Origin of the sequence: Myxococcus dinghuensis (assembly GCF_024198235.1) — a bacterium.
GTDB lineage: Bacteria > Myxococcota > Myxococcia > Myxococcales > Myxococcaceae > Myxococcus > Myxococcus dinghuensis.
The window spans coordinates 169441-225861 of record NZ_JAKCFB010000003.1 but is presented as its reverse complement, the minus strand read 5'-3'; the positions used below and the strand labels follow the sequence as shown (position 1 = coordinate 225861).

Sequence of the window (56421 nt, the reverse complement as noted above, 5' to 3'; positions counted from 1 at the left end):
AGCGAAGAGCAGATGGTCGCGATCCTGCGCGAGGCGGAGCGGTCGTCAGTACCGGAGACCGCGAAGAAGCACGGAGTGAGCGAGCCGACGGTCTACGCATGGCGCAAGCGCTGGTTGTGTCCCTATAAATGTGTAGTCGGCGAGGAAGGGCGAGCGGGAAAGAGGGAAGCTCCTCGGTGAAACCAAACCGAGATGGTCCTCCTTTGGCGAGGAGGCCGAGGAGTTCCCTGCCGTGGACGATACCGAGTTTTCCGCGCCCTCGCACGAGGAGGTGCGCACCGACGTGCGAGGCCTGTTCCTGGGAGCCATCCGCATTGCGCTGGAGATGCTGCTGGAGGAGGAGATTCGGGGCCTGGTGGGAGCCGGGCGCTGGCAGCAGGTGGCGGGTCGGAAGGACCAACGCAACGGCAGCTACCTGCGCGGCCTGTTGACGTCCATGGGCCACCTGGAGGTGGCCGTGCCCCGGACCCGGGCTGGCGGCTCGGCGCAGGCCGTCCTGGGCCGCTACAAGCGGCGCAGCGAGGAACTCGACGAGGCGATTACCAGCGCGTACGTGCAGGGCGTCTCCACGAGGAAGATGGGCAAGGTGACGCGGGCGCTCATGGGCGAGGAGGTTTCGCGCTCGACGGTGAGTCGGGTGACGAAGTCCCTGGAAGAAAAGGTGGAGGTCCTTCGCACCCAGCCCCTCACCCAGGCCTTCCCCTACCTCTACCTGGATGCCACCTTCCTGGACGCCAGGTGGGCGCGCACGGTGCAGAACGTCTCGGCCCTGGTGGCCTACGGCGTGGGAGAGGATGGGCACCGGCACCTCTTGGCCGTGACGCTGGGTGGCAGCGAGTCGCAGGACTCCTGGCTGGAGCTGCTGCGCCAACTGCTCGCGCGAGGACTGACGGGCGTGCGGCTCGTCATCGCCGACGGGCATGCGGGCCTGGCCTCCGCGGCCCGGCAGGCGCTGCCGGAGGCCCGACTCCAGCGCTGCACGGTGCATCTGACTCGAAACGTCCTCGCCAAAGCCCCCTGGCGTCGTCCCCTGGGGTAGCGTTGCCCCCTCCTGCACCTGTCGAGAAAGAAAGCTCTCCCGTGAAGCGCGCTCCCGTTCCGATGCCCCCTCCCTCCGAGTCCACCTCCAGGAAGCCTAGGTCTTCGGCCTCCCGCCCGAGCTGGCCTCCGTCTCCGTGGGCCGGGTTCCTCAAGACGTGCGCGAGTGCGACCGCCGTTGCCGCGCTCTCCATGGGGTGCCCCGGTGCCCAAGTGCGCCCTGAGCCCGGTGATTGCCCATCCGAGGCACGCGAGGTCATGTTCAACAGGGCGAACAAGCAGGGGCTGCGTATGAGGCCAGGGTATTCGTTCATGCTCACCTTGGACATTCGCCAACCCGGCTCCATGGGCGATGGGGGTTTCTACTCCGATGGAGTGGTGACCGGGATGGTGCGAGTCAGTGAGCATGAGAGTCTCCCTGAAGGGACGTTGCTCTCGGGCTATCTCTGGACGAGCGGGGACGTGGTGGTGGGGCGCTACACAGAGGCGCAGCTCCCGGACGGACGGACTGTTCCTGTGTGCGTGGTTCTGGGGCGTGGGGGGTACATCGAGAAGGGGCCTGACTCCAAGCCGGGGGCCGCAGACCTCGCTAGATCCCTGCCTGCTTATCTGGTCGAGCGTTGGCCTTAGTTTCCCTCGGAGGACGTAAAGCAGTTTTGCAAAACAGGCCCTCCTGGCTTCACTTGGAGTGAATGAGATTTCGATCTTTTAGACCTATCACGTCGTTCAAGTCTGGCAGGGCTGGCAGTACCTTGAGTCTGCCTTTGCGCGAAACCCTCTCGCGCGGGCGCTCGGAGATTCCTGCCCATGTCCAATCCGTCTGACTCTCGGCCTGCCGGGAGCGTCGTCCTATTCACGAATGGAGAAACCTCCTACGAGTTCTTCCGGGACTTGGGGGAGGGGCGCGTAGGGGAGCGGCTCCTCCTCGCGCAGACGCGCACGCCCAAGGGGCTCGGTGAGTGCGTCGTGCTCAAGTGCCTGCCCCTGCCGACAGCGGCGGAGGTGACGGAGCAGTACCAGCGCACCCGCATCCGCCTGGAGGAAGAGGTTCGGCGCGCCCAGTACCTTCGCCACCCGAGCATCGCGCGCGTGCATGGCCTCTTCGAGACCGAGCATGGCCTGTGTGTGGCGATGGAGAACGTCGAAGGGCTGTCGCTCCACACGTTGCTGGCCGTCGCCCAGGCGCGCGGCTGCTACTTCTCCGAGGCGTTCACCCTCTACGTAGGCGCGGAGGTCGCGGCGGCCCTGGCCTATGCACACGCACGCACGGACGATGCGGGCTTCCCGCTCGGCATCGTCAACCGGGATGTGAACCCCGCTCGCATCCGCGTGGGGCCGCATGGGGAGATTCGGCTGACCGACTTCGGCGTGGCCTTCTCCCGTCTCGCGGGGCGGCTGGCCACCTCGCTCCCCAGCCCCCAAGGCGAAGTCCTCTACTCGGCACCGGAGGCGTTGTTGGGAGAGGCCGTGGACTGGCGAGCGGACATGTTCTCCCTGGGCCTGAAGCTGCTGGAGTTCTCCACGGGCCGTCACCTCTACGACCCGGGCCACCTCCGCATTGAAGAGGTGGAGGCGCGTGCCTCGAAGGAGGAGCGGGAGAAGGTGCTCGCGGCCTCGGTGGCCGCGCTCGTGACGGAGCTGCCCGCCTTCGCGGAGGACGTCATCTGGTGCGCGATGGCCTTTCGCTCCGACGACGTGGAGTTGGCAGCGCGCGGGCTCTCGGTTCCGCTCCGGGACATCCTGCACACGCTGTTGCAGCGCGACCCCGCTGACCGCGTCTTCACGGCGGCGGAGCTGGAGTTGGTCATGCGCTCTCAACTGGCACGCCTGGGGCGCTACACGCGGGAGGACGCGTTGCGAGAGGTCCAGCACGCACTCGCGCAGGCCAGCGACAAACTCTGGGACTTCGAGGTTCCGAGCGATGAAGGCGGAATCACGCCCCCTGTTCAAGAGGCGTGGAGCGGTGCCGCGGCCACCACGGCGTCCTCCTCCCGGGGCACGCGGTGTACGTCGTCCTCGCGCGCGGCCGATGAAGTGCCAACGGAGCCCGGTGCCGGTCCGCGCCGTCGCACGTTGACGAAGCAGCCGACCGCGTAACGGCGGCACCCCTTTCCCCTCACCACCGCTGATTCACCACCGGCGCGGCGCGAGTCGCTCAAGCCACCCGGGAGACGTGTGTCTTTCGTGCCTCATACCGGGGCACGCACAGGAGACGTGTATGCACAGGGAGCGAAGCCGTTTGGCCGTGCTGCTGTTGCTGCTGTCTGGAGTGTCCTGGGCGGAGGAAGCCAACGAGCCGCCGTTGCCCGAGCCTTCGTCCGAATTCGAGGTGCCTGACATCGCCGAGTCGGATCAGCCGCTGACCGAGGATGAGGACGTGCCTCCCGTGCCTTCGAGCTGGTCGAGCGCGCGCTGGACGAGCCTGTTGCGCGTCGAGGCCGTGACGTGGGCGCTGTTGCCGCGTGGAGGCGAGGGAACGGACGCGGGCTTCCTTCAAGTCGAGCCCACCGTCGTCTTCGAGCGCGGCGAGGAATTCGGCATCAACCTGGGGGCTCCGTTGCGCCTGCCGTTGTGGGGGCCGCAGGACGAGGGGCTGTTCCGGCGCGAGGACTGGGACTCCCTCTCTGACTGGGGACAACTGGTGCGGAGTCTCAAGTTCGGCTCGGACGAGGCCCCCTGGGCGCTGTGGTTCGGCGAACTGGACAGCTACACCATGCTCACGGGCCACCTGGTCCGCCGTTACGCCCACCGCGCGAACCCGGACTACCACCCCGCCGCGGGCGTCGGCACAGCCTACCTGGGGCCCGTCTACGTCGAAGCGTTCTCCTCGGACATGCTGGGGGCGCGGTTGATGGGGGCCGAGGTGGAGCTGGACCTGGAGCATGTGCTCTTCGGCAGGCCCAAGCAGGGCTTCCGCTACACCTTGAGCGCGTCGGTTGCTCACGACTGGGGGCGAGCTGGAGGCCGCGCGCCTTCGGTGACGCTGGTGCACCTGGACGCGGTGGCCGTGTTCATGGTTCGGCCGACGCTCGAAGCACACGCTTTCGTGGGCGGAGGTGGCAAGCCGGGCGACTCCATCGCCTGGGGCGCAGTGGCCGGGCTGGGCATGGAGTCCTTCACCGAGAAGCGCAGCCTGTGGTTGCGACTGGAGGCGAGGCGCCAGCATGGCGGCTTCCGGCAAGGTTTCTTCGGCGCGGACTACGAGCTGGCGCGCTTCCAGGCGGCCGGGCCTGACGGCGGACCTGTCTCGAATGCGCCCTTCCCGGAGGGCTACTCCGTCTTCGGTGAAGCGGAGGTTGGGTGGGATGCCGTCAGGTACAGGGGCCTCAAGAAGCACCTGAAGCTGTCGCTGGGCGCGGAAGCCTTCTCCTGGGGGCGCTTCGACGTGGACGGGCGCGTGGCGGTTCAGCTCTTCGAGCGCGCCCTGGAAGTGGCCGTGAAGGGCCTCGCCGTCGGTGCGGGCAAGCCGGGGGCGCGTTACCTCGGGTCGGCGGAGGTTCGCTGGAGGTTCCTGGGCGGCAAGCTCTACGCGATGGGGACGGGCGGCACGCTGCTGTTCCCCACGGCGGAAGGGACGTTGCGCCCGGGGGCCTTCGCCTCGGTGGGGCTGGGGGTGGACAATGCGCGCTAACGCCCTGCTCTTGGCCGTGGCGTTGCTGGCCACTGGATGCGCCTCCATGCCCCAGGTTCCGGCAGGGCGGGGGATGCGTCGTGAGCCCCGGCTGTTGGCCCAGGGGCATGTGGTGGGCGGGGACTGGGACGCCTCCCGGAATCGGCACGGGCGAGTGTTCCGCAGCGGCACATCGAGCGAGGAAGACAACACCGTTGGGTTGGCCGTTGGTGGAGCTGTCGCGCGCCTCCCGTTGAATCTGGACGCGTGGGAGAAGCTGCTGACGAACTCGGGCCTGGAGGACCGGGATGCGCGTCCGATTCCAGGCGGCCCGCTCACCTCGGCTCAAGCGGCGCGACTGCTGACGTCACTGCTCGGCAAGCCCGTGACGCTGGGCCAGTTCCCCTCGCGGCTCGCGGTGGGCCATGTGCTTCGCAACGTGCTGGAGCGCGGCGAGCTGTCGCGGCCTGAGTTGGTGCGCCAGGTCGAGCGCTTCTCTCGACTGGCGGTGCTCCGTCCTGACGGCTGCATGGCGTGGGTACTGAGTGGGAGGACGCAGCAGCGAGTCGCGCCCGTCGAGTGGAAGGACGGTGCCTTCCGCGCGCACCGCTTCGAGCTGGGGCGCTTCTACTCGGGACACTCGGGCGTCTACCGGTTGCTGGACGACGAGCTGCAGGAGGTGGATGGGCGCCTGATTGCAGAGGTCTACGACGATGCGGACTACGTGGGCCGCGTGTTGGACGGGGCCGAGTCGGCGGTGGTGAAGCTGGCGCTCTCCATCGGCCATTTCTTCACGTACCCGCTGGACAGCATCGCCTCCCTGAAAAACCTGCCGGCAGGTGTGGCCGCGCTCATCGAGTCATCACCGGCCTACTTCGAGCACTTCCGCTACATGACGCGCGGGGAGCAAATCGAGGCGGTGGCGGCGCTGGTCACGGACCTCGTGCTCACGACGGGGACCGCATCGGTGGCGACGCGCACGGTGACGGGCGGGTTGGCAGGCGCCGAAGCCATGGTGCCGGTGCTCGCACTCTCCGCCCAGGGTGCCCTGTCCATCGAGCGCGTGGCGGTGCCGGTGGGGCGCGCGGCGGCGGTGCTTGGCGGCGGTCCTGGTGCAGCCGTCATCATCCAGCGGGCAGGGGACGCCGCATCGGGCGGTCAGTCGTCGCCTTCAGATGGACCGGGCAGATGGGAAGCAGCTAAGGAATCGATGAAGGAGCCTGCGCGACGGTACGAGAAGCAGGTGACTGGAGCCCCTGACGGACAGATCTACAAGGTCGAGGATGTGAAGTTCGATGGGTTCAAGGATGGTGTCCTGCTAGAAGCCAAGGGGCCCGGCTACGCAAAGTTCATCGCGGAGGCGGCGGAGAATGGTGGCTGGTATCAGGGCTTCAGAAGGATCGTGGAACAGGCCGAGCGACAGCTAGCAGTGGCCAACGGCCATCCTGTTCGTTGGCACTTTGCAGAGCGCGAGGCTGCGGAGTTTGTCCGCGAGATTTTCCGGAATGAGGGTCTTGGTCGAATTCGAGTCGTTCACACTCCACCTGCCTTCTAGGTGAGGAGTCAGATGATCGAAAAATACTATGCCGGCGTCTATTGGTCGGGACGACGTGAGCCAGTGGAAGAGTACGCGCGCCGTGCCGAAGCTCTCTTCCAAGGACTGGCCCTACAGGACCTCGCCCTTTCTCGCTGGTTCGAGCAATCAACCTCACCGGCGGAAGCCCTGGCACATGGGTTCGTGCCCGATTTGGCGACGCTGATTGGTTTGCTCGGCACGAAGCGATACCAACAAGGCGGCGGCGACGTTTCGTTCGCGGCATGGAATGGTTTGGTCGAGGGAAACAGCGTGGCGAGCATCTCTTGCGGTTCTCGCTCTCGGTACGTGGTTGATCGGTGTGTTCTCACGCTGCCACCAGATAGCCCCGTCGCGGAATGTCTCGTGACCTCGCTGGCGCTCTCTCAGGTTGTGCGTGTGATGGCGCTAGCGTGGGATCCGGAATGGGGCGTCGCTACCTCGACCATTCATCGAGACAGTTCGTCCGAGTCTGCGGACCCAGGCACGTTCGTTGGCTGGGTGACCTACTTTGCACAACACCGGGGGACAGTGCCTCCACTCCCCGCTCCAGTACGCGTCGAACCCGTGGGGGACAAGGGCACGCTGATTGTCCTCACTCCCGAGCGCTTCACGGCAAGCAACCCGGAGCATGTGGCGCTGGCCGAACGGGTGCGCGAGTTGCTGGACCGAGCGGGGCTGTTGAATCCGCTCCAGGGCCCACCGTAGGAATCCAGAGGGGCCGGGCTACCGTCGCTCGGTCCCTCTCGCTGGGGGGCGAAGAGGGCCCATCGGTCCCCGCCATGTTGCACGTATGTCGCACGACCCTGAGGAATGCGCTGGAACAAGGCGGGACGGCTGGGGCCTGGACGGGAGTCGAATCTGCGGTTTTCCGAGCGGGGGCGAGGTAAGGGCGCGACACTGCTGGGTTGGCGCACCGCCCGGCCGCAGGTTCGACTCCTGCCAGGACCACTTTCCTCCAACCTTGCTCCGGGCTGTTGGCCACGCGCACCGCATACCGCGCGACGGCGATGCGCGAGACCGCTCCTCGGCAGGCGAGGCTCGCGGAGTTGGAGGTCCGTGAGCCATGCATCACCTCACCGGCGGCAGAGCGTGCCGGCGGTGGTGTTGCCGGCGCAGCCTCCGAAATACTGGTTGGGCGTGGTCGCCAGGTAGCCGCAGTTCCGCCAGTTGCAGGCGTTGCCTTCGGGGTCGTTCCCAGCGGGCGTGCACACGCGCATGGGGACGTTCGCGCCGCAGTAGGTCCCGGAGGTCGGTGACACGGAGCACGCGCTGGCGGAGCCGCTGTAGCGCAGGTCGTCGTTGGTCCAGTAGTTGTGCGTGGGCGCCATGGAGCCGGAGTTCTGGGTCCAGTTGAGCGCGTTGCTCACCGACCAACCCGGCGCGCACAGGGAGGCGCGTTTGTCCCACGTCACCTTGCCCGCGCAGCCCACGAGGTTCTCCGAGAAGACCTGCTCGGTGGTGCCATCCGCGCACCCCGACACGGGGATGCAGAGCGCGCCGCCCGTGTTTCCACACCCGCCGAAGTGCTGGTTGGGGGTGCTCGTCCCGTAGCCGCAGGTGCCCCAGTTGCAGTGGTTGCCTTCGGGGTCGAACCCCGCGCCCCGGCAGACGCGCATGGAGCTGCCCTCTCCGCACGAGGTGCCGCTCGTGGTGCTCACGTAGCAGGCCACCGCGGAGCCGTTGTACTTGAGCTCGTCGTGGGTCCAGTAGTGGTGCGTGGGGGCCTTGGCGCCTTGCAGGGTGACCCACTCGGTGGCGGTGGCGAGCCGGTAGCCCTGCGCACACAACGAGGTCCGGTCGTCCCACGGTGCCCTGCCCGCGCAGCCGACCATGCCTCCGGAGAACGTCTGCTCGACGGAGCCGTCCGCACAGCCCGGAGGCGTCCGAGGGACGCAGAGCGTTCCCGCGGTGGGGTTGCCCGCGCAGCCACCGAAGTACCGGTTGGGCGTGTTCGTCCCGTAGCCGCAGTTCCGCCAGCCGCAGGTGTTGCCTTGGGGGTCGTTGCCACTTGGCGTACACACGCGCATGGGCATGTTGGCGGGACAGGCCGTGCCGGTCGTCGTCGAGACGGAGCACGCGTTGCTGGCGCCGGAGTAGCGCAGGTTGTCGTCGGTCCAATAGTGGTGCGTGGGCACCGCGCCGTTGAACCGCGTGCTCCATTCATTCGCGGTCGCGGGCCGGTAGTCCGCGCCACAGAGCGACGCGCGCTTGTCCCACGTCACCTGGCCCGCGCAGCCGACCATGCCGTTGGCGAAGGTCTGCTCCGTGGTGCCGTCGGCGCACGGGCCTCGGGGGACGTCGTTCCGGGGGACACACAGCGCGCCGGCCGTGGTGTTGCCCGCGCAGCCGCCGAAATACTGGTTGGGGGTGTTGGTCCCGTAGCCGCAGTTCCGCCAGTTGCATTGATTGCCCTGGGCGTCGCCGCCGTTGGCCGTGCACACGCGCATGGGCATGTTGGCGGGACAGGCCGTGCCGGTGGCCGACGAGACGGAGCACGCGTTCGCGGAGCCGGAGTAGCGCAGGTTGTCGTGGGTCCAGTAGTTGTGCAGGGGCGCCGCGGTGCCTCGCAGGTTGACCCACTCGGTGGCGGTGGCGAGCCGGTAGCCCGCGCCGCAGAGCGAGGCCCGATTGTCCCACGTCACCTGGCCGGCGCAGCCGACCATGCCGCCGGCGAAGGTCTGTTCGGACGTGCCGTCGGCGCATGGACCCGCGACCAGGAGGCTCGACTCCCCGGACTCGGGCTCACTGGACTCCACCTGGAGCCCGGTCTCCGGGGCCTCGGGGTCCCACTGCTGCTCGGAGCCGGGCTCGCCCGATTCTCCCGTGGTTTCGATGGGGGCGTTGCAGGCCACGGCCAGCACCAGGGAACTCAGGGCGAGCCCCTGGGCGAACGATAGGAATCCAGTGTGCTTCATCAACTGCCACTCCCGTGCGACATCCCGCTTCAATGCGGGGGCGGGAGGCTTGCCTCGCGCTACGCGGAAGAACCAGCACCCTGAGGAAGGGTGTCCAAGGCCTGATAGGTCCCCCGTTCAACCGAAGGGGTTGGGGCAGACCATCATCCGGAAGCGAGCGGACATGGCGGTTCCGGGGGCATGGAAGTCCGGAGCGGTCAGACCGTCGGTGTGTCGCCCGTACGTCGAAGGAACTCGCGGGTCGCGTTGGATTGATGCAGCGGGCTCACTTTGTTTTCCTCATGCGCGCCGAGCCAGCGGGTGACGGCATCGGTCTGACGTACCGACATTGCCGGGTTCGACTCCCGGGGCGTGCACTCCTCTTCCATTTCCCCACGACGACGCGCCCGTGTCCGTCAACGCCTCCAAGACGAACGCGCAGTTGGGGGCCGGAGTCTCCGGCGCCATCCGGCGCGCCTCACGCTTCACCCGGCTCGCAGGCTCACCCACGGAGAAAGGGCCGAGCCAACCAGCGCTCGGCCCTTCCTCTTCATGGTGGGACTCGGAGGCGCCCTCCTGCCTCGTCACGAGCGTGGCCGCCCGTTCGAGGCAGGCCGGGGGGACTCACGGCCCGTTGGGGACGCACATGCTGTAGTAGTCGGTCTGGTACGAGCAGGTGCTCCCGGCCACGCAACAGGTGGGGCCAGGCCAGTTGATGCCGCCACACTGGCCATAGGCGTTCGCGCACGTCTGGGTCGTGTAGCAGACCTCCAGGCCGGGGCGTTGATCGACGACGAGGGTCTCGCTGCTGGCGAAGATGGCGGGAACCGAGACGGTCGTGGCCGCGGAGTCGAGGAGGAAGCCGTAGTTCGGGACGGCCCCGGTGACCCAGTTGTTGACCAGGTTCGAGACGTTCGCGGTGCGCGTCGACAGGAGGCTGGGGAGGATGGTGGCCTCGACCGCGGGCGAGTACTGCTGATTGAAGCCCGTGAAGGTCACGCCCGCCTCGGTCCAGGCCGCGGTGGCCCTGTGGACGAAGACGGAGTTCGTCTGCGCGACGGCGAAGAGCTCGAGCGTGGCGGTGTTGATGGTGATGTTGGGCGGCAGCGTGCTGAGGTCGAACCGCAGCAGCGACTCCTGCTGGGAGGTGATGCCGAGCGCGGACAGGTAGTCCACGGTCAGTTGGCCCGACCCGTTGGGCGTGCTGGGGGTGGCGGAGGCAATCGTGGCGTCGGCCACCGTCCCGCTGACGCCACGCCGCAACGTCACGCAGGCGCTCACCCCTTGGGATTGGTTCGACACATCCTCTCCCGGGGTCGGTTCGGCGCTGGGGGCTGTCCCGCAGGCCGCCAGGAGGAGTGTGACGAATACGCAAAGCAGCTCACGTGCGGGGAACAGGGTGTTGGAGGTGTCTCGCTGGATAGGCATGTCTTCCCTCTCGAATGACGTCCGGGAACGCTCGCGCACCGGATGGTTTCGCGACCCGAAACGTCGCGCGCATCATTGAGTCGACTGCTGGATGGAGACACTGTCCTGGAGACTCGGTGAGAGTGTTTCGGGCGTGACAGGGCTTTGGCCCGCAAGAATGTGGCTCACGGGGATGTCTTGGAATTCCATCCGTCGCCGCATCCTTCTTGCACGGCGGACTCGGGAGGGATGGCTGTCTTTGGCGTGTGACGAGGCCGCGTCAGGCGCTCGCGGCGGAGCGCTCCGGCTGACGCGTCAGCGCGGGCATGGCATCCGGCCGGTCCCAGAGGACGAAGTGGCTGCACCCGTCGAGGGTGACGACGTTCAGCGTGGGCTCCGCGCGGCGGGCGACCTCCAGCATGGAGCGGGCGTCCAGCACGCGGTCCTTGCCGGGGACGAGCACCGTGCCCCGACGCACGTTCTTGAAGACGGAGTCATCCTTCTCGCTCATCCACGCGCCGATGCCCCGGACGTTGGTCTCCATGGTGGAGACGCGCTTCGGGTTGAAGGGGAAGGCCGCGATGAGGTCGCGCTTGCGCGTGTCCTCCAGCGGGCCCCACGCGCCGCGGTTGTGCCGGGAGATGGGCTCGCGGCGCCACAGCGGGATGACGAACGGCAGGAGCCACAACTGGACCGCGCCCAGCGCGACGTAGGGCCGGGCCTGGGGCAGCACCGGCGCCTCCAGCACCACCTCCACGTTCTCGAACAGGTCGGGCCGCATCGACGCGGCCTCCAGCACCACGGCGCCCCCGCGCGAGTGGCCATGGACGCGGACGTGCTCCGTCCGGGGCAGGTGCTCCAGCGCCTGGAGCAGCACCTCCGCGTCGTAGGCGATGGTGCCCTCCGGCGCCTGGGGGGCCTTCGCCCAGGGAGCGGAGCGCTCGACCGGCTGGGTGATGGGCAGGTGGTAGTCGCAGCTCGTCAACTGGATGAGCTGGATGTCGGGGGCGGCGTAGAGCGCGTGGGTGAAGTAGCGCATGCTGGCCACGAAGCCGTGCATGCAGATGACCGTGGTCCGGGGAGCCTCACTGCGCCGCTCGGCGATGACGGCCTTGCCCACCTGGTAGACGACGCCGTCGAACGGCTCGCTCGGACAGGGGGCGCCCTCGCGGCGCAGGAGCCACCACCGCGTGGCGACCACGAGGACGCTGAGACCGATGATGCTTCCGATGACCTGATACATGCGGACTCCCAGGGGGGAGCGAGCGTCGCCAGGGCCTCGGATGCGGCCGGCTCAGCTCGCCTCACGCATCATATTGCGCGCGATGACGAGCTGTTGGATCTGACTGGTGCCCTCGTACAGACGGAACAGGCGGACGTCGCGGTAGAACCGCTCGATGCCATAGTCCGCGATGTACCCGGCGCCACCGAAAATCTGCACCGCCCGGTCCGCCACCCGCCCCACCATTTCACTGGCAAACAGCTTGCAGCAGGAGGCCTCGGTGCTGATGTTCTGGCCCTGGTCCCTGCGTCCGGCGGCGTCGAGCACCATGCAGCGCGCGGCGTACGCCTCCATGCGACTGTCCGCGAGCATCGCCTGGATGAGCTGGAACTCCGCGATGGGCTTGCCGAACTGCTGGCGCTCCATGGCGTAGCGCAGGCTCTCCCGGATGAGCCGCTCGGCGATGCCCACGCACACCGCCGCGATGTGCAGCCGCCCCCGGTCCAGCACCTTCATGGCCGTCTTGAAGCCCTGTCCTTCCTGTCCGCCGAGAAGCTGAGAAGCCGGCACGTGGCAGTCCTCGAACAGGACGTCCGCGGTGTGGGTCCCCTTCTGGCCCATCTTCTTGTCCGCGGGCCCGATGTGGAGCCCCGGCGTGCCCGCCTCCACCAGGAAGGCGGAGATGCCGCCGGCGCCCTTGTCGTCCTCGGAGGTGCGCGCCATCACCGTGAACAGGCCCGCCTCCGGCGCGTTGGTGATGAAGCGCTTGGTGCCGTTGAGCACGTAGTGGTCACCGTGGCGCCGCGCCGTCGTGCGCAGCGACGACGCGTCCGAGCCCGCGTTGGGCTCCGTCAGCGCGAACGCGCCGACGATCTCCCCCGACGCCAGCCGGGGCAGGTACCTGCGCTTCTGCTCCTCGGTGCCGTCCAGGATGATGCCCTGCGACCCGATGCCGTTGTTGGTGCCGATGAGCGAGCGGAAGGCCGGCGACGTCTGTCCGAGCACGAACGCCACCTGCACCTCCTGGCTCATGTCCAGGCCGATGCCGCCGTATTCGACCGGGGTGGACAGGCCGAACAGGCCCAGGTCGCGCATCTCCCCGATGATGTCGGAGGGGATGGCGTCCTCGTCCGCGACCCGGTGCTCGTTGGGCATGAGGCGCTCCTTCACGAAGCGCTCGAGCGTGGCCAGCAGTTGAGCGAGTGTTGCGTCCTCACGAGCCATGGATGTGTCTTCCTTGTCAGCGCCGCTGCAGGGCCGCCTCGACGTTGCGGACGAGGTTCACCAGTCGAGGTCCGATATCGAGCAGCAGCCGTTGCTTGGGCAGCAGGAACGAGGGGCCGCCACAGTTGAAGGCGAGGATGCCGCTGCCGTCCGGCGGGATGAAGGGCACGCCCACCGCGTTGACGTCCCGGTCCCAGTCCCCGATGGAGAGCGTGAAGCCGTGCGTGCGGTAGTCCTCCAGCGCCTTCTCGATGCTGGCCTCGATGCGCGGCCACTTCTCCGGCTCGCGCTTGGCCATGTGGTTCATGAAGTAGCGCCGCTCGCCCTCCGGTAGCGCGGCCAGCAGCGCGCGCCCCATGGCCGTGGTGGCCAGCGGCAGCCGCGAGCCGATGTCCAACCGCAGCGTCACCGCCGCCGTGGAGCGACAGTGCTCCACGTACACCACGTTCATCCGGTCCCGGCTGCCGAGCGACACCGGTACGTTCGCGTAGTCCGCCAGGTCCTGCATCAGCGGTCGCGCCACGTCGCGCACGCCCATGTTGGAGAGCGCCGCGAACCCCAGCGCGAGCACCCGCGTGCTCAGTTGATACTTGCCCAGCCGCTCCGAATACGTGAGGTAGCCCAGCCGCGTCAGCGTATGCGTCAGCCGGGAGATGGTGGGCTTGGGCAGGCCGGTGCTCGCCGCCAGCTCCTGGTTGCCGAGCATGGGCCGCTGCGGCGTGAACGCGCGCAAGATTTCCAGCCCGCGCGCCAGCGCCGTCACGAACTGGCGGTCCTTCACCTCCTCGGCGCTCACCTGCTCCAGCGAATCCACGAAGGAGGCACCGACTTCATCATTGGGCGGAAACGAAGGGGCTGCGAAACGTGGCATGGGTTCGCGGTCCTGGAATGAGCGGGATTGCCAGGAAGATAGACAGACAGTAAAAGAGGGTCAAGGTCTGCGAAATTCAGTTTCGCACAGCGAAATTGGGATGCCAGCCATGCCAGATGTCTTTGTCGAAAGGCCCGAGGAAGGACTCGCGGTGGTGCGACTGCACCGCCCCGCCGTCCGCAATGCATTGAGCCTGGAGCTGAGGCGCGCGCTCGCGGGCTGCTTCGAGGAGCTGGGGGCGGACGCGGCGGTGCGCTGCATCGTGCTGACGGGCGGGCCGGAGTGTTTCGCGGCGGGCGCGGACCTGCGCGCGCTCGTGGAGGCGACGCCGGTGGAGCTGATGTTGAGTGATACACATTCGCTCTGGCGGGCGCTGGCGGGGTGCCCCAGTCCGGTCATCGCGGCGGTGAATGGGTATGCGCTCGGCGGCGGTTGCGAGCTGGCGATGCACGCGGACATGATTGTCGCGGGCGAGGGCGCCACCTTCGGTCAGCCGGAGGTCCGCGTGGGCATCATGCCGGGCGCGGGCGGCACGCAGCGGCTGACGCGGGCGGTGGGGAAGTTCAAGGCGATGAAGCTCCTACTCACCGGCGAGCCCGTCACGGCGCGCGAGGCGGAGGCGATGGGACTCGTCACGGAGGTGGTCCCCGACGACCAGGTGCTGGAGCGGGCGCTCGCGCTGGCGCGCAAGGTGGCGCGGCTGCCGGCGCTGGCGGTGAGGCAGATCAAGGAGGTCGTCCTCGCCGGGCAGGACGCGCCGTTGGCGGACGCGCTGCTGCTGGAGCGCAAGGCGTTCCAGCTCCTCTTCGCCTCGCGCGACCAGAAGGAGGGCATGCGGGCCTTCCTCGACAAGCGCGAGCCCACCTTCGAGGGGCGCTGACATGCTCGACGTCGACGACGCGGGGCTCGTCCTGGGGGTCGTGGGGACGGGGGTCATGGGGCGGGGCATCGCGCAGCTCGCCGCGCAGGCGGGCATCACGGTGCGGCTGTTCGACAGCCGCCCCCTGGCGGCGGAGGAGGCGCGGGCCTCCGTCGGCGCGACGTTCGACGCGCTGACGACGAAGGGGCGCATGTCCGCCGAGGCCGCGCGCGCGGCCATGGCCCGGCTCCACGTGGTCGCCCAGGAGTCGGCGCTCGCGGGCTGCCATGGGGTGGTGGAGGCCATCGTCGAGGACCTGCGGGTGAAGCGGGAGCTGTTCACCCGGTTGGAGGGCATCGTCGGGCCCGAGTGCCTGCTGGCGACCAACACCTCGTCCCTGTCCGTCACCGCCATCGCGGCGACGTGCGAGCGACCGGGACGGGTGGGGGGCTTCCACTTCTTCAACCCCGTGCCGTTGATGAAGGTGGTGGAGGTCATCGAGGGCGCGCGCACCGAGCCCTGGGTGGGCGAGGCGCTCGTGGCCCTCGCGAAGCGCCTGGGACACCGCCCGGTGCGCGCCGCGGACACGCCGGGCTTCATCGTCAACCACGCGGGGCGCGGCTTCGGTACGGAGGCGCTGCGCATCCTCCAGGAGGGCGTCGCGTCGTTCGACGAGGTCGACCGCATCCTGCGCGAGTCCGCTGGCTTCCGGATGGGGCCGTTCGAGCTCCTGGACCTGACGGGGCTGGACGTCTCGCACCCGGTGATGGAGTCCGTCTACGAGCAGTTCTACCAGGAGCCCCGGTTCCGTCCGTCGTACGTGCTGCGTCAGCGGCTGGCCGCGGGGCTGCTCGGGCGCAAGAGCGGGCGCGGGTTCTATTCGTACGAGGAGGGCAGGCAACGGCCTGTCCCAGCCCCCAGGGGTCCCGAGGGTGAACGCCGTCCCGTGTGGGTGGCGGCGGACGAGCCGGCGTGGCGTGACGCGCTGGTGTCCATCGTCCGGGCCGCGGGGTGGTTCCCGGATGGTGGTGCGCGTCCCTCGCCGGAGTCCCTGTGCCTCGTCGCGCCGCTGGGCCGGGACGCGACCACCACCGCGCTCGCGCTGGAGGTGGACCCGGAGCGCACGGTGGCGGTGGACCTGTTGTTCGGCCCCGAGCGCCGGCGCACCGCGATGACCACCCCCGTGACCCGGCCTGGGTTCCGAGACTCGGCCCTGTCGCTGCTGTCGGCGGATGGCACGGCGGTGTCCCGCATCCACGACAGCAGCGGTTTCGTCTCGCAGCGGGTGCTCGCCACCGTGGTCAACATCGGCTGCGACATCGCCCAGCAGCGCATCGCCAGTCCGGAGGACATCGACGCGGCGGTGACGCTGGGGCTGGGCTATCCGCGCGGGCCGCTGGCGTGGGGTGACGCGCTCGGGCCTCGCCGGCTGTCGAAGGTGCTGGAAGCGATTCATGCCGCGTCGGGGGACCCGCGCTACCGCGCGAGCCCCTGGTTGTCGCGCCGGGCCCGGCTCGGCGTCTCCCTCCTCACCCCCGAGAGCTGACCTGATGAGCGCCTATATCTACGACGGGCTGCGCACGCCGTTCGGCCGACATGCTGGAGCCCTGGCCCCGGTCCGCCCCGACGAGCTGCTGGCCGGAGTCATCCGCGCGCTGATGTCGCGCGGCCCCTTCGAGCCCGGCGACGTGGAGGACGTCGTCATCGGCTGCACGAACCAGGCGGGTGAGGACAGCCGCAACGTGGCCCGACACGCGGCGCTGCTCGCGGGCCTGCCCGTGGAGGCTGGCGGCGTGACGGTCAACCGGCTGTGCGGCAGCGGGTTGGCGGCGGTCCTCGACGCCGCGCGCGCCGTGCTGGCGGGGCAGGGCGAGTTGTTCGTCGCCGGAGGGGTGGAGAGCATGAGCCGCGCGCCCTTCGCCCTGGCCAAGGCGGAGTCCGCGTACAGCCGAGACGCGCAGGTCTTCGACACCACGCTGGGCGCGCGCTTCCCCAATCCCCGGCTCGTCGCCCGCTACGGCGGGGACACGATGCCGGAGACGGCGGACAACGTGGCCCGTGAGCTGGGCATCGGCCGCGAGGCGAGCGACCGGTTCGCGTGGGCCTCGCAGCAGAAGTACGCGGCGGCGAAGGCGCGAGGCTTCTTCAACGGGGAGCTGGTGCCCGTGGAGTTGCCGGGGCGCCGTGGCGCCGTCACGACGGTGACGGTGGATGAGCATCCCCGCCCCGACTCGTCGCTCGACAAGCTGGCCTCGTTGAAGGCGCTCGCGGAGGACGGCGTCGTCACGGCGGGCAATGCCTCCGGAATCAACGACGGCGCGGCGGCGCTGCTGGTGGGCAGCCTCGGGGTGGGGGAGCGCGCGGGGTGCAAGCCGCTGGCGCGCATCGTGTCGGCCGCCATCGCGGGGGTGCCTCCTCGCACGATGGGCCTGGGGCCCGTCCCGGCCGCGCGCAAGGCGCTGGAGCGCGCGGGCTTGTCGCTCGGGGACGTCTCGGTCATCGAAATCAACGAGGCCTTCGCGCCCCAGGTGCTGGGGTGCCTCAAGCTGCTCGAGCTCGACGCGGACGACAGCCGGGTGAACCCCAACGGGGGCGCCATCGCCGTGGGGCATCCGCTCGGGGCCTCTGGGGCCCGGCTGGCGCTGACGGCCGCGCGACAGCTCCAGGTGGCCGGTGGCCGGCATGCGCTCGTGAGCATGTGCATCGGCGTGGGACAGGGCATCGCCGCGGTCCTGGAGCGCGTCTGAGGACGCGCCCGCTTCTTCAATCCACTGTCGTTTACTCAGACGAGACGAGAGGAGAATCACATGCAGGTCTTCGACAAGCTCTTCATCGGGGGGGAGTGGGTGGCGCCTCGGGGCTCGGGGCACATCGATGTGTACAGCGCCTCCACGGAGGAGGTGATGGGGCGCATCCCCGAGGGCACGAGGGAGGACGTGGACCGCGCGGTGGGCGCGGCGCGAGCCGCCTTCGACGCCTGGGCGGCGTTGCCGGTGGTTGCGCGCGTCGAAGTGCTGAATCGGGTCCAGGAGGGCCTGATGGCGCGACAGGAGGAGTTGGCGTGGACCATCACCGGCGAGGTGGGGATGCCGCTGGGGTTGTCCAAGGCCATCCAGGTGGGGGTACCCATCGCGGTGACGGGTTCGTACGTGAAGCTCCTCCAGGAGCATTCCTCCGAGGAGCAGGTGGGCAACTCCCTGGTGGTCCGCGAGCCCGTGGGGGTCGTCGGCTGCATCACCCCGTGGAACTACCCCCTCCATCAAATCGTCGCGAAGGTGGCGCCCGCGTTGGCCGCGGGTTGCACCCTCGTGCTGAAGCCCAGCGAGGTGGCGCCGCTCAACGCCTTCCTCTTCGCGGACATCCTCCACGCGGCGGGTGTCCCGGCGGGCGTCTTCAACCTCGTCTCCGGTACGGGGCAGGGCGTGGGCGAGGCGCTCGCCAGCCACCCGGAGGTGGACATGGTGTCCTTCACGGGCTCGACGCGCGCGGGCCGCCGGGTGTCGGAGCTGGCCGCGGCCACCGTCAAGCGCGTGGCGCTGGAGCTGGGCGGCAAGTCGGCGTCCATCATCCTCGATGACGCGAACCTCAAGGACGCGGTGAAGCGGAGCGTGGGCAACTGCTTCCTCAACTCCGGGCAGACGTGCACGGCCCATACGCGCCTGCTGGTGCCGCGCGCGCAGCACGAGGAGGCGGCCAGGATCGCAGCGGAGACGGCGGCGACGTTCACCGTCGGAGACCCGTTCAAGAACGAGGCGAAGCTGGGGCCCGTCATCTCCCACACGCAGCGCGCGCGGGTGCGTCAGTACATCGAGCTGGGGCTCCGCGAGGGCGCGCGGCTCGTCGCGGGCGGCCCGGAACAGCCCGAGGGGCTGCCCCGTGGCTACTACGTGAAGCCCACGGTGTTCGCGGACGTCACGCCGGAGATGACCCTCGCGCAGGAGGAGGTCTTCGGCCCGGTGCTGGCCATCCTCCCCTACGCGGACGAGGACGACGCGGTCCGCATCGCGAACGGCACCATCTACGGACTCGCGGGTGGCGTCTGGTCCGAGGACGTGGAGCGCGCGAAGCGCGTCGCCCGGCGACTGCGCACCGGCCAGGTGGACGTCAATGGCGGGCGCTTCAACCCGCTGGCGCCGTTCGGGGGCTACCGCCAGTCCGGCAACGGTCGCGAGCTGGGCCGGTACGGGCTGGAGGAGTTCCAGGAACTGAAGGCCATCCAGCTCTGACTCCCCCCGCTGTGCCTCTTCGACCCAGGAGCCCCCTCATGAAGGCCGCCGTGTGTTTCGAGAAGGACGTGTTGACCATCGACGACGTGCGCTTCGAGCCCCCGCGAGCGCGCGAGCTGCTCGTGCGCATGGTGGCGTGTGGCGTGTGCCACACGGACCTCTCCGTGCTGAATGGCACCGTGAAGATGAAGCTGCCCTGTGTGCTGGGGCACGAGGGCGCGGGCATCGTCGAGGAGGTCGGCGAGGAGGTCACGCACGTGAAGAAGGGCGACAAGGTCGTCCTGTCGTGGGTGGCCCAGTGTGGCGAGTGCTACTTCTGTCGCATCCAACGTCCGAACCTGTGTGAGCTGGGCGAGCGCATCAACGCGGGCAACCGGATGCCGGACGGGAGCACGCGGCTCTACAAGGACACGCGCGAGTTGAACGTCTTCTCCGCGCTGGGGGCGCTGGCGGAGTACGCGGTGGTACCGGCCCGGGCGGCGGTGCGGTTGCCGGAGGATGCGCCGCTCGACAAGGCCGCGCTGGTTGGCTGCGCGGTGGCCACGGGCGTGGGTGCCGTATTCAACACGGCGCAGATGCCGCCGGGGGCGACGGTGGCGGTGTTCGGCACCGGCGGTGTGGGGTTGAACATCATCCAGGGCGCGGTGCTCGCCAAGGCGGAGCGCATCATCGCGGTGGACGTGAACCCGAAGAAGCTGGAGTTCGCCAAGGTGTTCGGCGCCACGGACGTCGTGGACGCGAGCACGGGGGACCCGGTGGCCGCGATTCGCGAGCTGACGCGCGGGCGCGGCGCGGACTACGCCTATGAAGCCGTGGGCCGCAAGGAGACCATCGAGCAGGCCTACCTGTGCACGCGCAAGGCGGGCACGTGTGTCGTCGTCGGTGTGGGCAGCGTGAAGGAGCAGATCTCCCTCAACGTCTTCGTCCTGCCGCTGTTCGAGAAGCGGCTGCTCGGCTCGTGGTTCGGCACGGCGGACGTCCACAAGGACATGCCCCGGCTCCTGGAGCTCTACCGGGAGGGCCGGCTCAAGCTCGATGAGCTGGTGACGACGACGTACAAGCTGGACCAGCTCGACCGGGCGTTCGCGGACATGAAGAGCGGCGTGAATGCCCGGGGCGTCGTGCTCTTCTGAGGGCGGGAAGGGCTGCTCGGTGGCGGGCCCTGTTCCGGCGGCGTTCAGGTGGGGCCGAGCACGGCCCTGCCGAGGACCATCACCCCGAAGATGAAGACCAGCGAGAGCGCCGCGCACCCGAGGAACCACCCCATGCCGAGGAGCTGCCAGCGCCGCACCCGGACAGGGCCGAAGGTGAACAGGTATCGCCACCAGTCCCGCCAGGGCAGCCACGCGCCGTGCTTCGAGGCACCCGAGAAGACGAGCATGCCCAAGACGCCGGTGATTCCCAGCAGGGTTCCACCGGTGAAGGCGACGATGGTGAAGACGTTCGTGGTGCTCATGACGGGCCTGTCCCCCTTCGCGTGACGCCAACCCTCGAAGGACTTCGTCCGCGAAGCCCTCCTGCGCGGTCCACCCCGTGTGGTGAGCCGTGCCTCCTGGCGTCGGATGCTAGCACCTTCGAGGGTGCGCCTGCCCCGGACGGAGGGTCAGGGCGTGGCGTTCGACATGGCCGCGGAGGTGTCGATGCCTCCGTGGAGCGCGGCCCACAGCGACAAGAGGCCGAAGATGAAGAACAGGGAGGCGGCGAACCAGCGCACCCACTTCATCTGGACCTTGTTCGCGAGCTTGTCGCCCAGGAACACGGCGGGCCCGTTGGCGGCGAGCATTCCGAAGGTCGTGCCGAACGTGACCAGGGAGATGGACTGATAGCGGGCCGCGAGCGCCACCGTGGCGAACTGGGTCTTGTCTCCCATCTCCGCGAGGAAGAAGAGGACGATGGTGGTGAGGAGCGCGCCGAAGCGCCCCGTGTTCTGCGTCTCGTCCAGCGTGTCCGGCTTGAGCGTCCACAAGCCGAAGCCGATGAAGAGCACCGCGAGGATGCCCGCCATGACGCGCGGCGACACATGCGACGACACCCAGGTCCCGAGCGTCGCCGCGAGCGCGTGGTTGGCCAGGGTGGCGATGAGGATGCCCGTGATGACCACCCAGGGGCGGCGGAAGCGGGACGCCAGCGAGAAGGCCAGGAGCTGGGTCTTGTCGCCCATCTCACTGGCCGCCACGAGAACGAATGAACCGAAGATTGCCTCGAACACCACTGCACCTCGCGCCACGTTGGGGCCGAGGGGCTCGTGTGAGGCCAGACCGCGCGCACGAACGACCTCGGCCAGGTTGGTACCTGTCCGAAGGTCTCGTTCGCCTCGCGCACTGCCGAGGTGGGTGCCCGGGCCGGGGTGGGCCAGTGTGTCGAGCATCCCTACGCCGCTGATTCCCGGCGTGAACTACTCCCCTTGCTGACGGCGGCAAGTAGCAGCAGCCACTTTCGTCGTCAAGTGTGGCGGGGCCGGGCAGGGCTCGCCAGGACGCGTGCTGGTGGGGCCGTCGGAGCGGGACACGCCGCGACGACCCCCCAGGCCTCTCAGAAGAACACGTGCGTGAAGCGCGCGCCCACGTACTGGCTCTTCGTCACGCCCTCCGACACGTCGATGTCCGGCTGGAACTGGAGCATCAGCGTGGAGGCCTTCTCCAGGCGGATGCCCATGGTCAGCCGCAGCGACTGCACCGTCTGGCTGGGGGCGATCTGCAGCTCACCCGCGCCCGTCTCCACGGTGCGCTTGCCCGCCTTGTCGATGAGGTAGCCCACGCCAGTGAAGAACGTGGGGGACAGGTCCATGCCCAGGTGGAAGATGCCGCCGAACGTGGGGGCCTGGCTCAGCGTCACCTTCGCCGCCCCCTCCGTCGTGGGCAGCAGGTACTCGTCGTTGTCTCCCTGGAACGCCATGTTCACCATGGCCTCCGCGGTGAACGCCTTCATGAAGCGCTGGCCCACGACGAGCTGCGGACGTACCACCCAGCGGTTGGCGCCGATGTTGACGAACCGGGTGCTGTCATAGCTGCCCGTCGGAATCGTGACGTAGGGCGTGAACGCGAACCACGTGTGCGTGTTGATCTCCGCGTTCTGGACCAGCCCATAGCCAATCGTCGGGATGTACGTGATGTCGCCCACACCCGAGGCTCGCAGCGCCGTCTTCGGGCCCGCGGGCGTGGCCGGGTTGGCCTGGAACACCGTGACGTCCACCACCGGCAGGCTCACGTCGAGCGGGACGACGACCAGGTCCGCGAACTTCAACACGTACGTGGCGCGGAACGCGGCTTGGAGTTGCGAGAAGTCCCGCTCACCGGAGGCGGAGACGTGACGCAGGTACATGTTGGTGATGACGCCTCGGTGCGGGACGAAAAAGCCCGCCTCGTAGTCACGCAGGTCCGGCTGCTGGGCCTCGGCACCGGACGCGGACAGGAGCGACACGAACAGGACGGTAAGCAGCATGCGCTTCATGGTGAGTCTCCCTCCCTCAGTGGAACGTCATCGTCATGGCGGGCCTCAGTAACGGAAGGGCCACGCCTGGAAGTACCGCCGGACCCGCAGCCACACCCCGAACAGCCCCAGCGGCTCGCGCACCAGCACGAGCACCACCACCCCCGACAACAACACCGTCGCCTGCTGCGCCGACGTCAGTTGGTCTAGCAGCGGGACCGCGCCGCCCACCGTCTCCGCCAGCGGGCTCAGGAACGTGAAGGCCAGCGCGCCGCTCACCGCGCCGAACACGGAGCCCACGCCGCCGAGGACGATCATCGCGATGTATTGGATGGACAGGTTCAGGTCGAAGGGCGGCTCGACCGTGATGTATTGCTGCTGGAAGGCGAACATCGCCCCCGCCACCCCCGCCAGGAAGGAAGACACCCCGAAGGCCTGGAGCTTCGCCCGCGTCGTGTCGACGCCGAGCACCTCCGCCGCCAGGTCCTGGTCCCGCACCGCCATCATCGCCCGGCCGCTGTCGGAGCGCTGCACGTTGCGCGTCAGCCACACCGCGCCGCCCGACAGGAGCAGGAACACGAAGTACAGCTTCCGCTCGAACGTGAGCCGCACCCCGCCCACCGTCCACGTGCCTCCCAGCGGCACCCCGCCCGCGCCCGTCTCGTCGCGGAACCACCACGACATGGGCACGGCCGTGCCGCTGAGGCCGTTCGTCACGTCCGGGTAGGCGAGCAGCACGTGCTGGGTGAGGAACACCAACCCCAGCGTGACGATGGCCAGGTAGAGCCCCTTGAGCCGCAGCGCGAACGCGCCGATGACCACGCCGACCAGCGCGGACAGTCCCCCCGCGAAGGGCAGCGCCAGCCAGAAGGGCCACCCGAGCTTCCCGCCGAGCACCGCCACCGCGTACGCGCCCAAGGCGAGGAAGGCCGCGTGTCCCAGGCTCACCTGTCCGGCGAAGCCCGTGAGCACCATCAACGCCGCCGCGCCGACGATGGCCACCAGCCCCAGGTTGCCCACCGTGAGCCAGCGCGCGCTGGCCAGCCACGGATAGGCCAGGGCGACTGCCACCGCGAGCACCGCGCCGGCCTTGTGCCACGCGCCGGGCAGCAGCTTCAGGTCGTCTTCGTAGCGAATCACCAGGGGGCGGGTCGGCATGGGTCGTCTCGCGAGCGCGCGCACTAGACGCGGCGCACCTCGTGCTCCCCCCACAGCCCACGCGGACGCAGGACCAGGAAGAGGATCATCGCGGCGTAGGGGAAGACGGCGTGGAAGTTGTGCCCGAAGGCGCCCAGGTGCGGGTTCACATAGGCTTGCGACAGCACCTCCAGGAGGCCCAGCACGAACGCGGCCACCACCGCGCCCACCACGGACTCCAGCCCGCCCACGATGATGGCGGGGAACGCGCGCAGCGCGACGTAGCCCAGGTTCGAGTCCACCGAGCGCGGGAACATCCCCAGGAACACGCCGGCCACCGCCGCCGTCGCGCCCGCGAGGAACCAGGTGAAGCCGAGCACGCGTCCCACGGGGATGCCCAGCGACAGCGCCACCTCCTGGTTCTCGCTCGACGCGCGCATCGCCACGCCCAGCGGCGTGCGCTGCACCAGCCCGTGCAGCCCCACGAGCACGACGGTGGTCGCGCCCAGTGAAACCAGCGACGACAGGAGCACCGTGGAGTCGCCCAGTTGCACCTCCGCCATGGCGTCCCACGGCGTGGGCATGCCGCGGGTGTCCGCGCCGAAGGCGATGACGATTCCCGCGCGCAGCAGCAGCCCGAGGAACAGCGTGAGGATGATGGTGGTGAAGACGGGGCGGCCCACCATGCGGCGCAGCACCGCGCGCTCCAGCAGGGCGGCCAACCCGCCGGTGAGCGCGGCAGTGGCGGCGAGCGCCAGCCACCAGGGCAGCACCTGCGCGAGCGCCGTCATCAGGAACGCGCCCAGGCTGAGCAGCTCGCCGTGCGCGAAGTTGAAGAGCCGGGAGGCCCGGTACACCACCGAGAAGCCCAGCGCGATGAGCGCGTAGCTCGCGCCGAGCGCGAGACCGGAGATGCCGAGCTGGAGCAACTGGGTCATTCGCGTGTCCTCGCGTACATCTCTTCCACCAACGCCGCGTGCAGCTCGAGCACCGCCTTGCGCCGCACCTTGAGCGACGCGGTCACCTCGCCTGCGTCCTGGGTCATCTCCCGGGCCAGCAGCCGGAAGGTCCGCACCTGCTCCACGCGGGCGAGGCCCTCGTTGGCGCGGGCCACCTCCTCGTCGATGAGCTTGCGCACCTCGGGCCGCTGGGTGAGGTCCGTGTACGAGGTGAAGCCGATGCGACGGCGCATCGCCCAGTCGGCCACCGTCTCCGGGTCCACCTGCACCAGCGCGGTGACGAAGGGCCGACGGTCGCCGATGGCCACCGCCTCCTTGATGTACGGGCTGTTCTTCAGCGCGTTCTGGATGCGCTCGGGGGAGAGGTTCTTCCCTCCGGAGGTGATGAGGATTTCGCGCTTTCGGCCGGTGATGCGCAGGTAGCCGTCCGCGTCGACTTCACCCAGGTCCCCGGTGTGCAGCCAGCCGCCCTCGCCCAGCACCTCCGCCGTGGCGTCCGGGCGGTTGAGGTAGCCGAGGAAGACGTTGGCGCCGCGGATGAGCACCTCGCCGTCCCCGGCGATGCGACACTCCACCCCCGGCGAGGTGCGCCCCACGGTGCCCAGCCGCGTGGCGTCCGGGAGGTTGATGTGGCTGGTGCCCGCGCTCTCCGTCTGGCCATAGCCTTCGTGGATGGACACGCCGATGCCGTCGAACCACGCGAGCAGCTCCGGGGAGATGGGCGCCGCGCCGGAGATGGGGAGGCGACAGCGTCGCAGCCCCAGCCGCTCCTGGAGCGGGCGGAAGACGAGCAGGTCCCCCACGAACCACACCAGCGGATCCCACCACCGGCGCCGGCCGTCGCGGCGCCGCTCGCGAATCTGGCCGCCCAGCCGGGTGAAGGTGGTGAAGAGCGTGCGCTTGAGCCACGACGCGTCCTTCATCTTCACCAGCACCGCCGCGTGCATCTTCTCCCAGATGCGCGGCACGCCGAGGAACACGGTGGGGGACACCTCGGCCACGTCGTGCTGCACCGTCTCCAGTGCTTCTCCGAAGTGGACCTTGCCCCCCACGACGAGCGGCAACAGCAGGCTGAACAGCTTCTCCGCCACGTGGCACAAGGGCAGGTAGGAGACGACGCTGTCCCCGGGGCCCAGGCCGAGCCGCTCGACGAACAGCTCCGAGCCCTGGAGCATGTTGCGGCTGGAGACGAGCGCCCCCTTGGGCGTCCCCGTCGTGCCGGACGTGTAGATGACCATGGCCGCCTCGTCCGGCGAGCGCTGGGCGAGCTGCTCGCGCAGCCACCCGGGCGTTATCGCCAGCAGCACGCGGCCTCGCTCCAGGAAGTCGGACCACGGCTGGAGGCGGGGGTCCTCCACGCCGCGCAGTCCGCGCATCTCGAGGACGACGACGTGGCGGACGGAGGGCGTCTCGGCCGCCACGGCGGCGACCTTGTCGTATTGCTCCTGGTCCTCGCAGAGGACGACGGCGCAGCGCGCGTCCTCGAGGATGAAGGCGACGTCCGCGGCGGGGTTCGTCTGGTAGATGCCCACCGAGCGCGCGCCGAGCACCTGCGCGCCCAGGTCCATGAACAGCCACTCCGGCCGGTTGTCGCTGAGGATGGCGACGGAGTCCCCCGCCCGTACCCCCAGCTCCCACAGCACGCGGGCCACCCAGCCCACGCGGTCCAGGTAGTCGCGGAAGGACAGCTCCTTCCACAGGCCGCGGTGCTTCTCGCGGATGGCGACCGCGAGGGGGCGCTGCTCCGCCTGGAGCCAGAGCTGGCCCGCCAGCGTCATGGGCAGCGTGGCGCTCATGCCGCCACCGTCCCGCCGACGTAGGCGCTCAAGACGCGCGCGTCCTCGCGCAGCGACGCCGGCGGCCCGTTCGCGATGACGCGCCCCCGGTCCAGCACCGTCACCTGCGTGGCCAGGTCCATCACGAAGCGCAGCTCGTGGCCGATGAGGACCTGCGTCACGCCCAGCTCGTGGCGGATGTCGAGCAGGTGGTTGGCCATGTCCTCCGTCTCCTCCTGGTTGAGGCCGGCGGTGGGCTCGTCGAGCAGGAGCAGGCGCGGCTCCATGCACAGCGCGCGGCCCAGCTCCACGCGCTTGCGGATGCCGTACGGGAGCACCGCCACCGGCATCCACCGGAAGTGCTCCAGGTCGAGGAAGTCGATGACCTCCTCCGCCTTCTCGCGGTGACGTATCTCCTCCTCGCGCGCGCGGCGCGTCCAGAACAGGTTCGCGAGCAGGCCCGTGCGGTAGCGCGTGTGTCGGCCGAGCAGGAGGTTCTCCAACACCGTCAGGTGCTCGAAGAGCGCCAGGTTCTGGAACATCCTCGCCACGCCCAGGTGCGCGATGCGCGTGGGGCCCACGCCCGTGAGGTCCTTGCCGTCCAGCCACACCCGGCCCTCCATGTGACGGTGGATGCCGCTGATGCAGTTGAAGAGGCTGCTCTTGCCGGCGCCGTTGGGGCCAATCACGGCGTGCAGCGCGCCGGCCTCGATGGCGAAGTTGACGCCATCCAGGGCGCGGACTCCGGAGAAGGACAGGCCGACGTTGTCGAGCTCGAGCAGGGCCATGGCTCTCCTCACGACAGCCAGCGCCGCTTGCGGCGATAGCGTTTCAGCTCGTGGTAGCCGCGTTGCCCCTCGCGGCCGAAGCCCAGGTAGAACTCCTGGACGTCCGGGTCCTCGCGCAGTTGCTCGGCGGGGCCGTCCAGCACCACCTTGCCCGTCTCCAGGACGTAGCCGTGGCTGGCGAGGCCCAGCGCCACCTTCGCGTTCTGCTCCACCAGCAGCACCGACACGCCCTCGTCGCTGATGTGGCGAATCAGCTCCGCCACCTCGCCCACCGCCTTGGGGGACAGGCCGAGGAAGGGCTCGTCCAGGAGCAGCACGCGCGGGCGGCGCATCAGGCCCCGGCAGATGGCGAGCAGTTGCTGCTCGCCGCCGGACAGGTAGCCCGCGGGCTGGCGGCGGCGCTCGCGCAGCAGGGGGAAGCGCGTGAAGGCGGACTCCACGAGTTCGCGGCGCGCCTGGGGGCCCATGCCGAAGCCGCCTGCGAGCAGGTTCTCCTCCACGGAGAGCGCGTCGAGGATGCGGCGGCCCTCCAGTACCTGCACCACGCCCGCGCGCACGCGGCCGTCCGCGGCCAGGGGCAGCAGGCTCTGGCCGCTCAGCTCGATGTGTCCCTGGGTGATGGCGCCGTCGTGCAGGTCCAGCAGGCCGCTGATGGCGCGCAGCGCGGTGGACTTGCCCGCGCCGTTGGGCCCCAGGAGCGCCACCACGCCTCGCGTGGGCACCTCCAGGGTGATGCCCCGGAGCGCGCGCACCACGGAGTGGTAGACGACCTGGAGGTTCTGGACGCGCAGCAGCGGTGGACTACTTGCTGACATCGGCGGCCCGGGGCGTGGGGGGGCTCAGGGCCTTGGGCGCGGCGTAGCCCGCGACGACGCTCCAGGTGCCCTGGTCGAGCACGGGCTTGAGCACGCGGACGTCGACGGCCGTCTCGTACGGGAAGCGGGAGAGGTTCACCGGCTCCGCCGTCATGCCGCCCGCGGTCGTGTTCAGGGCCTTGAGGGCCTTGAGGTAGCCGGCGCGGGTGACGTCCTTCGATTCGATGGCCGCCTGGAGGGCCTCCAACTGGATGCGGCCCTGGACGTAGGAGGACAGCGTGTAGAAGTCCCTGGGCGTGTCCGGATACTTCGCGTGGAGCGCGAGGAAGTCCTTCATGCCCGGCACGTCGTCGCCCCAGAAGGTGAGGCCCGTGGCCCAGTAGAAGTTCGTGAAGACCGGGGGCGGGATGACCTTGGGGTCGAAGAAGCGGTCCACCCAGGCGGGCGTCTGGCCCACCCAGTTGGGCAGGTACTTGAGCTGGGCGGCGGTGCCGAGGATGGGGCCGGACGCGCCGGGCAGCACGGTGAGCAGCACGTAGTTGGCGCCGGAGGCCTTCAGCGCGGTGACGACGGCGGCGAAGTCCTTCTGGCCCGGGGCGACGCTCTGCTGCGACACGATGGTGACGCCGTGGAACTTCGCGGCCTCCGCCCAGCCTTCCAGGCCGTCCTTCCCGTAGTCGTCGCCCTGCGCGACGATGGCGGCCTTCACCTTGGCCGCGCCGCCGGCATGCTCGACGGCCCAGTCCATGGCGCGCATCGCCTCCAGCTTGTACGACGCGCCGATGGGCGGCGTGTACTCGTGTCGCGCCATCTCCGACGACTGCGACGCGGGGAAGGCCACCAGGCCGTCCGCGGTCAGCTTGTCGCGCAGGGGCAGGGTGTTGGGTGTGCCGAAGCTGGTGCCGAGGAACAGCACGTTGTCGTGGATGTCGCTGTACGCCTGCACCGCGTTCTGCGGGTTGTAGGCGTGGTCGCGCTCGACGAGTTCGATGGTCCACCCCGCGGGGAGCAGGCCGCTGTCACCCGCGTTCACCTGCTTCGCCAGCAGGCGCTTGCCCGCGGCGAAGGGCTTGCCGATGGCCGCACCCGGGCCGCTCTCGTCGTTGAGCGCGCCGATGTAGACGACCTTCTTCTCCACGTCGACGCCCTTGTCTGTCTTGACGTCCGAGGCCGGCTGCGCGCGCGCGGCGGCCTCCTCTGGCTTCGGCGTCGAAGCCTCTTCCTTCTTGCAGGCCACCAGTCCGAGCGTCGCTACCAGGAGTCCGACCACGAGTCGTTGCATCGCAACCTCCCCGTCAGCTTCGTGGCGGGCACAGTAGCCATCAGTGTTGGAAGTTGAAAGACATCCACCTGGAAATCGGTGGCTGTTTTTCGCGATGCGGAACGCTCGTGAGGTGTCTTTCGGATGGGTTCCGCATGGCGGAATGGGTGATTGGGTTTGGGCTGATTGTGTTTCGCGAAGCGGAACGTGCGGGGTCGGTTCGACGCGGGATGTCATGGGTTGGCGTGCGGTGTTCGTCAGGTTGGCGGGAATCGTCCGTCGCTGGCGTTCACCCCGACATGCCCGAACCGGACCCGACCCTGCCCCGGCTGGACGTTTTTGGAGACCCTCTTCCCGTGCAGGCGCATGGCCGCTGTGGGACGGTGCGCTACTGGCACCCCCGAGAGAAGGACGTTGGTACGCGGGGTGTCGGCACGGTGTCCTTCTCGCAGGACTCGCGCAGGTTGCTGACCTCGGGAGGCATCTCCGCGCGCGTCTGGGATATCGAGACGGGACGGGAGGTGCTCGTCCTGCGCGACGGTGAGCGGCCGATACATGCCGCGCTCCACGTGCCTGGAGGTCTCATCGTCACGGCCAGTGGAGCCGGCGGTGCGGTGACGCTGTGGGAGGCGACGACGGGCGAGGTGCTGTCACGGTGGGGGGGCTTCGGCCATGCGGTCCGCGCGTTGGCGCTCTCCCCGGATGGGCACACGCTGCTGGCGGGCTGTGAGGGACCGGAGTGCCTGGTCGTCTTCGACCTGCGGACGGGGACGCTCGTGAAGCGACTCCAGCTGGAGAACAGCTTCGGGCCGGCGTACTCGCTCTCGTTCTCTCCCGACGGGACGCTCGCGCTCGTGTTGGAGGCGAGTCTGGAGCCGGTTCGTCTGTGTGTCTTCGAGACCACCGGCTGGAGTCTGCTGTGGTCCCGGGAGGGGTATGCGTATGGACACCCCTGGGCGGTGTTCTCCGAGGACAGCGCCTTCATCCACACCCGACGCACGGGCGTCGAGTGGCGTTGTTACATCCGCACGCACGCGGCCCGGACGGGCGAGAGCGTCGCCGAGGTCGAGGTCCAGAGGGAGGCAGGTCCCTCCCTGCCATTGCCGGATGGGCGGAAGGTGCGGCTGCTACCAGACCGGCTCCTCGTCTACCGGGGGGCCTGCCTCGAGCGGTGGATGTCATTGCCTGGCGACCTGCGAGGTGATGACCGGAACGTGGCTGTGTCCCCCGATGGGCGATGGGCATCGTTCGCACGAGACGACTCCTCCGTGGTGCTGCTGGACCTGGAGACGCGTCGCATGGTCCCGGAGCACGCGCACCGCACGGCGGTGTCTCAGCTCACGTTCTCGAAGGACGAGCCGACCGTGTTGTCGACCTTCGCCCAGGATGGCTCCGTTCGCGCCTGGTTCCCTCAGTCCGGACGCGAGGTGGGCTGTCGTTCCTTCTCCGGGACGAGCATGGACTCGGTCCAACTCAGCGGGGGACGCGTCTTCGAGGTGTCGCATCTCCAGGGGGGGCGACTCCTCGTCGACTTCATGCACCACACGGAAGTGGAGCTGGTGAGCAGTCGTAACGTCGCGTCAGCGGCATGGTCCGACGACCGGTTCATCCTCGCGGAGCTGGTCCACGCTGGCCCCGATATGCGCCTGCGGGTCTGTGACACCCGCGATGGGCGCTGTCTGTGGAACGTTCTCGTGGAGTCCGGAGACGCGTCGCTCCACGCGGTATCTCGGACGGGGGCGCGCGTGGTGACGGTGGGTGACGAGTTGCCAGGAGGGTTCGTTGACCTGCGGCTGTGGGACCTGTCTCTCGGCGCACGCTGGCGCACGCTGCGAATTCCCCGTGGGCAGAGGACATGGGGCTTCACCCCGGATGAGGGAACGCTCGTGCTCGAGGCGGCGCCGGGCGTGCTGTCCCTCGTGGAGTTCGCGTATCCGGAGCGCCGCGTCCACCTGCGCTGTGCCTCGCGCTTCTGGACCCTCGCTTTCGCGGAGCAGGGGACCCTGCTGGCCACGGGGGACACGGATGGGCGGGTCCAGGTCTGGAGCATCGACGGGCGGCTCCTGGCCTCGCTGGAGGGCCACAGGGGGACTGTCACCGCCCTGGCCTTCTCCCCACGAGGGGACTTCCTGGCTTCGGGTGGGGCGGATGCGGTGGCGCTCATCTGGCCCTCGCGGGCCTGGGAGGGATGACCCGTCGATGACGACGTCGGATGGAAGGGATGGTCGACTCGACGCCTGGGGAGATGTGCTCCCCGAGCTCGCGCACAGTCGCTGCGGCACCGTGCGCTATCTGCACCGCTTCGGTTCGGGGAAGTCGCTCGGGTCGTTGTCCTCGGTCTCCTTCTCCCCGGATTCACGAGCGCTCGTCACCGCGGGGGATTGCTCCGCGCGGGTGTGGGACCCCGTGGACGGGCGTGAGCTGCGAGTGCTGGAGGCGGATGAGCAGCCCGTGATGGCCGCCCGGTTCGTGTCCCCCGAACGTGTCGTCACCTTGAGCATGGACGGCGCCATGCGGCTGTGGGACGTCCCTCGCGGAGCGGTGCTGCGGTGTTGGCGAGTGCCAGGCAGCGGCGGCCGGCGGCTGGCGCTGTCTCCGGACGGCACCACGTTGCTGGCGGCGACGGAGCGGCCGAACGGCTTCGTGGTCTTCGATGTGCCCACCGAGACGTTGGTGAAACATGTGTCGCTGCCCGACAGCCCGGGCGCTCCGGCCGAGCTGTCCTTCTCACCCGACGGTTCCTGTGTCCTGATGCTGGAGCACGGTGAACGGCTCACGCGCTTGTCTGTCTTCGACGCCCGTGAATGGACGCCACGCTGGCAGGTGGACGGCGCCGTGGACGGTCCCTATTCCTGGGCGGTGTTCTCCGCGGAGGGCGACTCCATCCAGTGTCGATACCTGGAGACCGAGCGCGAGAAGAACCGCGTGCGGACCTATGCGGTCCGGACCGGCGTTCTGGTGGAGGAGGTCGTGCGGGCCCATTCCCCCGCGCCGACATGGCCCCTGCCCGACGGGCGTCAGATGCGCATCGTGAATCAACGCCTGGTTGTCTCACGCGGAGAGCAGTTGGAGCGGTGGCTGCGATTGCCGTGTGAAACCGCGGCGACGAGGTGGCGACCCGGGGTTTCACCCGACGGACGATGGGTCGCCTTCGCGAGGGACGCCGCTTGCGTGCTCCTGGTGGACCTGGAGGCGTGGCGCGTCGTTCCGGAGCAGGCGCACCACCATCTGGTCACGCACCTTTCGTTCGCGGACGATGGGCGGCACCTCGTGACGTTCTGCGCGGACGGAGGCCTGCGGGTCTGGGAGCATGATTCGGGACGTCAGGTGCGCTATGTGCCCCAGCTCCCGGAGTACCCGCATCGGATGTTCCTGAGCGCGGGGCGCGCCTGTGTGGTGATGGGCTTTCGGGAGAGGTTCCTGTTCGACCCGTTGTCGGAGGAGACGACGGAGCTCTCCGATGGGTGTGATGTCTACAGCGCGGTCTGGGCGGACGATGGCAGCGCCTTCGCGCAGGTCCACGAGGAGCACGGCGACGCCTGGCTGAGGGTGACCGACACCCGGACGGGGCTTCGGGTCGGAGAGGTATGCGAGCGGCTCGGCACACGCATCAGCGCCGTCTCCCGAGGCGGCCGATGGTTGTTGGTCGTGAACGCGTGGAGCGTGGACGACGGGACGCGACGGTGGACGAGCAAGCTCTGGGACGTGAAGAGGGGCACCTATCGCCCGGTGGTCATCGGCCGGCGCCAGCGCGCACGGCTCCTGTGCCTCGCTCCGGACGAAGGTGTGTTGGTCCTCCAGGAGGACTACCGCGACGTCGTCCTCGTCGACCTGTCATGCCCGGGGCGGGAAGTGAGGCTGGGCGCGAGTGTCTTCACCTGGGCCGTCGCGCTCTCGGCGGATGGCAGCCTGGTCGCGACGGGGGACATCGAGGGCCAGGTCCGGGTCTGGGGGCGCGACGGGGCGCTCCTGGCCACGCTGCACGGACACCTCGCGGGCATCCAGGCCCTGGCCTTCTCGCGGGACGGTGAGTGGCTGGCCTCGGGGAGCGCCGACGCCACCGTCCTCGTCTGGCCCCGGAGCGCGTGGCGGACTCAGCCCAGCGCCTTGTCCGCCGTGACGATGCCGTCCTCGTCCGCGTAGAGGAACTGGCCGGGGCGGAAGGTGATGCCCGCGAAGCGGACCTCCACGTCGCGCTGCCCCTCGTTGCGCTTGCCGCTCTTGAGGGGATGGGTTCCCAGGGCCTTCACGCCCACCTCGGTGCGGCCCACCTCGACCGAGTCGCGGATGCAGCCGTTGACCACGACGCCCGCCCAGCCGTTGCGCTGCGCGAGCAGGGCGAGCTGGTCTCCCACCAGCGCGCAGCGACGGCTCGCGCCACCGTCCACGACGAGGACGCGGCCCTGGCCGGGCTCCTCCAGGGCCTTGCGCACCAGGGAGTTGTCCTCCGGGGCGCGGACGGTGCTGACGGGGCCGGAGAAGGACTTGCGACCGCCGTAGTCGTGGAACCCGGGCTCCGCCACCTGGAAGCCGGGGGTGCTCGAGTGGGTGTCACACAGGTCCGCGGTCTTGAAATCCATGGGCTTGCTCCATGAGGCCGCCCAGAGGGCGAGCGGGGGGACGGCGTGTCACGGGCCTGCTTCGCACGAAACCTCGACCGGGGTGGGATTTTCCAGGGAAACGCCCCGGAGGCCCGACGCGGCGTGTCCATAATCCGATGCCGACGGGTCGGAGAAGGGACGGGCATGGGAGGGGATGAGACAGTGCGAGGGTGTCGTCCCGCCGCGTGTTATGGAGCCATCCATGAATCACGCTCACAGCCAGGCCTTGTTCGCCCGAGCGCAAGCGCGCATCCCGGGCGGAGTGAACTCCCCGGTGCGCGCCTTCCGCGGCGTCGGAGGCGACCCCGTCTTCTTCCGTGAGGGCGCGGGCGCGTGGCTCACCGACGTGGACGGCAACCGCTACGTCGACCTGGTGGGGAGCTGGGGGCCGCTCATCCTCGGCCATGCCTACCCGCCCATCATCGAGGCGGTCATCGACGCGGCCCGGCGGGGCACGTCGTACGGGGCGCCGCACGCGGACGAGGTGGAGTTCGCCGAGCTCATCTGCGGCATCATGCCGGCGGTGGAGATGGTGCGGCTGGTGTCCAGCGGCACCGAGGCCACGGTGGCGGCCATCCGCGTGGCGCGTGGCTTCACCGGCCGCGAGCACATCCTCAAGTTCGAGGGCTGCTTCCACGGCGCGGGTGACCCGTTCCTGGTCAAGGCGGGCAGCGGCGTGGAGACGCTGGGCCTGCCGGACTCGCCGGGCGTGCCGGCCGCGATGGCGAAGCTGACGCTCACCGCGCCCTTCAACGACCTGGCGGCCGTGGAGCGCCTCTTCGACGAGAAGGGCAAGGACATCGCCTGCGCCATCATCGAGCCGGTGGTGGGCAACATGGGCGTGCTGGTGCCGAAGCCGGGCTACCTCCAGGGGCTCCAGGCGCTGTGCCAGAAGCACGGCGTGCTGCTGGTGCTGGACGAGGTGATGACGGGCTTCCGGCTGGCGCGCGGCGGCGCGCAGGAGCTGTACGGGCTGAAGCCGGACCTGACGACGATGGCCAAGGTGATTGGCGGCGGCATGCCGCTGGGCGCCTATGGCGGCCGCGCGGACATCATGCGCAAGGTGGCGCCGGCCGGGCCGGTGTACCAGTCCGGCACGCTGTCCGGGAACCCGGTGGCGGTGGCCGCGGGCATGGCGTGTGTGAAGGCGCTGGCGGCGCCGGGGACGTACGCGCGGCTGGAGCAGGTGAGCCGCATGCTGGAGGAGGGCTTCATCGCCGAGGCGAAGGCCGCGGGTGTGCCCGTCACCGTCAATCGCGTGGGCAGCATGCTGACGGTGTTCTTCACGGACACGCCGGTGTTCGACTACACGAGCGCGAAGGCGTCCGACACGGCGCGCTTCGGTCGCTTCTTCCACGCCATGCTGGACGCGGGCGTGTACCTGCCGCCGAGCCAGTTCGAAGCGGCCTTCGTCTCGCTGGCCATCGGCGAGGCGGAGGTGGCGCACGTGCTCGGGGCGGCGAGAAAGGCCTTCCGCTCGCTTGGCCAGACCGGTTGAGCCGGAGCCCCTCGCGGGGCCCGTCCGCTTCGGACCCTATACCCTGGTGCGCCGCATCGGCGCCGGGGGGATGGGGGAGGTCTTCCTCGCGCGAGAGGAGGCCCCGCGTCGCGCGTGCGTGGTGAAGAAGGTCCTCCCGCAGCTCATGGCGAGCCCCCAGTTCGTGGGCCGCTTCCGGGACGAGGCCCGCGTGGTGGTGCGGTTGCAGCACGCGAACATCGCGCGCGTCTACGCGATGGGCGAGGAGGAGGGGCAGCTCTACCTCGCCATGGAGTACGTGCAGGGCAAGACGCTCAGCCGGCTCACGTACCGGCTCCGGCAGTTGGGCAAGATGATGCCGCTGGGCGTCCTGCTGCACCTGGGCCAGCGGTTGTGCGAGGGCCTGGCGTACGCGCACGACGCGACGGACGAGGAGGGCCACTCGCTGCACCTGGTGCACCGGGACCTGTCCCCGGCGAACATCTGCCTGAGCTACGCGGGCGACGTGAAGATCATCGACTTCGGCGCGGCGCAGTCCACGCTGAAGGAGCAGCAGACCGCGCCCCGGGTGGTGATTGGCAACCTGACGTACATGTCGCCGGAGCAGGCGCGGAAGCGCTTCGTGGACCGGCGCGCGGACGTGTACGCGGTGGGCGTGTTGCTGTGGGAGCTGTCGGCGTGGAAGACGCTGCCGCAGCGCGGGGACCCGGTGGAGCGCTGGCGGCGCGCGGCGTATCCGCAGTGGGAGTCGGCGGGGCGTTATCGCCAGGGATTGCCCACGAGCGTGGACGCGTTCCTGGTGCGGGCGCTCGCCCCGGAGCCGTCGGAGCGGTTCCCGGACGCGGCGGCGATGGGCGCGGAGCTGGCGCGGTTGAAGGAGAAGCTGGCGCCGGGGGTGGGGGACGCGGAGGTCGCGCGGCTGATGGGGCTCGTGTTCCCGCGCGAGAAGAAGGCGGAGGAGGCGCTGCTGCGGGAGCTGCTGCGAGAGGAGTCCGGGCGCACGGGGACGGACCCCGGGCTCGCGGCGGCGCTGGCGCCGCCCACGGCGCTGGCGTTCGAGCACAACGCGGTCATCACGCCCGATGACTTCATCGCCTCCGAGGGCGCGCGTGTCGGGCCACCGCCGAGCGGGTCCGACAGCACGCCCACGCAAGCGCTGTCCGCCGACCACGTGCGTGCCCGCGCGGGCGCCCCGGCAGGCCAGGACGACGAGCCGACGCTGGCGCTGTCCGCCGAGCAGCTTCGCGCGCGTGTCGCCGAGGCCGAGGCCCAGGCGGGTGCGTCGACGCAGGCGGTCTCCGCCGAGCAGCTCCGGGCTCGTATGGATGCGCCCGGGGCGCAGGGCGGCGAGTCGACGCTGGCGCTGTCCGCGGAGCAGCTTCGAGCGCGTGTCGCCGAGGTCGAGGCCCAGGCGGGTGCGTCGACGCAGGCGGTCTCCGCCGAGCAGCTTCGGGCTCGTATGGATGCGCCCGGGGCGCAGGGCGGCGAGTCGACGCAAGCCAGCTCCGCCGAGCAGGTGCGTGCTCGACTCCAGGCATCTGGGACGTCGCGTACTCACGAGGGTGTGTCGGGAGTCCAGGACGATGCCCCGACGCAGGCGCTGTCCTCCGACGCGCTTCGGGTCCGCCTCGGGCCTGGGGACGACGAGCCCACGCGGACGGAGGTCTCGGGACAGACTCCGGGCGAGCGTGGCTCGGGCGGCGAGGACTCCACTGTGGTCGAGGAGCCGGCGCGCTCCGAGCGCGTGAGCGCCGCGTCGGACGATGAACCGACGCGCACCGAGGTCTCTCCGGGCCAGGGTTCCTCGCGAGGGGCAGAGCCGTCAATCGGCACGAGCCCGCAGGGTCCTCAGGTCGCCGCGCGAAGTACGGGTGTCCCATCGCGCCCAGGTGATGATGGGCCGTCCCCTGCGAGGGGCTCGCACGACACGGACCCTGCTGGTGTCCGTGGGGCGGATGACGTGCCTGTTCGGGGAAGCAGACCTGTTTCCAGTCATCCGCCGACAGGCAGCGCGTTCCTGTCGAGCGAGGACGAGCCGACCGCCGTCGATGACCCGAGGAAGCTCCCTCACACTGCGCCGCCCAGGACGGGCACCGTGGGCTCCGCCGAGTCCGCTGCGCAGCTGCCGCCGTACGCCTCGGGCGGAGACGAGCCGACCACCGTCGGCCCTCTCACCGTGGCCCCTCGTGCTCCCGCGAGGCAGGGCGGCGACAGGCCGTTCTCCCCGGGACATCATGCCTCCGCGCCCGTTTCCTCGAGGGCCGTGGCTCCACCCCCGTTGCCCGGCACGAAGCGCGTGGCGGAGCACGACGAGGATGAATCGACCGTCGTGGCTCCCCGTTCCGCCGCGGGTCCTTCGTCCCAGGCGTCATCGCAGGGCACCGGAGATGACGAGACCACCGCCGTCGGCCCTCGCGCTGCCTCCCACGTCACAGGTGCTCCGCAATCAGGTCCTGGCGAAGACGAGGTGACGGCCGTGGATTCTCCTCTGCGCCGGGGACGCTCCGCCGCGTGGGACGCGTCGCCTCCCTTGGGTTCCGGGGAGGGTGTGTCGGGCACTTCGCGATACGGCGCGGTGCGCGGCCCCTCGGTGAACGCTCCGGAGTCCAAGGCCCCTCCCGACGCGACCGAGGCGCTCGACGCGGCGAAGCTGCTCGTCGCCATCGCCGAGGCCTCCGAGCGGCCCTCCGGCACGAAGGCGTCGCTGTATCCCGGTCGCGCCGAGGACACCGTGACACCGACGATGGAGGGCACCCGCTACAAGGCGAACCGACGTGTCCCCCGCGAGACCCAGGTGGGCTTCGGCATCGACATCTCCCAGACGGTGGACACCGCGGCCATCGAGGCGAAGCGCCTGGAGCTCGTCCGCGCCATCACCGGTGACGGCGAGCTGCCCGTCCCCGAGCCGACACGCACGGGCACCTGGCTCCAGGGCCCGCGCCTGTGGATCGCCGGCGCGCTCTTCGCGGGGGCCTGTCTGTTGGGACTGAGCGTCGTCTGGTGGTTGTGGCGCTGACCCGTCGTCCTCGGTCCCGCGAGTGGCGGGTTGTCCATCGCGCGGAATGAATATTCCTGAGCACGAGGACGGGCTGCTGCTGGTGCGCCCTCATACACAGGTCAAGGAAGTTCTCGCTTCCATGTGAGGGAATGGCTCAGCGGCGTGGGTCGATATCACCCTTGCGGTCCCTGAGATTGATTCCGTGCGGAGAGGCACCCCTGAATAAGGTCTGGAGAGGGTGTGTCGGTAACGAGGAAGAGCAACGACGCTCTTTCACGCAAAGGTAGACCTGATGAGTCTCTTGAAACACCTTGTTGTCTCAAGGGGATATCCCCCTGCTGTGTCGACCCTGCTGGCGCTGGCGGTCGCGGGGTGCGGCGCGTCTCCCGCGACGGAGCAACCCCCGCCAGGGAGTGGTGGCCCTGTTTCGGCGCAGGCCGCGCCGCTGGAGACCGGCACCCTGACGCTGTCGCCCGTGGCGGACGCGTACGTCACGCCCGACGCCCCGGACAAGAACTTCGGGCTCAACACGGCGTGGGTCGTGAATCGTCAGTACGCCGAGGCCTACCTGAAGTTCGACCTGAGCAGCCTTCCCTCGAACGCGCGCATCACGTCCGTCGCCTTGTCGGCGTTGGCCTACGATGGATACGCCTACGGTGGGGATGGCAGTGTCTACACGAGCTTCGTCAGCGACGACTCGTGGTCGGAGACGGGCATCACCTGGGCCAACCGGCCCGCGTCCGCGGGCACCCCGTCGGGTGAGTGGTTCCTCTGGTACGACCTCACGCCCGAGGACAAGCTCGGCGTCAACTCCAGTCCGGCGCTCATCCCCGTGGTGCAGGGCGAGTTGGACGGCGACAAGCAGGTGAGCTTCCGGCTTCACTCGCCGGGTTACAAGACGCGCTACCGCTCGCGTGAGTACTCCAATGCGAGCCAGCGCCCGAAGCTCGTCGTCCAATACGAGCTGGCTGACGTCGTCACGGTCCTCGAGCCGGAGGCGGACGCCCGGATCACCGGGAGTTACTGGGAGCGCGGCACGAACTTCGGTGGTTCGCAAGAGCTGGGCGTCTTCTACGGGTGGCCCGAGACTTCGTTCCTGCGCTTCAACCTGGCGAGCATCCCTCCGGGCGCGGTCATCAAGTCCGTGAAGTTCTCCGCCACGGCGACGCGCGGCGCGTCTCCTGGGGGCGACGGCAACACCTATACGCACCTCGTGCCAGACAACTCCTGGGGCGAATACAGCCTGACGTTCGATCAGCAACCGGCCATCTCCGGGGAGCCGTTGGGTGCATGGTTCCTCTGGTTCCCTGGCTACGCCACCGACCCGCACGAACAGGTGGGCGTCAATGACAGTCCGGCGCTGATTCCCGCCGTGCAGGGAGCGTCGGATGCCATCGACCGGCGCATCTCCCTGCGGATCTCCAGCAGCGGGTACATCAGCTACTACCACTCCCGCGAGGCCGAGGACGCCTCCAAGCGCCCGCACCTCGAAGTGACGTACACGCCGTGACTCAAGGGTGGCTCCGGGCGCGGGGAGGGTTTGCGTCCGGAGCCTGCCCGGAGGAAGGGTCCAATGGCAGATACAACCGGAAGCACGTGCCATGGCCCGGCTGTGAGTCGAGCGTGAGTCGTCCCTGGTGGGATTCGATGATGCGCTTCACCACGGCGAGCCCCAGGCCCGTGCCCTTGGCCTTGGTGGTGAAGAAGGGCTCGAAGATGCGGGCCCGGACCTCCGCGGAGATGCCCGGCCCGGTGTCGCTGAACTCCACCTGCACCTCGTGCGCGCCCTCCGCCCTGCGCACCGTCGCCCTCAACCTGCCACCCTGGGGCATGGCCTGCACCGCGTTGATGGCCAGGTTGAGGAAGGCCTGACGCATCATCCGCTCATCCACCGTGACGGGCGGGACGCTGTCCTCCAACTCCAGCTCCACGTGGACCGCGCCAGGGGACTCCGCGAGGGCGCCGCGCACCGCGTCCTCCACCAACTGCGTCAGCGGCACGGGATAGGGATGGGGCGCGGGGGGGCGCGCGAAGGTGAGCAGGTCCGCGACGATGCGGTTGAGCCGGTCCGCTTCCTCCGCGACGATGTCCACCAGCGGCTCCGCCGGGCTGCCCGGGCCCATGATGCGGCGGATGGAGGCCACGGAGTTGAAGATGGCACCCAAGGGGTTGCGCACCTCGTGGGCCACCACGGCGGACAGCTCGCCCAGGGCGGCCAGCCGCTCGCGGCGCACCAGCTGCTCCTGCGTCCGGGCCAGCTCCACGTAGCTGTCCTTCAAGTCCTCCACCAACCGCGCCCCTTCCAGCGCGAGCGCGAGCTGGTTGGCGATGGCGCTCGCGCGTTCGACCTCCGCGGGGGTGAAGCGGCGCGCGCGGCGCGTCTCCGAGGCCACCATCACCCCCACGGGCCGCTCGTGCACCACCAGCGGCAGCACGAGGAAGGCGAGCGCCCCGGCCTGCTCCCGCAGCGTCTGGTCCACGCGGACGTCCGTGGTGGCGTCCTCCACGTTGACGAGCTCCCGCGTGAGGAACGCCAGCCCGGTGGCGGAGGCGTCGGGGATGCCCGCGGGCAGGCTGCCGCCGAGCAGCTCCGGGTGGTTGCCGCTCACCGCGCGAATCTCCAGCCACTCGCCCGCCGCGTCGGGCATGAGGACGTACGCGTCCGGCGTGTCGACGATGCGCGCCAGGCTGGTGACGCCCGTGGTCAGCAGCTTGTCCACCTCCAGCGTGGTGGCCAGGGCCTTGGCCACCTCGTGCAGGAGCGCCAGGTCCTCCGCGCGCCCGCGCAGCTCGCGCAGGAGCCGGTGGGTCTCGATGGCCGCCGCGAAGTGGCTCCCCATGGCCTGGAGCGTCTCGCGCTCCAGCGGCGTGAGGTGCCGGTGCTCGCGGAACAGCACACACAGCGTGCCCACGCCGCGCGAGCGCACGCGCAGCGGGACGACGACCACCGTGTGGAAGCCCCGGCGCGACAGCTCCACCTCGAGCACCGCCGGACACTGGCGCACGTCCACCACCAGCGGCGCGCCCTCCTGCTGGGCCTGGGCGCACAGCCCACCCGACAGCCACAGCCGCGCGAAGCGACGCGTGTCCGCGTCCTCCAGGTCCACGCCGCTGGCGTAGGCCAGCTCCATCTCGCTCTCGATGGGCAGCAGGATGGCCACCGCGTCGCAGGCCACCAGGCCGACGATCTCCTCCGTGCCCGGGCCGAAGAAGGCCCGGGGGTGGGGCGCGGACGCCGCCTCCGACGCCAGGCGGTTGAGCGCGGCCAGGGCGGTGTTCTGCGCGGACAGCCGGGAGATGGTGAGCGCCGCGTCCAGCGCGGCGGAGATCTGCGCGCCGAACAGGCGCACGGGCGCGAGCTCCTCCTCCCTCAGCCAGTCATCCGCGAGCGCGAGCATCGCCCGGGGGCAGCCCTCCACGTCGATGCGCACGGCGATGGTGTGGAAGGGCCCCACCCGTTGCAGCGCGCCCCGCACGCCGTCGGCCTGGGCGCCCTCCAGGAAGTGGAACGACTCCTGGGACAGGTCCGTCGAGTACGCGGAGCCCTCCCTCCACGCCCGCGTCAGCAGGGACGGCCAGCGCCCCACGATGTCCCGCACCCACCGGCCGCTCAGCGCCGGGGCGCCCGGGGGCACCATCCCGGTGGGCACGAACGTCTGGCCCAGGCGCAGCCCCGCGCCCTCCGGGGAGAGCCACGCGAACGCCAGCCCCAGCTCCTCCAGCCCGGAGAACATCCGGCGCAGCACCTCGCCCTCGGTGCGCAGCGCGGGGAGGCCGGCGCCCAGCTCCGCCAGCCGCTGGAGCACGGCGCGCCGTTGGCTCCGCGACGTCACGTCCCGCACCAACGCCACCCAGTCCGGCCCGCTGGGGATGAGCGTCATCTCGACGTACCGCTCGCCCGTGGTCGTGCGCAGGGCGGTCTCGTAGGTGCTGGGGACCGGCTCGCCTCGCATCCGCCGCGAGTGGCGCTCCGTCATCTCCGCCACGCTCGCCTCGCTGAGCAGCCGCGTCGCCTGCTGGCCCACCAGCGCCTCGCGGGGATGGCCTACCAAAGTCCCCAGGGCGTCATTCACATACACGAAGCGGCGCTCGCGGATGACGCAAACGCCCACGGACATCTCATCGAAGGGGGCGTAGGGCGCCCCGGCCCGGATGGATGGATTCACGGCGGCCCTGACTCTTCCACCCCATGCAAGGGTGGAGAAGTGGGCGGCGGGTTGGAGCGATGACCAGACCACAGCCTGGGGTTTTCCCTTACGTCATTGCCTGCCTTTGGCCGACCGGGTGGTGGTCCGCCGTGACAGGAATGTGAGGCCATGGCGGGTCGGGCGGGCCTCCGTCCCGAGGGCGTGGCCCGCCCGTGCCCGACGCGGGTGACTCAGGCGGAGGCGCCCGGATGGGTCCCCGCGCCCCGGTGGTGCGTCTTCTCGTAGAGCCCGACCAGCTCCGCCTGACCCAGCACGTGCCCGTCGATGGCCTTGAGCAGGTCGGCCCGGGTGGGACGGCCCAGGTCCGGCAGCACCGAGTCCAGCGCGTACAGCCGGAAGAAGTAGCGGTGCCTCCCGATGGGGGGCATGGGGCCGCCGTAGCCCATGTTCCCGAAGTCGTTGAGCCCCTGCCGCGTCCCGGGGGGCAGCACGTCCGGCTCGGCCGCCTCGGGGAGCGTCTGGGTGCCCGGAGGGATGTTGTAGAGGATTTGGTGGCAGTAGATGCGCTGGGGCTTCTTCGGGTCCGGGGCGTCCGGGTCCTCGACGATGAGCGCCAGGCTCTTGGTCCCCGCGGGCGGGTTCTCCCAGTGCAGGGGCGGGGAGATGTCCTCCCCCTCGCCCGTGTAGGCGATGGGGATGAGGTCACCGTTCTTGAAGCGGGGGGACGACAGCGACAGCGGCTTGGGCATGGGACCTCCGGGATTCACGGCTAGGGGCAAGCTGGCGACGCCCCGGGGCCGGCGCGGATGAGCGGCGGGAAGTGCGCCCGGCGGCACGGCCCCAGGGCGGGCGGGACCCCGGATGCCAGGGGCTCCAAGTGTGGGGGCCTTCTCGGCGGAGGTAGCCGGACTTGCGGGGGGCTGGCTCCCACCTCGGGGCCAGGGCCTTCCAGGCACGGGGAACGGTTGCACCTGCCGCGCATTCGATGCTAAGCGGCGCCCGCGCGTGGTGGGGTTGGATCGGGTGGCATGGGAAATCCGAGCTTTTCCCGAGGTTTGGGGAGGCGTCCGAATGGAAGCGAAGGAGCCGAGGGAGAAGGTCGGTTCGGACGGCAGCGAGCTGGGAGAGACGGCGCGGCAGATGCGGGCGGCGCAGCCCTACATCGCGGCGGTCTGGAAGCTGGTGGGCGGGGCGGTGGTGGGGGTGCTGGGCGGCTACTGGCTGGACAAGGCGCTGAAGACCGGCCCCTGGTTGATGGTGGGGCTGAGCCTGGTGGGCATCTGCGTGGGCTTCTACGGATTCCTCCGGGAGATGGCCCGACTGGGGAAGCGGAAGTGACGGGGCACGGCGAGGGCGGCGGCGACACGTTCCGGAGCCACGCGGCACTGGCGGCCGGGGTGGCGGTGGTGGGCGCGGCGGTGGCGGGCCTGTTCCCGCAGGTGGTGGAGAACAAGGTTTCGGCGTTGTGGGGCGTGGGGCTGGCGGCGGCGACGGGCGTGGTGGCGCTGCTGATGAAGCGGCGGGCGGTGAAGAAGGACCTGAAGGCGGCGATGGTGGCGGTGGGCGTGGTCTTCGGGTTGCGCGCGTTGGCGGTGCTGGTGGGGTTGCTGGGGATGTTGTCGCGGGGAATGGAGCCGGTGCCGTTCATCATCGGCTTCTTCGGCGTCTACTTCGCGCTGCAGTGGATTGAAGTGAGCTACGTGATGGCCGCGTCCAAGGGCGCGGCGGGCGGAGACGAGTGATGCGCAAGGCAATGGTGCTGTTCGCCAGTCTGTTCGTGGCCACGGCGTGGGCCTCCTCCGAGTCCTCGGAGGGGCACGGCGAGGGTCACGAGCCGAGTACTCCCGAGTACATCCTCCACCACGTCTCCGACTCGAACGACTTCGAGCTGGAGGTCCCGCTCGGCAAGCCCATCCACCTGGGCGCCATCCCCCCCATCCGGGTGGGCTCGTGCGAGCCGAAGATGACGGACCACGGCCCCCAGATTCCGGGCCTGGGTGAGGGCTGCCTGGACCTCTCCATCACCAAGCACACGGTGATGATGTGGCTGGCGGCGCTGCTGCTGCTGGGCACGGTCCTCATCTGGAGCAACCGCGACAAGACGAAGCTGGTCCCCCGGGGCGCGGGCGCCAACCTCATCGAGATGCTGGTCCTCTTCGTCCGGGACGAGATGGCCATCAAGAACATCGGCAAGGAGGACGGCCCGCGCTACGTGCCCTATCTCCTCACCGCGTTCTTCTTCATCCTCTTCATGAACCTGCTGGGCCTGGTGCCCTGGATGGCGACGGCCACCGGCAACCTGGCGGTGACGGCGGGTCTGGCCATCTGCACCTTCCTGGTGACGCAGGCGGCGGGCATCCGCGCGGCGGGCCTGGGCGGCTACCTGAAGCACCTGACGGGTGGCGTCCACCCGCTGCTGTGGCCCATCATGATTCCGGTGGAGGTGCTGGGTCTGTTCACCAAGCCCTTCGCGCTCACGATGCGTCTGTTCGCCAACATGCTGGCGGGCCACATCGTCCTCTTCTTCCTGCTGGGCCTCATCTTCATCCTCGGTCACCCGGGGGTGGCGGTGGTGAGCGTGCCCTTCGCGTTCGCCATCTACCTGCTGGAGCTGTTCGTGGCCTTCGTGCAGGCGTACGTGTTCACGCTGCTGTCGGCGCTGTTCATCGGCATGGCGGTGGCGACGGGCCACCACCACGACGACCACGGCCACGGTGAGCAGGGCCACGGCCACGCCGAGGGCGGCGCGGGCCACGACCACGGCAAGGCGCACGCCTGAGACAAGTTGGCGGGGCGCCAGCGGTCCGGCGCCCCGGTCGAAGACCTGGCGATTCGAAAGGTCGCCAGAGGTAGTCCTGAAGGGCCATCACGACCCCCCCACAAGCGGGTCCTCGCTACGAAAAGAGAAGCACCGCCATGACCAACCTCGCTCTTGCCTTCCTCGCTGCCGGCCTTGGCGCCGGTCTGTCCATCATCGGCGCCGCCCTCGGCATCGGCAAGCTGGCCGCCGCCGCCATGGACGCGACGGGCCGTCAGCCCGCCGCCGGTGGCGACATCCGCACCTCGATGATCATCGCCGCGGCCCTCATCGAAGGCGCCACGCTGTTCGCGCTGGTGGTCTGCATCCTGCTGGCCACGAAGACCGCCTGATTCCAGCGCGGTTCGCTTCATCGCCGGTAGGGGCGCCGGTGCCCGTGGCCACGTGTCGCGGGTGCCGGTGTCACCCCGGAAGCAGCACCTGAAGTTCCCTCTGCCGTTCCTCCCTCACGCCGGACACGTCGCCATGTTCCTGCCCTCCGTCCTCGCCGCCAGCAGCCTCGTGAGCGTCCAGCCGGGCCTCATCTTCTGGACCCTCGTCACCTTCGTCATCGTCTTCTTCGTCCTGCGGTCGAAGGCGTGGGGACCCATCCTCCAGTTGGTGGAGGAGCGCGAGAAGCAGATTTCGGCCGCCATCGAGAGCGCCAAGCGTGAGCGCGCCGAGGCGGAGAAGCTGCTGGCCGACCAGAAGACGGCCATCGCCGAGGCGCGCCGCCAGGCCGCCGAGGAGACGCGCCGCAACCAGCAGGAGATGGAGAAGTTCCGCGAGGAGCTGATGGCCAAGAGCCGCAAGGAGGCGGAGGAGCTCAAGGTCAGCGCGCGTCGTGAAATCGACGAGCAGAAGGCGAAGGCCATCGCCGAGGTCCGCGCCATGGCGGTGGACCTGGCCATGGAAGTGGCGGGCAAGCTGGTCAACGAGCGCATGGACGACAGCAAGCACCGCGCGCTGGCCGAGCAGTTCGTGCAGGGCCTCCCGCTGAGCGGCTCCGGCAACGCCGGCGTGCGTCGCTCGGCCTAGTCCGGGGAAGCGCGCCCCCCGGCGCGTTTGTTCCAGGGAATCACCATGGGTCTTTCCATCGGCATCGTCGGGCTGCCCAACGTGGGCAAGTCCACCCTGTTCAACGCGCTGTCGGCCGAGGGCGCTCGCGCGCAGGCCGCCAACTACCCCTTCTGCACCATCGAGCCCAACGTGGGCGTGGTGCCGGTGCCGGATGACCGCCTGGACAAGCTGTCCGAGCTCATCAAGCCGCTGAAGAAGGTCCCCACGTCGCTGGAGTTCGTGGACATCGCGGGCCTGGTGCGCGGCGCCTCCAAGGGCGAGGGCCTGGGCAACCAGTTCCTGGGCAACATCCGCCAGGTGAACGCGGTGCTGCACGTGCTGCGCTGCTTCGAGGACGACAACGTCACCCACGTCGAGGGCGGGGTGAATCCGGTGAGGGACCGGGACGTGGTCGACACGGAGCTGTGCCTCAAGGACCTGGAGACGGTCGAGAAGCGCCGCGAGCGCACGCAGAAGAACACCAAGATGGCCGGCAAGGCGGGCGACGAGGCCAAGGCCGAGCTGGTGGTGTTGGACCGCGTGAAGGCGGGGCTGGATTCGGGCGTGACGGTGCGCGCGCAGAAGCTGTCCGAGGAGGAGCTGGCCGTCATCCGCGACCTGTTCCTGCTGACGGACAAGCCCGTGCTGTACGTGGCGAACATCAGCGAGGGCGAGATTGGCAAGGAGGACGCCAACAAGCACGTCGCCGCGGTGAAGGAGATGGCCGCGAAGGAGGGCTCGGAGGTGGTGGTGCTCGCGGCGGCGCTGGAGTCGGAAATCCAGCAGCTGCCGGAGACCGAGCGCCCGGGCTTCCTGGAGAGCGCGGGGCTGACGGAGCCGGGTCTGCACAAGGTGGTGCGGGCGGGCTACAAGCTCCTGGGCCTGTGGACGTACTTCACGGTGGGCGAGCAGGAGTGCCGCGCGTGGACCATCGACAGGGGCGACAAGGCGCCGCAGGCGGCGGGCAAGATCCACTCGGACTTCGAGCACAAGTTCATCAAGGCCGAGGTGATGCGCTGGGAGGACCTGGTGCAACTGGGCAGTGAGTCCGCCGTGAAGGAGAAGGGCCTGCTCCGCATCGAGGGCAAGGAGTACGTCGTCCAGGACGGCGACTGCATGCACTTCCGCCACGGCAATTGATGGCGTGCGCGGCCTTGGAGCCGCCAGCCATGACGCACCCCGCGGGCGCTTTCCGGCAAGGAGGGCGCCCGCGAGCCGTTTCAGAGCACGACGCGGGGGCCGCGCAGGGCGGTGTAGACCCAGAGGCCCACGGCGACGACGGCGAGCACGGTGGTGAAGATGGCCGCGCGGCGCACGCGCGGGATGTCCTCCGTCTGCCGTGAGGCGTACAGCCACATGCCGCCCACGCGCAGCACGACGAAGGCGACGAGCAGGATGACGCCGACGACGAGCCAGCCCGGGGGGCGGGTGAGGAGGACGCCCCAGGAGCCGAGGAAGGCGACGTTGCCCAGCAGCGAGGCGATGGCGAAGCGGGGGTAGGTGCGTCGAGGATCCACGGCGCGCAGTGTGTACACGGTGGCGCCTGGAGCCAACCGGGGATTGTGCGGGTGGTTGGCAGGTGACAGGGGCGGGCTCACCAGTGGCATGTGCGGAGGAGGGCGTCTCCTTCGCCAGCGGTGAGGTCCGCGAAGGCGACGACCTCGATGTGGGCTGGGCTGTAACAGAGCGCCATGCCGCCGTAGATGTCGCAGGTGGGCGAGCAGATGTCCGAGGAGAAGAAGTCGTTCGCGCGACACCGGCCATGGGGGAGAGCTATCGAGGCGCAGGGGCGGCCACGGATTGCGGCGACATGCGTGTCCGTGTCCTCGAGGCGCACCGTGCAGGTTTTCCCATCCTCTCGCGGGACCACCGCTGTTGTCCGTGAGCAGGCGGAGAGGGACAGGCTCAGGGCGATGAGGAGTGTGATGATGCGTGATGGGCTTCCTTGTGACACGAGTCCTTCCTCGCGCGAGCGTCTGGCCCTCGGTGTCCGAGGAGCCAGAGCCAAGCAGCGGGGGAGTCCGGAATGTACAGGTTGTGTGCCGGGATACGAGCCTTCAGTCGTTGGACGGGTATGCGGAGACGGTGAGCCCAATCTTCAGCGTTGCCAAGACCTGAAGTGCCTTCGCGTCAATGAAGACGCTGGCGGTGAAGGCGCGCTCACCACCGACCACCAGCCCAACATCGAGCATTGGGGCAACACCTAGTGCGACCAGTGTTTCCGCGACGTCTCGCCACTGCCACAACACCTTCTCGATTTGCGCCGAAACCACTTCGGAAGAGGCTGCCTCGAACAAAGTCTTGTTGAACCCGGAGTCGGTGGCAACTCGGCCACCGACCCCAATCTCTCCCTTGCGCCATGTGGCATCTGGACTGAGGGCTGGAAAGTGGCGCAGGAAGGCATCGATATCGAAGCTAGCTCCTGAAGCGCGCCAGATGACGATGGTCATGGCCGTTCTCTCCATTTGTGCATGGTTATCGACACATTTCTTCTCTTTCCCAACGGTCTGGCAGTCCGTTTTGGTCAAAATCGCAGTCCATGGTCGAGCAGGCCACGTCGGACGAAGACAAGATGTCTGGCAAGAGAGATTCGACGATGTCTTCCAATCCGATTGTGAGGTTCGGGGAGTCCCAATCCTTCTTCGAGTCTGGCCCTGGCTTGCCGAGCTGCTTCCACTCCTCGTGTAGCGCGTCTGCCTCCTCCTTCGAGAGGTCAGGATCTCCAGGCCGCTTCACCTTGCGGTGGTACCAATTCCAGAAATCCTTTGCCAGTTCGTAGAGCTTGTCCTTCGGAGCTAAACCAACGATCTCGATTCTCGCACGACGTCAGGAGGCGCGCCTGAGGTCGACTCGCCGCAGGGATGGACAGGCAGAGCGCTGTGCATTCCGCGCGTCGAGGTAGGCATGTACCCGCACCATGAGCTGGGCCATGGTCAGCGGTGGTTTCGCGTGACGTTGGCGTGCAGGTCGAGCGACACGCGCTCGATGCGGTTGCCCTGGGGGCAGTAGGGCGGCAGGAAGTGGAGCACGATGCGCTCTCTGAGTTGGACCAGCGCCTTGCGAGTCTTCTGACTGGTGTGGACCGCTGCATTGTCCAGCACGAGGTGGATGCGGCGGGCGCGCCGGTACTCCCCCGCCAGCCGCCAGAGCAACTGGATGAAGAGGTCGCTGGCCTTGGATTTGCCCTCCACCCACGTCAGCTTTCCCGTCCGGACATTCAACGCTCCGGCCAGGAAGCGCTTCTGGTTGTTGCCCGGTGCCACCACCACCCGACGCTTCCACGCGGGCCAGGGACACTCGACGATGGGCCTGGCGGCCTTGCGCCGCGCGCCGAGCCAGGTGAGCGCACGACCCATGGTCGCCACGGACACCTGGGGCAGCCCGCGGCGCTCAAGCTCCAGGCACAGCAACTCCCGTGTCCAAGTGGGCCGGCACCAGCCCCAGTCCTCGGGCGTTCCCACCAGCACCCGCGCCAGCCTCTCTCGGAATCGCTCGTCTACCTTGCGCTGGCCGTGGCCCTCCCTCCTGTCTCGCAGCGCTCCGCGTCCTTCCTCCCGGTAGCGGCGCACTGCACTGACGACGGTGGAGGTGGCACAACCCAACTCCCGGGCTGCGGCGTTGCATGAGGCTCCCCGCCCCACGGCCGCCACGGCCATGCACCGCCGCATGGTGAGCGGGCAGCCGCCAGGCGCCGCACCCGATTGAATGGCTCACCGACAACGGGCCGGCCTTCACGGCCCACCCGACGCGCGAATTCGGGGCCAGCCTGGGGCTGCTCATCCGCACCACGCCGGCCTACTCGCCGGAGAGCAACGGCATGGCGGAGTCCTTCGTGAAGAGCTTCAAGCGCGACTCCGTGTACCTGAACCGCCTGGACAGCGCCGAGATGGTCCTCCAGCAGCTGCCCCGCTGGTTCGACGACTACAACGCCGTGCACCCCCACAAGGCCCTGAAGATGCTCTCCCCCCGCGAGTTTCGGCTCGCGAATTCACCCCACTGACCCTGTCCGATTTGACGGGGGCAACTCCATATTGCGGTTGAAGGGTATGACAGATGAATTGCTGACAAAGGGGAAACTCCTCACCAAGAAGGGGGTACTACCGGAAGGCACCACGCTGGGTTTCCCCTTGAGGGAATCGAAGGAATAGGCGCTCAGTCCTTGGCTCCCAAGCAGCGCGCCGCACAGCCTGACGCCCGTGCTTGCACTTGGCGCATATCTCGCTACGCGCTATACTAGTGCCACGCCTGTCATAAAAGACTGGGAGTCCTGAGCCAGTTTATCGGCATCAAAGGAGACGATATGGCGAACACAAAGGTAACGCTTAAGCTGAGAAACACCACAGCAGATGCGCTTGAAGTTGTTTTGGAGCCATGGACAGGGCAGTATCGATTGCCCCCCGGCGTCGCGTTCGATGTCGTGGCGGAAGGAGATATCTCTCTCCCCCTCGAGGTTGAGATTTTTGAGGGTCGAATCATTGTCTACAGCTTTGACTCCGAAGGAGCCGATATGGATATTTTCCACAACGGCCAAAAAGTAGACCAGGGATGGCCTTAAAGCAAACAGCCCCTAAACGAAAGTCAGGGCTGTGCTGGTTGGAGTTGCCTCGGCTTCGTGGCTCTCTCGCACATTGTGTGGAGCCCCCCGGGAGTGGAGACGATCTTGAGAAGGCGCGGCATTTCGATCGCGTGAGCCACGATCAGTGGAAGCAGGACGGCCGGCGGAGCGATCGCGAGAGCGCGAGGCTTGCCGGCCGTCAGTGCTGCGGAGGGGTTGCATCAGGCCGCGTCGAACTCTTGCTCCTGGTCGGAGCGGCGAGACTTGCCGGAAATCCGGACGAGCAGTCCCTTGGTAACCGACCGACGGCGGGCGTCCTGAATTGAGCGCGCCTCGCGGGTTGTTGGGGCATGCGACGACCCAATCCGGATGAGTGGCCGAAGTGGGTGGAGGAGTTCGAGGCAAGTGGGCTGCAGCAGAAGGAGTTCGTGGCCAAGCACGACTTGTCCTTGGGCACGCTGCAGTACTGGCTCTACAAGAAGGGCAAGAAGCCCCCTGGGACTGGAGTCTGGTCCGCCCGCATCTTCTCAAGGACAGGCAAGAGTGGCGGATGCCCTGTGCAACCCAATGCGAAGGCAGCACAATAACGAACCTCTGGTGAGGGCTCTCCGAGCGCTTCGAGCAAGGCGCTGACGCCCTGCAGGAACTTCTCGGACGTCGTCTTCAAGTTCGCGAAGCCGTATCCCAATGCTTCCGAGGCCTGCCCCCGGACCTTGGGGTCCTCCTTCCGGTCCAGGAGGATGGAGACCATGAGGCCCCACAACGCGAGGTCTCCATGCCAGGTCAGCGCATGGAGAATGGCGTCGCGCTTCGGCCCGCGTCTCCTTCTCGAGGAGCTCGAGAAGCCTGGGGGCTGTCGATGCATCCGTGGAGAGCACCTTGGCGGCTTCGACCATGGCGTCAGGCTCCTGTCCGACGATGGCTCGAAGTGCCGACTCGCGCTCGTTCTCCGACAACGGCTTACGCTTTTTCACGAAGTCCCTCATCCGTGCTTGTTTGCACTGTCATCCCCTACTTGGGCGCGTCCATCGGCTCCACGTACCGGGCCCTGGGGCGCAGCAGGTGTCCTTGCGCACGTTGCTCCAGGATGTGCGCGACCCAGCCCGCCGCCCGTCCGACGGCGAAGATCGTGGCGGCGGCTCCCGGGGGGAGGCCCAGTGCATCCGCCACCATCACCAACCCGTAGTCCAACGCCGGAGGAGGGTGTCCGGCCTGCCGCATCGCCTCCAGCACCGCGCTCGCCATGCGGACCCCTGGTGCCTCTGGACGGAACGCGCGCGCTCCCTCGATGAGCGGCGGCAGTCTCGGGTCTCCGTCTGGATACAGCCGATGCCCGAACCCCGGGACACTCTCTCCCCGACGGAGCCGCTCCCGCACCACCGCCGCCGCGCGCTCCGGTCGGCGAATCTCCGCCAGCAAGGCCTCCACCCGGTCGCATGCCCCACCGTGCCGATGTCCCGACATCGCCGCGAGCGCCGCGCTCACGCACGCATACAGGTCCGCTCCCGAGGATGCCGTCACCCGCGCCGTGAACGTCGACACGTTGAGTTCGTGGTCCGCGCTCATCACCAGCGCCCGGTTCAACAACGTCGGCGCCCGCGCGTCCCGGACGTCCCACGCCACCGCAAGTGACTCCGCCATCGTCTTCGCCTTCAGTGCCCGCGCCACCCGCCCCGGTGCCTGTGCCACGCAGACCCACGCGGCCAGGTGACGCAGCAGCCCGCGCGCCCGCTCCTGCTCCTTCTCCGGCGTCGCTCCGAAGCGCAGCGCATCCCGGGCCCCCAGCAACGGAACCACCGTCGCCAGCGCCAGCAGCGGCGGCGTCTCTTTCGGAATCAACCGCGCCACCTCCGAGGCAGGGAAGGGCGCCTTCACCGCGGGCCAGACGACCTCTCCCGCGGGAAGCACCCCGGACCACAGCAGCTCCGCCACGGCTTCGAGGCTCCGCCCCTCCATCGCCAGCGTCACCGCCGAATGCCCCCGGTACGCCAACCCCTCCGCGCCCACCCGTGACACCGACGAGTCGATGACCGGCTCACCCCAACGCAACGCACCCGACGCCACCGCCGCGTGCCCCGCGCGGGCGTCGTGCCGCGTCTTCAATCGCTCCAGGTCGGACCGGACGTAGCGGTTCTCCTTCGTGCCCGTCTCAGGCACGCACCGCACGAGCCCTCGGCTGACGTACGTGTAGAGCGTCGCGCGCTTCACCCCCAACAGCGCCGCCGCCTCCACCGCCGTCAGCAACTCCTCCTCAGGTCGATGGTCGAATCGAGATTGAGAGCGTCCGCCCTTGCGCCTACTCATGTCTCACCAACCTCCAGGACCTCCAGTGTCGACTCGACTCGATTGTCTGTCGAGACGCGCGCGCCATCCCATGTCTGGAGGGCTGGAACCTGAAAGGAGCATCGTCATGCAGGTGGACTTCGGACGCACTTCAGCCGACTACACACGGCACCGCGCCGGCTTCCCTGACGCGTTCTTCGATCGGCTCGCCCGCGATGGGCACCTGCGCGCCGGCCTGCGCGCCCTGGACCTCGGCACGGGGACGGGCACCGTGGCCCGAGGGCTCGCCCAGCGTGGCTGCTCGGTCACCGCGCTCGACGTGTCCACGCCCCTGCTCGCCGCGGCCCGCCAGCTCGCCGCCGACGCGGGCCTCTCCATCGATTTCCGCGAGGCCCCCGCCGAGGAGACGGGCCTGCCCTCGGGCACCTTCGACCTGCTCACCGCCGGCCAGTGCTGGCACTGGTTCCACCGTCCCACCGTCGCTCGTGAGGCCACGCGCCTGCTCGCCCCGGGAGGCCGCATCGTCATCGCCCACTTCGACTGGGTCTGCCTGCGCGGCAACCTCGCCCAGGCGACCGAGGACCTCATGAGCGAGTTCAATCCCAATCCACCCGCCTACGAGCACTTCGCCAACGGCGTCGGCATCTACACCCAGTGGCTGCGCGACATCTCAGACGTGGGCTTCACGAACCTGGAGACGTGCTCCTTCGACGTGCCTGTCTTCTACTCCCCCACCGCGTGGCGGGGCCGCTGCCGCGCCAGCGCCAAGGTGGGCGCCTCGCTGCCTCCCGCCAAGGTGGAGCGCTTCGACGCCGCGCTCGCCCGCATCCTCGCCGAGCGCTTCCCCGGTGAGCGCCTCGACATCCCCCACCGCGTCTTCATCCTCACGGCCACGCGGCCCTGAACCGGAGTCCACGCCATGTCCTCCCATCCCCACGTCGTCCACGAGCCCGCGCTGCCCTGGACCGAAGTCATACAGGGCCCACGCGTCACGTATCGTCGCAAGCAATTGGGCGCCGCCGCCAAGGGCCAGAAGCTGGGGTGCAGCCTCATGGAGCTGCCACCCGGCAAGCACGCCTGGCCGCTGCACTACCACCTCGCCAACGAGGAGGCGTACTTCATCCTCTCCGGCTCCGGCCGCCTGCGCCTGGGCGAGACGTCCCTGCCGGTGAAGGCCGGTGACTACGTGGCGCTCCCCGCGGGCGCTGGCACCGCGCACCAGCTCATCAACGACGGTGACGCGCCGCTGCGCTACCTCGCCTTCTCCACCATGCTCGAGCCCGACGTGATGGTGTACCCCGACTCCCGCAAGGTGGTCGTCACCGCGGGCTCGGCGCCCGGAGGGGACAAGGCGACGCGGACGCTGTACACCGCCCTCCCGCTCTCCGCCGAGGTGGACTACTGGAGTGGTGAGGAGCGATAACGCCTCGCCGCATGCCCTCCCTGCTCGACGTGCTCACCCGAGAGCGACTCCTCAAGGACCGCGAGGCCGCCCTCGAGGTCGTGTCCCGCGAAGAGCCGCCCCAGGTCTCACTCCTGCGACTGTGTGACGCGGGACTGTTGATGGGTGGACTCACCGTCGCCTACGACGTGCGCCCGGACGAGCTCATGGGGCCCCTCACCCTCGCCATGGGGGGCTCCGCCCGCACGCTCAAGGTCGTCGACGTGCGCGAGCGCCCCGTCCTCGAGCTGCACGTCCAGTATGGGGAGCGCACCGAGCGCTGGGAGGTGGAGGACCTCTCCGTCCTCGTCCACAACCTCAACGACCTCTATCGCGACGACCCCTCCGTGCGCGCCGTCGCGGAGCTGGGCGAGTGGCAGGATGCCCTCCAGCTCTGGTGCCTGGACAAGTCGCTCCTCCCTCGTCTCGCCCGCCAGCCGTTCTTCGCCCCCCGCAACGCAAGGGCTCTGACGCACCCGGGCAAGTAGTTCCAGGAACCACCAGCCACGCCCTCGCGAAGACCTGGGATTCTGGGGCAGCATGGAAGGTACATGCGTCTCGCGTCCTTCTTCTCGTTCCTGTTTCTCCTGGTGACGACCCCTGCCCTGGCGGAGCTGGATTCCTTCGGACTGGGTGATGGCCATCTCGGCGCGCTCACCGTCAGCACGCCTCGTCGCACCATCAACGCCGCCGTGCCGTTCTCCACCGAGGCGCTGTCCGGTGGAACGCTGCTCGTGGTCGACAGCACGGAGAGCTTCTCGAAGGGCGACCTGGTGCTCGTCCACCAGACCGCGGGCTTCGACCCAGGCACGGCCTCCGGGAGCACCGGGAACACGGACCCGGGCAACGTGGGACGTTGGGAGTTCGGACGCGTGGCGCGGGTGGTGACGGGCAGCCCGACGGAGATCCATCTCACGGCGCCGCTCGCGTACTCCTATACGGCCGAAGGGGCCCAGGTGGTCCGAGTGCCCGAGTACTCCACCGTCACCATCACCTCCAGCGGCACGCTCGTCGCTCCCGCCTGGAACGGGCGCAGCGGCGGCATCGTGGCCTTCCTCGCCACCGGCGCGGTGACACACAACGGTGTCATCTCCGCCGATGGACTGGGCTTCCGCGGCGGCGCCTTCGCCAACCATGCGTCCACGACGGGTTGCGCCGGCAATGACGTGCTGTCCGGTGACGGGGGCGCCTACAAGGGCGAGGGCGTGGTGGTGAAGCGCTACGGCACGGCCGCTGGCGCGGGCAACCTCGTCAACGCCGGAGGCGGCGGCAACTGCAATGGCGCGGGCGGTGGTGGCGGCGGGCACCGGGGCCTCGGCGGCACGGGAGGACGCTCCGCGCCGTTCGACAGCTCGCGCACGGTGGGCGGCAAGGGCGGCGTGGTGATGGCGTACTCCATCATCAACGCGGCCCTCTTCGGCGGTGGCGGTGGAGCGGGGGAAGGGGATGACAACGCGGGCTCGGCCGGCGCCGCCGGCGGAGGCATGGTGCTCGTGCGCGCGGCCTCGATGTCGGGGACTGGTCGAGTCTCCGCCAACGGCGCGTCCGCGTCCGCCGCGTCGGGCGAGGACGCCTCGGGTGGTGGCGGTGCGGGCGGCTCGGTCATCGTGCGGGTCGGCGGCGCGCTGCAGTGTGGCGCCATGCAGGCCAACGGCGGGCACGGTGGCGACGTGGTGGTGGAGTCCTCCGCGTACGGGCCTGGTGGCGGCGGTGGCGGTGGCTTCCTCCTGGCACAGGGCTCGTCGATTTCATGCCCGACCAGCATCGCCCCGGGAGATCCAGGGAGCGTGACGAACGCGGACGCGGGGACGTTCGGCCCGAGCTACGGCGCCTCGGCGGGAGGCTCTGGGGAAGATCGGGGCCACCTGGTCCCCTTCAAGCAACCCTCGCAGCCCGTCATCACCTCACCCACCGCGAACCAGGTCGGTGTGCGCGCTCGCCCTGTCATCCAGGGGAGCGCGGACCCCGGCC

At 69.2% G+C, this 56421-nt stretch carries 48 protein-coding genes, 1 tRNA gene and 4 pseudogenes (2 of these 53 cut by a window edge); 30 read left to right on the top strand and 23 right to left on the bottom strand.

Features of this window, described 5'->3' with window-relative positions; genetic code table 11:
* The 6 genes and pseudogenes from LZ198_RS05925 to LZ198_RS05895 all read left to right on the top strand — a co-directional run.
* Nucleotides 1-114, top strand: a pseudogene (locus LZ198_RS05925) (helix-turn-helix domain-containing protein); its annotated part reaches 18 nt to the left of the window's first position; the annotation flags it as partial.
* A 118-nt stretch (nt 115-232) separates the two neighbouring features.
* Nucleotides 233-1024 (top strand): annotated as a pseudogene (locus LZ198_RS05920) (IS256 family transposase); the annotation flags it as partial.
* Nucleotides 1025-1845: 821 nt separating this feature from the next.
* On the top strand, nt 1846-3135 hold the full coding sequence (locus tag LZ198_RS05915; RefSeq protein WP_256559286.1) for a serine/threonine protein kinase: 1290 nt from the start codon (nt 1846-1848) through the stop codon (nt 3133-3135).
* A 121-nt stretch (nt 3136-3256) separates the two neighbouring features.
* Nucleotides 3257-4669: a hypothetical protein gene (locus LZ198_RS05910; RefSeq protein ID WP_253970891.1), complete on the top strand. Its 1413-nt coding sequence runs from the start codon at nt 3257-3259 to the stop codon at nt 4667-4669.
* A 154-nt stretch (nt 4670-4823) separates the two neighbouring features.
* On the top strand, nt 4824-6203 hold the full coding sequence (locus LZ198_RS43385) for a Tox-REase-5 domain-containing protein (protein ID WP_323381975.1): 1380 nt from the start codon (nt 4824-4826) through the stop codon (nt 6201-6203).
* 12 nt (nt 6204-6215) lie between these two features.
* Nucleotides 6216-6929, top strand: a complete 714-nt coding sequence (locus LZ198_RS05895) for an immunity 52 family protein (protein WP_253970890.1) — start codon at nt 6216-6218, stop codon at nt 6927-6929.
* 368 nt (nt 6930-7297) lie between these two features.
* Here the strand turns inward: LZ198_RS05895 and LZ198_RS05890 are convergent, their stop codons facing one another.
* Entirely contained in the window at nt 7298-9139 is a 1842-nt protein-coding gene (locus LZ198_RS05890; RefSeq protein ID WP_253970889.1) for a hypothetical protein, read from the bottom strand.
* Nucleotides 9140-9422: 283 nt separating this feature from the next.
* Between LZ198_RS05890 and LZ198_RS05885 the strand changes: the two genes are divergently transcribed.
* Nucleotides 9423-9495, top strand: a tRNA-Val gene (locus LZ198_RS05885).
* A 247-nt stretch (nt 9496-9742) separates the two neighbouring features.
* On the opposite strand, the gene LZ198_RS05880 is transcribed toward LZ198_RS05885, so the two are convergent.
* The 4 genes from LZ198_RS05880 to LZ198_RS05865 form a co-directional block, all read right to left on the bottom strand.
* Nucleotides 9743-10420: a DNRLRE domain-containing protein gene (locus LZ198_RS05880; RefSeq protein WP_253970888.1), complete on the bottom strand. Its 678-nt coding sequence runs from the start codon at nt 10418-10420 to the stop codon at nt 9743-9745.
* Nucleotides 10421-10805: 385 nt separating this feature from the next.
* The gene (locus LZ198_RS05875; RefSeq protein ID WP_253970887.1) at nt 10806-11768 is read right to left on the bottom strand and encodes an alpha/beta fold hydrolase; all 963 of its coding nucleotides are present in this window, start codon (nt 11766-11768) and stop codon (nt 10806-10808) included.
* A 51-nt stretch (nt 11769-11819) separates the two neighbouring features.
* Nucleotides 11820-12971: an acyl-CoA dehydrogenase family protein gene (locus LZ198_RS05870; protein ID WP_253970886.1), complete on the bottom strand. Its 1152-nt coding sequence runs from the start codon at nt 12969-12971 to the stop codon at nt 11820-11822.
* A gap of 16 nt (nt 12972-12987) precedes the next feature.
* Complete coding sequence (locus tag LZ198_RS05865; protein ID WP_253970885.1) at nt 12988-13842, bottom strand: IclR family transcriptional regulator; 855 nt, start codon at nt 13840-13842, stop codon at nt 12988-12990.
* A 109-nt stretch (nt 13843-13951) separates the two neighbouring features.
* Between LZ198_RS05865 and LZ198_RS05860 the strand changes: the two genes are divergently transcribed.
* From LZ198_RS05860 to LZ198_RS05840, 5 genes are read left to right on the top strand one after another with little or no spacing between them, the layout of a single operon-like run.
* A complete protein-coding gene (locus tag LZ198_RS05860; RefSeq protein ID WP_253970884.1) occupies nt 13952-14722 on the top strand; it encodes an enoyl-CoA hydratase in 771 nt (256 codons plus the stop codon).
* A gap of 1 nt (nt 14723) precedes the next feature.
* Nucleotides 14724-16247, top strand: a complete 1524-nt coding sequence (locus LZ198_RS05855; protein ID WP_253970883.1) for a 3-hydroxyacyl-CoA dehydrogenase — start codon at nt 14724-14726, stop codon at nt 16245-16247.
* 4 nt (nt 16248-16251) lie between these two features.
* Entirely contained in the window at nt 16252-17448 is a 1197-nt protein-coding gene (locus tag LZ198_RS05850; protein ID WP_323381971.1) for a 3-oxoadipyl-CoA thiolase, read from the top strand.
* Between the two features lie 60 nt (nt 17449-17508).
* Nucleotides 17509-18927, top strand: a complete 1419-nt coding sequence (locus tag LZ198_RS05845) for an aldehyde dehydrogenase family protein (RefSeq protein ID WP_253970882.1) — start codon at nt 17509-17511, stop codon at nt 18925-18927.
* 38 nt (nt 18928-18965) lie between these two features.
* Nucleotides 18966-20060, top strand: coding sequence for a Zn-dependent alcohol dehydrogenase (locus LZ198_RS05840; RefSeq protein ID WP_253970881.1), 1095 nt, complete (start codon nt 18966-18968; stop codon nt 20058-20060).
* 44 nt (nt 20061-20104) lie between these two features.
* Here LZ198_RS05840 and LZ198_RS05835 read toward each other — a convergent pair whose 3' ends face one another.
* The 9 genes from LZ198_RS05835 to LZ198_RS05795 all read right to left on the bottom strand — a co-directional run bounded on the left by LZ198_RS05835 (nt 20105) and on the right by LZ198_RS05795 (nt 29112).
* Nucleotides 20105-20383, bottom strand: a complete 279-nt coding sequence (locus LZ198_RS05835) for a hypothetical protein (RefSeq protein ID WP_253970880.1) — start codon at nt 20381-20383, stop codon at nt 20105-20107.
* Nucleotides 20384-20530: 147 nt separating this feature from the next.
* On the bottom strand, nt 20531-21136 hold the full coding sequence (locus tag LZ198_RS05830; RefSeq protein ID WP_323382081.1) for a TMEM165/GDT1 family protein: 606 nt from the start codon (nt 21134-21136) through the stop codon (nt 20531-20533).
* 323 nt (nt 21137-21459) lie between these two features.
* Nucleotides 21460-22377, bottom strand: a complete 918-nt coding sequence (locus LZ198_RS05825; protein WP_253970878.1) for a transporter — start codon at nt 22375-22377, stop codon at nt 21460-21462.
* A gap of 45 nt (nt 22378-22422) precedes the next feature.
* Entirely contained in the window at nt 22423-23514 is a 1092-nt protein-coding gene (locus tag LZ198_RS05820; protein WP_253970877.1) for a branched-chain amino acid ABC transporter permease, read from the bottom strand.
* Nucleotides 23515-23537: 23 nt separating this feature from the next.
* Nucleotides 23538-24431, bottom strand: coding sequence for a branched-chain amino acid ABC transporter permease (locus tag LZ198_RS05815; protein ID WP_253970876.1), 894 nt, complete (start codon nt 24429-24431; stop codon nt 23538-23540).
* Nucleotides 24428-26248, bottom strand: a complete 1821-nt coding sequence (locus LZ198_RS05810) for an AMP-dependent synthetase/ligase (protein ID WP_253970875.1) — start codon at nt 26246-26248, stop codon at nt 24428-24430. Before LZ198_RS05810 ends, LZ198_RS05815 begins: the two co-directional genes overlap by 4 nt.
* The gene (locus LZ198_RS05805) at nt 26245-27015 is read right to left on the bottom strand and encodes an ABC transporter ATP-binding protein (protein WP_253970874.1); all 771 of its coding nucleotides are present in this window, start codon (nt 27013-27015) and stop codon (nt 26245-26247) included. The genes LZ198_RS05810 and LZ198_RS05805 overlap by 4 nt, the downstream gene beginning before the upstream one ends.
* Nucleotides 27016-27023: 8 nt before the next feature.
* A complete protein-coding gene (locus tag LZ198_RS05800) occupies nt 27024-27830 on the bottom strand; it encodes an ABC transporter ATP-binding protein (protein WP_253970873.1) in 807 nt (268 codons plus the stop codon).
* Nucleotides 27817-29112, bottom strand: a complete 1296-nt coding sequence (locus LZ198_RS05795; protein WP_253970872.1) for an ABC transporter substrate-binding protein — start codon at nt 29110-29112, stop codon at nt 27817-27819. The genes LZ198_RS05800 and LZ198_RS05795 overlap by 14 nt, the downstream gene beginning before the upstream one ends.
* 335 nt (nt 29113-29447) lie before the next feature.
* Between LZ198_RS05795 and LZ198_RS43380 the strand changes: the two genes are divergently transcribed.
* Nucleotides 29448-31283 (top strand): WD40 repeat domain-containing protein, encoded by a 1836-nt coding sequence (locus tag LZ198_RS43380; RefSeq protein WP_253970871.1) that lies wholly within the window; start codon nt 29448-29450, stop codon nt 31281-31283.
* Nucleotides 31284-31290: 7 nt separating this feature from the next.
* Nucleotides 31291-33234 (top strand): WD40 repeat domain-containing protein, encoded by a 1944-nt coding sequence (locus LZ198_RS05785; RefSeq protein WP_253970870.1) that lies wholly within the window; start codon nt 31291-31293, stop codon nt 33232-33234.
* Here the strand turns inward: LZ198_RS05785 and rraA are convergent.
* Entirely contained in the window at nt 33186-33671 is a 486-nt protein-coding gene (rraA, locus tag LZ198_RS05780; RefSeq protein ID WP_253970869.1) for a ribonuclease E activity regulator RraA, read from the bottom strand. The two genes, LZ198_RS05785 and rraA, sit on opposite strands and share 49 nt — an antisense overlap.
* Before the next feature lie 223 nt (nt 33672-33894).
* On the opposite strand from rraA, the gene hemL reads away from it, so the two are divergent.
* The 3 genes from hemL to LZ198_RS05765 all read left to right on the top strand — a co-directional run bounded on the left by hemL (nt 33895) and on the right by LZ198_RS05765 (nt 39677).
* Entirely contained in the window at nt 33895-35190 is a 1296-nt protein-coding gene (gene hemL, locus LZ198_RS05775) for a glutamate-1-semialdehyde 2,1-aminomutase (RefSeq protein WP_253970868.1), read from the top strand.
* Nucleotides 35174-38185 carry a protein kinase domain-containing protein gene (locus tag LZ198_RS05770; protein ID WP_253970867.1) on the top strand — a complete coding sequence of 1004 codons (3012 nt, stop codon included), beginning with the start codon at nt 35174-35176 and terminating at the stop codon, nt 38183-38185. Before hemL ends, LZ198_RS05770 begins: the two co-directional genes overlap by 17 nt.
* Before the next feature lie 322 nt (nt 38186-38507).
* Nucleotides 38508-39677 carry a DNRLRE domain-containing protein gene (locus tag LZ198_RS05765; RefSeq protein ID WP_253970866.1) on the top strand — a complete coding sequence of 390 codons (1170 nt, stop codon included), beginning with the start codon at nt 38508-38510 and terminating at the stop codon, nt 39675-39677.
* A 1-nt stretch (nt 39678) separates the two neighbouring features.
* Here LZ198_RS05765 and LZ198_RS05760 read toward each other — a convergent pair whose 3' ends face one another.
* Nucleotides 39679-42285 carry an ATP-binding protein gene (locus tag LZ198_RS05760; protein WP_253971102.1) on the bottom strand — a complete coding sequence of 869 codons (2607 nt, stop codon included), beginning with the start codon at nt 42283-42285 and terminating at the stop codon, nt 39679-39681.
* Nucleotides 42286-42545: 260 nt separating this feature from the next.
* Nucleotides 42546-43064, bottom strand: coding sequence for a YbhB/YbcL family Raf kinase inhibitor-like protein (locus LZ198_RS05755; RefSeq protein WP_253970865.1), 519 nt, complete (start codon nt 43062-43064; stop codon nt 42546-42548).
* A 322-nt stretch (nt 43065-43386) separates the two neighbouring features.
* On the opposite strand from LZ198_RS05755, the gene LZ198_RS05750 reads away from it, so the two are divergent.
* From LZ198_RS05750 to ychF, 6 genes are all read left to right on the top strand, one after another.
* On the top strand, nt 43387-43653 hold the full coding sequence (locus tag LZ198_RS05750) for an AtpZ/AtpI family protein (protein ID WP_253970864.1): 267 nt from the start codon (nt 43387-43389) through the stop codon (nt 43651-43653).
* Complete coding sequence (locus LZ198_RS05745; protein WP_253970863.1) at nt 43650-44057, top strand: hypothetical protein; 408 nt, start codon at nt 43650-43652, stop codon at nt 44055-44057. Before LZ198_RS05750 ends, LZ198_RS05745 begins: the two co-directional genes overlap by 4 nt.
* Entirely contained in the window at nt 44057-45094 is a 1038-nt protein-coding gene (gene atpB / locus LZ198_RS05740; RefSeq protein ID WP_253970862.1) for a F0F1 ATP synthase subunit A, read from the top strand. Before LZ198_RS05745 ends, atpB begins: the two co-directional genes overlap by 1 nt.
* 137 nt (nt 45095-45231) lie before the next feature.
* Nucleotides 45232-45465 (top strand): ATP synthase F0 subunit C, encoded by a 234-nt coding sequence (locus tag LZ198_RS05735; RefSeq protein WP_253970861.1) that lies wholly within the window; start codon nt 45232-45234, stop codon nt 45463-45465.
* A gap of 133 nt (nt 45466-45598) precedes the next feature.
* A complete protein-coding gene (atpF, locus tag LZ198_RS05730) occupies nt 45599-46150 on the top strand; it encodes a F0F1 ATP synthase subunit B (RefSeq protein ID WP_253970860.1) in 552 nt (183 codons plus the stop codon).
* A gap of 45 nt (nt 46151-46195) precedes the next feature.
* Entirely contained in the window at nt 46196-47311 is a 1116-nt protein-coding gene (gene ychF / locus LZ198_RS05725; RefSeq protein ID WP_253970859.1) for a redox-regulated ATPase YchF, read from the top strand.
* An 80-nt stretch (nt 47312-47391) separates the two neighbouring features.
* On the opposite strand, the gene LZ198_RS05720 is transcribed toward ychF, so the two are convergent.
* From LZ198_RS05720 to LZ198_RS05705, 4 genes and pseudogenes are all read right to left on the bottom strand, one after another.
* Nucleotides 47392-47706 (bottom strand): hypothetical protein, encoded by a 315-nt coding sequence (locus LZ198_RS05720; protein WP_253970858.1) that lies wholly within the window; start codon nt 47704-47706, stop codon nt 47392-47394.
* A 522-nt stretch (nt 47707-48228) separates the two neighbouring features.
* Nucleotides 48229-48621: a hypothetical protein gene (locus tag LZ198_RS05715; protein WP_253970857.1), complete on the bottom strand. Its 393-nt coding sequence runs from the start codon at nt 48619-48621 to the stop codon at nt 48229-48231.
* Nucleotides 48622-49104: 483 nt separating this feature from the next.
* Entirely contained in the window at nt 49105-49527 is a 423-nt protein-coding gene (locus LZ198_RS05710) for a transposase (RefSeq protein WP_253971101.1), read from the bottom strand.
* 45 nt (nt 49528-49572) lie between these two features.
* A pseudogene (locus tag LZ198_RS05705) lies at nt 49573-49827 on the bottom strand (helix-turn-helix domain-containing protein); the annotation flags it as partial.
* Between the two features lie 41 nt (nt 49828-49868).
* Here LZ198_RS05705 and LZ198_RS05700 point away from each other — a divergent pair.
* The 3 genes and pseudogenes from LZ198_RS05700 to tnpA form a co-directional block, all read left to right on the top strand.
* Nucleotides 49869-50171: pseudogene (locus LZ198_RS05700) on the top strand (integrase core domain-containing protein); the annotation flags it as partial.
* 300 nt (nt 50172-50471) lie between these two features.
* Nucleotides 50472-50726 (top strand): hypothetical protein, encoded by a 255-nt coding sequence (locus LZ198_RS05695; protein ID WP_253970856.1) that lies wholly within the window; start codon nt 50472-50474, stop codon nt 50724-50726.
* A 350-nt stretch (nt 50727-51076) separates the two neighbouring features.
* Nucleotides 51077-51313 carry an IS66 family insertion sequence element accessory protein TnpA gene (tnpA, locus tag LZ198_RS43610; RefSeq protein ID WP_407667381.1) on the top strand — a complete coding sequence of 79 codons (237 nt, stop codon included), beginning with the start codon at nt 51077-51079 and terminating at the stop codon, nt 51311-51313.
* Here tnpA and LZ198_RS43605 read toward each other — a convergent pair.
* Together LZ198_RS43605 and LZ198_RS05690 are read right to left on the bottom strand one after the other, a co-directional pair.
* Nucleotides 51199-51477, bottom strand: a complete 279-nt coding sequence (locus LZ198_RS43605) for a HEAT repeat domain-containing protein (RefSeq protein ID WP_407667380.1) — start codon at nt 51475-51477, stop codon at nt 51199-51201. The genes tnpA and LZ198_RS43605 overlap by 115 nt on opposite strands.
* Before the next feature lie 260 nt (nt 51478-51737).
* Nucleotides 51738-53030 (bottom strand): citrate synthase family protein, encoded by a 1293-nt coding sequence (locus LZ198_RS05690; RefSeq protein ID WP_253970855.1) that lies wholly within the window; start codon nt 53028-53030, stop codon nt 51738-51740.
* Nucleotides 53031-53136: 106 nt separating this feature from the next.
* Here LZ198_RS05690 and LZ198_RS05685 point away from each other — a divergent pair, with 106 nt between their 5' ends.
* The 4 genes from LZ198_RS05685 to agmC form a co-directional block, all read left to right on the top strand.
* Nucleotides 53137-53913 carry a class I SAM-dependent methyltransferase gene (locus tag LZ198_RS05685; RefSeq protein WP_253970854.1) on the top strand — a complete coding sequence of 259 codons (777 nt, stop codon included), beginning with the start codon at nt 53137-53139 and terminating at the stop codon, nt 53911-53913.
* Nucleotides 53914-53928: 15 nt separating this feature from the next.
* Complete coding sequence (locus LZ198_RS05680; RefSeq protein ID WP_253970853.1) at nt 53929-54432, top strand: cupin domain-containing protein; 504 nt, start codon at nt 53929-53931, stop codon at nt 54430-54432.
* A gap of 11 nt (nt 54433-54443) precedes the next feature.
* Entirely contained in the window at nt 54444-54938 is a 495-nt protein-coding gene (locus LZ198_RS05675; protein ID WP_253970852.1) for a hypothetical protein, read from the top strand.
* Between the two features lie 63 nt (nt 54939-55001).
* Nucleotides 55002-56421, top strand: the 5' portion of a protein-coding gene (agmC, locus tag LZ198_RS05670; RefSeq protein ID WP_253970851.1) for an adventurous gliding motility protein AgmC. The gene runs 998 nt beyond the window's last position; 1420 of the gene's 2418 nt are visible here — the first part of the coding sequence; its start codon is at nt 55002-55004; the stop codon falls past the right edge of the window.

Excerpts from the sequence above, each read along its gene's own strand:
- LZ198_RS05915 (WP_256559286.1), top strand. The coding sequence starts at position 1,846 with ATGTCCAATCCGTCTGACTCTCGGCCTGCCGGGAGCGTCGTCCTATTC.
- LZ198_RS05910 (WP_253970891.1), top strand. The coding sequence starts at position 3,257 with ATGCACAGGGAGCGAAGCCGTTTGGCCGTGCTGCTGTTGCTGCTGTCT.
- LZ198_RS05895 (WP_253970890.1), top strand. The coding sequence starts at position 6,216 with ATGATCGAAAAATACTATGCCGGCGTCTATTGGTCGGGACGACGTGAG.
- LZ198_RS05890 (WP_253970889.1), bottom strand. The coding sequence starts at position 9,139 with ATGAAGCACACTGGATTCCTATCGTTCGCCCAGGGGCTCGCCCTGAGT.
- LZ198_RS05875 (WP_253970887.1), bottom strand. The coding sequence starts at position 11,768 with ATGTATCAGGTCATCGGAAGCATCATCGGTCTCAGCGTCCTCGTGGTC.
- LZ198_RS05870 (WP_253970886.1), bottom strand. The coding sequence starts at position 12,971 with ATGGCTCGTGAGGACGCAACACTCGCTCAACTGCTGGCCACGCTCGAG.
- LZ198_RS05865 (WP_253970885.1), bottom strand. The coding sequence starts at position 13,842 with ATGCCACGTTTCGCAGCCCCTTCGTTTCCGCCCAATGATGAAGTCGGT.
- LZ198_RS05860 (WP_253970884.1), top strand. The coding sequence starts at position 13,952 with ATGCCAGATGTCTTTGTCGAAAGGCCCGAGGAAGGACTCGCGGTGGTG.
- LZ198_RS05855 (WP_253970883.1), top strand. The coding sequence starts at position 14,724 with ATGCTCGACGTCGACGACGCGGGGCTCGTCCTGGGGGTCGTGGGGACG.
- LZ198_RS05850 (WP_323381971.1), top strand. The coding sequence starts at position 16,252 with ATGAGCGCCTATATCTACGACGGGCTGCGCACGCCGTTCGGCCGACAT.
- LZ198_RS05845 (WP_253970882.1), top strand. The coding sequence starts at position 17,509 with ATGCAGGTCTTCGACAAGCTCTTCATCGGGGGGGAGTGGGTGGCGCCT.
- LZ198_RS05840 (WP_253970881.1), top strand. The coding sequence starts at position 18,966 with ATGAAGGCCGCCGTGTGTTTCGAGAAGGACGTGTTGACCATCGACGAC.
- LZ198_RS05835 (WP_253970880.1), bottom strand. The coding sequence starts at position 20,383 with ATGAGCACCACGAACGTCTTCACCATCGTCGCCTTCACCGGTGGAACC.
- LZ198_RS05825 (WP_253970878.1), bottom strand. The coding sequence starts at position 22,377 with ATGAAGCGCATGCTGCTTACCGTCCTGTTCGTGTCGCTCCTGTCCGCG.
- LZ198_RS05820 (WP_253970877.1), bottom strand. The coding sequence starts at position 23,514 with ATGCCGACCCGCCCCCTGGTGATTCGCTACGAAGACGACCTGAAGCTG.
- LZ198_RS05815 (WP_253970876.1), bottom strand. The coding sequence starts at position 24,431 with ATGACCCAGTTGCTCCAGCTCGGCATCTCCGGTCTCGCGCTCGGCGCG.
- LZ198_RS05810 (WP_253970875.1), bottom strand. The coding sequence starts at position 26,248 with ATGAGCGCCACGCTGCCCATGACGCTGGCGGGCCAGCTCTGGCTCCAG.
- LZ198_RS05805 (WP_253970874.1), bottom strand. The coding sequence starts at position 27,015 with ATGGCCCTGCTCGAGCTCGACAACGTCGGCCTGTCCTTCTCCGGAGTC.
- LZ198_RS05800 (WP_253970873.1), bottom strand. The coding sequence starts at position 27,830 with ATGTCAGCAAGTAGTCCACCGCTGCTGCGCGTCCAGAACCTCCAGGTC.
- LZ198_RS05795 (WP_253970872.1), bottom strand. The coding sequence starts at position 29,112 with ATGCAACGACTCGTGGTCGGACTCCTGGTAGCGACGCTCGGACTGGTG.
- LZ198_RS05785 (WP_253970870.1), top strand. The coding sequence starts at position 31,291 with ATGACGACGTCGGATGGAAGGGATGGTCGACTCGACGCCTGGGGAGAT.
- rraA (WP_253970869.1), bottom strand. The coding sequence starts at position 33,671 with ATGGATTTCAAGACCGCGGACCTGTGTGACACCCACTCGAGCACCCCC.
- hemL (WP_253970868.1), top strand. The coding sequence starts at position 33,895 with ATGAATCACGCTCACAGCCAGGCCTTGTTCGCCCGAGCGCAAGCGCGC.
- LZ198_RS05760 (WP_253971102.1), bottom strand. The coding sequence starts at position 42,285 with ATGTCCGTGGGCGTTTGCGTCATCCGCGAGCGCCGCTTCGTGTATGTG.
- LZ198_RS05755 (WP_253970865.1), bottom strand. The coding sequence starts at position 43,064 with ATGCCCAAGCCGCTGTCGCTGTCGTCCCCCCGCTTCAAGAACGGTGAC.
- LZ198_RS05750 (WP_253970864.1), top strand. The coding sequence starts at position 43,387 with ATGGAAGCGAAGGAGCCGAGGGAGAAGGTCGGTTCGGACGGCAGCGAG.
- atpB (WP_253970862.1), top strand. The coding sequence starts at position 44,057 with ATGCGCAAGGCAATGGTGCTGTTCGCCAGTCTGTTCGTGGCCACGGCG.
- LZ198_RS05735 (WP_253970861.1), top strand. The coding sequence starts at position 45,232 with ATGACCAACCTCGCTCTTGCCTTCCTCGCTGCCGGCCTTGGCGCCGGT.
- atpF (WP_253970860.1), top strand. The coding sequence starts at position 45,599 with ATGTTCCTGCCCTCCGTCCTCGCCGCCAGCAGCCTCGTGAGCGTCCAG.
- ychF (WP_253970859.1), top strand. The coding sequence starts at position 46,196 with ATGGGTCTTTCCATCGGCATCGTCGGGCTGCCCAACGTGGGCAAGTCC.
- LZ198_RS05715 (WP_253970857.1), bottom strand. The coding sequence starts at position 48,621 with ATGACCATCGTCATCTGGCGCGCTTCAGGAGCTAGCTTCGATATCGAT.
- LZ198_RS05710 (WP_253971101.1), bottom strand. The coding sequence starts at position 49,527 with ATGGGTCGTGCGCTCACCTGGCTCGGCGCGCGGCGCAAGGCCGCCAGG.
- LZ198_RS05695 (WP_253970856.1), top strand. The coding sequence starts at position 50,472 with ATGGCGAACACAAAGGTAACGCTTAAGCTGAGAAACACCACAGCAGAT.
- tnpA (WP_407667381.1), top strand. The coding sequence starts at position 51,077 with ATGCGACGACCCAATCCGGATGAGTGGCCGAAGTGGGTGGAGGAGTTC.
- LZ198_RS43605 (WP_407667380.1), bottom strand. The coding sequence starts at position 51,477 with ATGGTCTCCATCCTCCTGGACCGGAAGGAGGACCCCAAGGTCCGGGGG.
- LZ198_RS05690 (WP_253970855.1), bottom strand. The coding sequence starts at position 53,030 with ATGAGTAGGCGCAAGGGCGGACGCTCTCAATCTCGATTCGACCATCGA.
- LZ198_RS05685 (WP_253970854.1), top strand. The coding sequence starts at position 53,137 with ATGCAGGTGGACTTCGGACGCACTTCAGCCGACTACACACGGCACCGC.
- LZ198_RS05680 (WP_253970853.1), top strand. The coding sequence starts at position 53,929 with ATGTCCTCCCATCCCCACGTCGTCCACGAGCCCGCGCTGCCCTGGACC.
- LZ198_RS05675 (WP_253970852.1), top strand. The coding sequence starts at position 54,444 with ATGCCCTCCCTGCTCGACGTGCTCACCCGAGAGCGACTCCTCAAGGAC.